The organism is Micromonospora sp. NPDC051141, assembly GCF_044455765.1.
In the GTDB taxonomy this organism is placed as follows: domain Bacteria; phylum Actinomycetota; class Actinomycetes; order Mycobacteriales; family Micromonosporaceae; genus Micromonospora.
Map to the genome: position 1 here is coordinate 493,807 of NZ_JBITFD010000004.1, position 55,931 is coordinate 549,737.

Below are 55,931 nucleotides of genomic sequence, written 5' to 3' on the forward strand. Positions count from 1 at the left end.
CACACCTGTGGACAACCCGGTGGATGAACGCCGAGTCGTTGTGGACGAGGGTCAGCGGTTCCAGTCCTGCTTGGCGGCGCGGACCAGCTTGTCCTTCAGCTCCCGGGTGTGCCGGCGGCTCACCGGCAGCTCCGTCCCGTCGACCACCACCACGTAACCGGAGTTGACCAGCCGCAGCTCGGCGATGAGCCGCAACTGGACAAGGTACGACCGGTGGACGCGGACGAACCCCGCGTCGGCCCAGCGCTCCGCCAGCGTGGCCAGCGACACCCGGACCAGGTGCGACCCCTCCGCGGTGTGCAGCCGGGCGTAGTCGCCCTGCGCCTCCACCCAGCGCACCGCCGAGCGGGGCAGCATCCGGGTGGTGCCGGCCAACTCAACCGGGATCGTCGGGTCCTCCTCGGCGCGGGCCAGCGCCGCCGGATGCGACGGCACCACCCGGGAGCCGATCACCCGGCGCAACGACTCGGCCAGCCGCTCGGCCCGGACCGGCTTGCGCACGTAGTCGGTGGCGCCCAGGTCGAACGCGTCCACCGCGCCGTCGTCGTACGCGGTGACGAAGACGATCGCCGGCGGCCGGGCGAACCGGCGCAGCACCCGGGCCAGCTCCATGCCGTCCAGCCCCGGCATCCGGATGTCGAGGAACACCACGTCCACGTCGTCGTCGCGCAGCACCCGCAGCGCCTCGGTGGCGTCGCCGGCGGTGTGCAGCCGGGCCACCCGGGGATCGGTGCGCAGATGGTAGGCCAGCTCGTCGAGGGCCGGCGGCTCGTCGTCCACGGCCAGCACCCGCAGGAAGCCCGGGGCCGTTGTCACCGTGCCGACCCGGTGCGCTCGCTCCGCTCGCTCACGACGAGACCCGGACGCCGGGGTGGAACTTCGGCACCCGCATGCTGACCTTCGTACCCGAGCCCAAGCCGGTCTCGACGACCAGGCCGAAGCGGTCCCCGAAGGCCGACCGCAGTCGCTCGTCGACGTTGGAGAGGCCGACGTGCTGCCCCGGGTCGTCGGCCGGGTCGCTGCCGACACCGGACACCTCGGCGATGCCCGCCGTCAGCGTGGTCGGATCCATCCCCACTCCGTCGTCCTCCACCGTGATGTGACACTCGGCGCCCGCGTCCCGGGCCTCGATGCTCACCATGCCGGTGCCCGGCTTGCGGGACAACCCGTGGCGCACCGCGTTCTCGACGAGCGGCTGGAGGCAGAGGAACGGCAGCGTCACCGGCAACACCTCCGGGGCGATCTGGAGGCGCACCTGGAGTCGCTCGCCGAACCGGGCCCGCTCGATGGTCAGGTACCGGTCGATCGAGCGCAGCTCCTCGGCCAACGTGGTGAACTCGCCGTGCGAGCGGAACGAGTACCTGGTGAACTCGGCGAACTCCAGGATCAGCTCCCGGGCCCGGTCCGGGTCGGTCCGCACGAACGAGCCGATCGCGGTGAGCGCGTTGTAGATGAAGTGCGGGCTGATCTGGGCGCGCAGCGCGCGTACCTCGGCCCGGGCCAGCCGTTCCCGCGACGAGTCCAGCTCGGCCAGGGCGAGCTGGTCGCCGGCCCAGTGCGCGGTCTCCAGCGTGGCCTGCACCAGGCCCGGCGCCGGCCGCTCGTCGGCCACCGCCACCAGCGCGCCGACCACCCGGCCGTCCGCGCTCAGCGGCGCCACCACCGCGCCGCGTACCGGGCAGTCGACCAGGTCGCAGTGCAGCTCCGACTCGCGCAGCACGGTGGAGCGCCCGCTGTCGGCCACCCGCCGGGCCGCCGCGACCAGTTGGTCGCCGTGGTGCGCGCCGCGCCCGTCGACGGCCAGCAGCATCTCGCGGTCGGTCAGCGCCAGGCCGGCGGCGCCCACCAGGGCGCGCAGATGGCGTACGGCCTTCGCCGCGCCCGCCGCGCTCAGGCCGGTACGCAGCGGCTCGGCGGCCAGGCCGGCGGTGTGCAGCACCTCGTACGTGGCCCGCTGGGTCGCGGTGGCGATGCCCCGCCGGGCGCGCAACCGCAGCACCGCCCAGAGCGCCGCGGCCAACGCGGTGACCAGCGAGACGACGGCGAAGACGGCCGAGAGGTTGCCACCCACCCCGGGAACGTTAGTACGCGCCCTTGCGCGCCAGCACCACGCCGACGGTCCGCCACAGGATGCTCAGGTCGTACGCCAGCGACCAGTTGTCGACGTAGTAGAGGTCGAGCCGGACCGCCTCGTCCCAGGACAGGTCGGAGCGGCCGGACACCTGCCACAGCCCGGTCATGCCCGGCCGGACCAGCAGCCGGCGTCGCACGTCGCCCAGGAAGTCGCCGTCGTCGGCGGGCAGCGGACGCGGGCCGACCAGGGACATCTCGCCCCAGAGCACGTTGATCAACTGGGGCAGCTCGTCAAGCGACGAGGCCCGCAGGAAGCGGCCCACCGGGAAGACCCGAGGATCCTGCTTCATCTTGAACAGCATGCCGTCGGTCTCGTTCTGGTCGACCAGGCCGGCCAGTCGCTCCTCCGCGTCCACGTACATGGTGCGGAACTTCCACACCCGGAACGTGCGCCCCTCGTGCCCCACCCGGGGCTGCCGGAAGAACACCGGGCCGGGGTCGGAGATGCGGATGGCGAGCGCGATCGCGGCGAAGAGCGGGAGGAGCACCAGCAGGCCCAGCCCGGACGCGACCCGGTCCATCAGGCTCTTGAGCAGCAGCGCCGGGCCGGAGAGCGTCGGCTCCTCGACGTGCAGCAGCGGCAGACCCTCGATCGGGCGGATGTGCACCCGGGGGCCGGCGATGTCGGTGAGCTGGGGCGCGACCACCAGGTCGACGCCGGAGCCCTCCAACTGCCAGGCCAGCCGGCGCAGTTCACCCGGCTCGGCGCTGGCGGAGCCGCAGACCGCGATGGTGTCCCCGCCGACCTCCCGCACCAGGGCCAGCACGTCGCGGCCGGCGTACACCGGCACCGGCGTCTCCAGGCCCCGGGCGGCGGCGTACCCGTCGGTGAGGTGGATGGCCACCGGCACCAGGCCGACGCCGGGGTTGCGGGTGACCGTGGTGTAGACCTCCAGGCACTCCGGCAGCGTGCCGACCAGCACCATCCGATGCCCGGCCTGGCCGACGCGACGGCGCAGCCCATGCAGGCCGGCGCGGGCGATCATCCGGACGAGCAGGATCAGCAGCAGCGCGCCGAGCAGCGCGAAACCGACCGTCCAGCGGGACAGGGTGGTCTTCGTCGCGAACGCCAGGAAGGAGACCGTGGCGGCGACCGCCACACCGGAACGGATGACGCGCTTGAACTCGTCCGGGCCCAGGCCCAGGTAGCGCCGGTCGTACGCCCGGTTCCCCCACAGGATGAGCAGCCAGCCCAGCGGCAGGAGCAGGAACGCCACGGTGTAGAACCACGCCTGGGGCGCGTCCCGGAAACCCGAGGCGGCCTGCTCGAAGATCTGCACGGCCAGGAAGCTGGCCAGGGCCGCCGCGCCGAAGTCGGCCAGCAGCAGGATCGCGATGTACGGGCGGTGCCAGCGGGAGACCCGGCGGCGGGCGCGGGCCCAGGCCGACCGGGGCACGCCGTTGTGCGACGGCGGTGTCGGCGGCTGGATCTCAAAGCTGTCGACGTGCCGCACGCTCTTGCTCCGGCCTGTGTCGGTTACCGGGCGCTGGAGGCTTGTCGTCACCTCAACCCATGTCCTCCCGCATGACCCGAACCTCACTCGCCGTGAGGACGCGGGTCGCTCACCGTTCCAGTCTCCCACGTTGACCGTGGCGATCTGGCCGGCTCCGAGTCAGTTGTGAAGCCGGGGACCGAGCCACTATACCGATGGATGACGGCTCGGGTAGAGCCACCGACCGGGACCTTCCGCGATCCCCGGCCGATTCCGCTCAGTAACCACCGGGTGTGGTTACTCACCGTACGAGTCGTGACAACCTTCGGTCAGCCAACGGCTTGCCGCCGGTCTGACAGGTGGGGCAGTACTGGAGGCTGGAGTCGGCGAACGAGACCTCACGCACCGTGTCACCACAGACCGGACAGGGGAGTCCCTTCCGGGCGTGCACCTTGAGGCCCGAGCGCTTCTCCCCCTTCAGCTCCGCCGCCCGCTGGCCCATCGACCGCCGGACCGCGTCGCCCAGCACCGTCCGGGTCGCCGCGTGCAGGCCGGCGAGCTGGTCGTCGGTGAGCCGGTCGGTGATCGCGAACGGGGAGAGCCGCGCCGCGTGCAGGATCTCGTCCGAGTACGCGTTGCCCACGCCGGCCAGCACCGACTGGTCGGTCAGCACGCCCTTGACCTGCCCCCGGCGGCTGCGCAGCCGCTCGACGAACGTGGGCAGGTCGGCCGCCAGCGCGTCCGGCCCCAGCTTCGCCACGCCCGGCACCTGGGCCGGGTCGGTGACCAGGTAGGCGGCCAGCTTCTTCTGGGTGCCGGCCTCGGTCAGGTCGAAGCCGGAGCCGTCGTCGAGGCGTACCCGCACCGCGATCGGGCCCTTGCCGGGCCGCAGCGGGGTCGCCGACGGGAACGCCTCCCGGTAGTGCAACCAGCCCGCCCGGGCCAGGTGGACCAGCAGGTGCAGATCCTCGTCGAACCGGACGTCCAGGAACTTCCCGTGCCGGCCCGCGCCGGTGACCGTCCGACCAGCAACCGCGCTGGGCGGCGGATCGTACGTCTTCAGCGCGTTGATCGAGGCCACCTCGAACCGCTCGACCCGCCGGCCCACCGCCCGCTCACGCAGGTATCCGGCGAGCGCTTCCACCTCCGGTAGTTCAGGCACGGGACAACGGTAGCCTTCTTTCCCGTGAGAATCGTGGTGGCGCACAACCGGTACCGGGAAGCTCAGCCGTCCGGCGAGAACACCATCGTCGACGCGGAGATCGCCCAGCTCACCGCTGCCGGCGTGGAGGTGCTGCCGTTCCAGCGCAGTTCCGACGAGATCCCGTCGATGTCGAAGCCGGCCAAGGCGCTGCTGCCGATCTCGCCGATCTGGGCCCCGAAGGCCCAGCACGACCTGGACCGTCTGCTCGTCGAGCACCGGCCGGACGTGCTGCACCTGCACAACCCGTACCCGCTGCTCTCGCCCTGGGTGGTGCGGACCGCGCACAAGCGCGGCGTGCCGGTGGTGCAGACGGTGCACAACTACCGGCAGGTCTGCTCCTCCGGTCTCTACTTCCGCGACGGCGTGATCTGCCAGGACTGCCGCGGTCGCGCGCTGGGCGTGCCGGCGATCGTGCACCGCTGCTACCGCGACTCCCGGGCGCAGAGCGCGCTGATGGCCACCACGCTGGCCGTGCACCGCCCGACCTGGCGGTCGGTCGACCGGTTCATCGCGCTGACCACGGCGGTCGCCGACCACCTGCGCGACTACGGCATCCCGGACGAGCGGATCGTGGTCAAGCCCAACGCGGTGCCCGACCCGGGCACGCCGGCGCCGGTGGGGGACGGCTTCCTGTTCATGGGCCGGCTCAGCCCGGAGAAGGGCCTGGACCTGCTGCTCGCGGCGTGGCGGCGACACCCGGTGGGCGCGCTCGGCCCGCTGCGCATCGCCGGTGACGGCGAGTTGCGCCCGCTGGCCGAGGCCGCCGCCGCCGAGCGGCCCGACGTGCGCTACCTGGGCCAGCTCGACCGCCAGGGGGTACGCGCCGCGCTGGCCGACAGCGCCGTGGTGCTGGCCACCTCGACCTGGCACGACGTGCTGCCCACCGTGATCATCGAGGCGCTGGCCGCCGGCCGGCCGGTGCTCGGGACCGCACTCGGCGGCATCCCGTACCTGGTCGGCGCGGACACCCCGCGCGAGCCGGCCGGCACCGGCCCGGCCGAGGTGGCGACCGCCGCGCCCGGCGAGGGGCACGTCCCGTTGCCGGTCGGGGTGCAGCGCGGCGAGGCCGGCTGGGTGGTGGCCCCCGAGGCCGACGCGCTCGCCGCCGCGCTTCCGTTGGCCACCGCCGAGGCACGCGCCCTGGCCGGCACGGCCCGCACCCGCTACGAGCGCACCTTCCACCCCGACGTGATCACCAAGCGCCTGATCGACGTCTACGCCTCCCTCCCCTAACCCCCCCCTTTTTCGCGTTGATCAAGGAGTTTGCGTCAGGAATCAGCCGGCTTCCGACGCCAACTCCTTGATCACCGGGGCTGGGCCGGCTCGACCCGACCGACGTGGCGCGGGAAGTGTCGGGTGGGCCGGGTCGGTGCCACCACACGATGGGGGGCATGGACGACGAGACGCTGGTATCCCGGTTCCTTCGCGACGGCTTCGTGAAGCTGGCGGGGGCCGTCGCGCCGCGCGTGGCCGCGGACTGCGCGCGGCTGCTGTGGCGGCAGACGGGCTGCGACCCGGACGACCCGACCACCTGGACGCAGCCGGTGCACTGGGTGCCCGGCATGGCGCAGGGGCCGTTCGCCGCCGCGCCCAACTCGCCGTTCCTCCACCACGCGTACGACCTGCTCGTCGGCGCGGGACGGTGGGAGCCGCGTTACTCGCTCGGCACGTTCCCGTTGCGCTTCCCGCACGAGGACGAGCCGGACGACGCGGGCTGGCACATCGAGGGCAGCTATCTGCCGGAGGGCGCGAACTGGTACTTCACGAACGTCCGCTCCCGGGACCGGGCGCTGCTGATGTTGTTCCTGTTCAGCGAGGTCGGTGCGGAGGACGCCCCGACCCGGATCCGGGTCGGCTCACACCTCGACGTGCCGAAGGTGCTGGAGAAGTACGGGGAGGACGGGGCGAGCGGGCTGGACCTCGCGCCCGAGTTGGCGGCGGCCTCCGACCACCGGCCACTCGCCCTGGCCACCGGGTCCCCGGGCGACGTCTTCCTGTGCCATCCGTTCCTGGTGCACGCGGCCCAACCGCACCACGGGACGCGACCGCGCTTCATGGCCCAGCCGCCGCTGATGCCGGCCGCGCCGTACGAACTGGAACGGGCCGACGGCGCGTACTCGGCCGTGGAGATCGCGATTCGCCGGGGACTCGGGCGGGACACCCTTGTAGCCGAGCCGCACCGGTGACAGGGCGGGTGAGTGGCCGCAACGCCCGGTTCCAGCAGTGGGAGGCGCTGCTGCGCAACCGGGCCAAGCGGCAGCGTCGCGGCGAGTTCCTCGTGCAGGGCGTACGCCCGATCGCCATGGCCGTCGAACACGGCTGGCAGGTCCGGGAGCTGCTCCACGACGCCGGCGCCCAGCTGTCCGGCTGGGCCCGCAGGACCCTGGACACCGTCCCGGCCGAGCGGTTCGCCGTCTCCCGGGAACTGCTGCGCGAGCTGGGCGGCAAGGCGGACGCGGCACCGGAGCTGCTGGCCGTGGTCGCGACACGCGCGGACGACCTGTGCCGTGTCCCGGCCGGGCCGACCATGAACGTCGTCGTGTGCGACCGGCCCACCAGCCCCGGCAACATCGGGACGGTCATCCGGTCCGCGGACGCCCTCGGCGCGTCCGGCGTTCTCGTCACCGGACATGCCGCCGACGTGTACGACCCGAAGGCGGTGCGGGCGAGCACCGGCTCGCTGTTCGCGCTGCCCGTGGTCCGGGTGCCCGCACACCAGGCCGTGCTGTCCTGGGTGGCCGACGTGCGCGCCGCCGGTGTCGACATCGGCATCGTGGGCGCCGACGAGCACGGCGCACGTGATGCCGCCGAGTACGACTTCACCCGACCCACGCTGACGCTGATCGGCAACGAGACCACCGGTCTCAGCGTCGGCTGGCGTGCGGCCTGCGACCAGCTCGTCCGGATCCCGATGTCCGGAGCCGCCAGCTCCCTGAACGCGGCTGCCGCCGCGACCGTCCTGCTCTACGAGTCGGCACGCCAGCGCGCCGCCGCCCGCCGGTAGCGCACCAGACCACTAGTGGGCCAGGTGAGCGGGATACCCCGCTCGGTGGAGCGGTCGTGGCACGACGCATCCGCGTGCCTCAGCCCGTCAGTGGAACACCAGGGGTGTCTCCGCGCGCTCTAGACACCGCCGACTCCTTCTGCGGATTGCAGACGAGATGAAGTAGGGGCTGACATGTCGAACCCGGACCTCACCGGCACGGTGTGGCGCAAGTCCACCCACAGCGACTCCAACGGCGGCGCGTGCGTCGAGGTGGCCGATCTTCGCGACGGGGTGGCCGTTCGAGACAGCAAGGACAAGGCCGGTCCCGCGCTGGCGTTCGGCGTCCAGGGCTGGCGTACCTTCATAGACTCTTTCGAGACCAACTAGCGCCGCCTCCCCGTACCGGATGAGGCATTGAACGTCCCGGCTCCCATCTCGGAGCCGGGGCGTCTTCGGTGGCTCACCATGGTCCCGGTCGACCGGCCCGCGCGAGGTGACTCGTTGACGACATCAAGTTTGTAGCGACCTCGGCATCGTCCTGCCGCCGGCTGCCCAGGCGCCCGATCCCGTCGGGGGTGCCGCTGGCCGGTACCGGCGTAGAGCAAGGCGCAGGGTTACCCGACCGCCGGCGACCCTGCCGACTCCGTCAGCTTCTGTACGAGCTTCCACACGCCAGTCGACGGGTTCGACGCTGGCGGACTCCCGTTTCTCTCGTGCTGCTTGTCGAGTGCCATCGCTCGGCGCATCGCATCCGCCTGGCGGCCATGCAGCTTCTTGCAATCCAGGCTCTTCTCGTATCCGGGCTGATGCTGACGGATGATCGACCTGAGATCGCCCGCGCTCATGTAGCGCGTGCACGGATCGAAGTGGAGCGCGGGCCAGATCTCGAAGCAGGGGTTGGAGATCGCCATGTTCACTCCTTCGCGCATGGCGAGTTTGACCGCGTCGTCCAGTCGACGGTGCTCGTCGACGTCGCAAATGCACCAGACCGAGTCGTAGCGCACGTAGTCATCCCCGAGGCGCCTGGCCTGCCGGGAGGAATCCTGCATCATGCGGCACGCTTCCCGAACGAGGTTGAGCGGCTCGCCCGAGTCGCGGGAAATCTCGATCGTGACCAGGGTGCCGCGCAACTCCTTGCGCAGGTGTTCGAAGTATTCCCGCTCGGTGACTTCTCCCTCGCAGAGCAGGAGGAAGCGCTGCCTGACCTCGCGGGTTCCTCTTCGTCTCTGTAAGCCATGTGCCGACGTTGGTTTACGCGGAGGCAAGCGCTTCGCCCTCCGGTCGGACGAGTGCGGCACGGGCCAGGTCGCGGTCGATGAACGGGACCGCTCCGTAGCGCCCCTGAAGGTATCCGCGCTCCAGATTCTCCGACTTGCGTGGCCGAAACTCCGTCAGCGGGTAGAGGCGCGTTGCTCCGTCCTTCCCTTTCTCCGTCAGCCACACCTCGTCCCGTCGCAGCGGCGCATCACCCAGGAGAGCACCCATGAGGGAGGGATCGTGGGTGTTGAAGATGAGCTGGGCGCCCTGTGTGTTCAGGTGCGGGTCGTGGAAGATGCGGATCACCTCGCTGCTGAGCCGCGGGTGCAGGCTGGCGTCCAGTTCGTCCACCAGGAGCAGCGTCCCCTTCTCCAAGGCCCGCATGATGGGGCCGATCAGGCCGAGCCAGGCCCTGGTGCCCATCGACTCGTCGTCGAGATCGAGGAACGCCGCACCGTCATCCCCGATGCGGTGAGCGAGTTGAGTTCCCTGAGCGATCTCCGACCAGTCGACCTCGTCGGGTTCGGCATTCGGATTCAGTGCCTGCATCATCGTCTTGACCCGGCTCTTCAGCTCCTCGTCGACCTCGTGATTGACGATCCGCAGGTCGGAGATGCCCAGGTCCGCGAAACGTAGCAGGTCCAGGATCGCGGCCTTCTTCTCCTCGTTCCGCACCTGAGCGACCGTGTATCGGATGTGTGCCTCGCGGTCCCCGGGGGTGGCCCGCTGGATGCCGTTGTCGAACCAATTGGCCAACTCCGTCAGTTGTTGGCTGTTGTTGGCGGCTGCTGCTGAGAGGAAGAGACTGTTGTGACGCGTGAGGTCCGCGATGATCTGTGGCCTGCCGCGCAGGGCTCGGCCGAATCTGAACTCGTTGGTCCTGTTCGCGTCGCGATCGAACATAAGTCGGGGTCGGCCTTTCGGAAAGACATAGAGCCATTCCTCGACGATTCGCTCGTGATCGAATCTGAAGCCGTACTGGTGTCGTTCGCCGTTGAGCAGTACTTCTGCCTCGAACATCACTGGCGAGGAGTTGTGCGGGCTGGCGAAGAAAGGGGAGTAGGGGATCTTGGACGACGGCTTCCATGACTGATGTGAGTTGGAGACCATGCTCGCCATCGACCACATCGCCCGCAGCACATTGGTCTTTCCGGACGCATTCGACCCGTAGACGGCAGCGATCGAGCCCAACCGGATGTCGCCGTGCCCGCCCACGGGAGTGGTGACGTCGTCGGTCTCCACCCACGACGGGACGACAGCGGACACTTCCACCAGATCGCGGAGAGACCGATAGTTATCGGCACGGAAGGTGATCAGCATGCTGCCTCCTGAGCTAGCTTGCCCGCTGCGCCTTCATCCACTTTCACAACCAAAGTATGCGCGAAGGAGGTCGAGGGTGCACCAGCGATGTCTGAGCTGCAACCTGAGGAACGATCGTCGGTGCCGATCGGTGACAGCCACGCCGGCCGGCTCAGCGGTGTTATGAAGGGCCCCGCCTATGCCGTAGGCGTCAACAGGGCCCCTCCTTACCACGCGGCGCGGGCGGAGAAGGCGATGCTGGCGAGCAGGAAACCGCCGTTGACCACGGTGAACGCCACCACCACCCAGAACGCCAGTGCGGGCGCGAACACCAGCACCAGCCCGGCCAGGAAGATCACCGCGCCGTAGTCGCGGACCAGCTTCACCACGCGCACCGGGAACGAGGTCGAGGTGACCATGCTGGCCGCGTTCGGGCCGGACTGCATCACCGAGGTCACCAGGTTGACCATCCAGGTGCCGGCGAAGACCGCCACCAGCCAGACCGGCGTGGCCGGGCGCTGCGCCACGGCCGTGGCGGACAGCGCGGCCACCAGCGCGATCTGGGCGGCCACGTCGCAGAGCACGTCGACCCGGGCGCCGGCCGCGCTGCCCTGGCCGGTCACCCGGGCGAGCTGCCCGTCGGCGCAGTCCAACGCGTACGCGATCTGCCAGCCGACCAGCGCGACCAGGCCGACCACCCAGGCGGGAACGGTGCCGGCGGCCACGTCGTCGGCGAGCGCGACCACGGTCACCGAGGCGGCCAGCCCCAGCACCAGGTTGGCCAGGGTCAGCGCGGTCGGGCGCAGCCCCAGCCGCTGGGCGACGAGCGCGAACGCCGCCCCGATCCACTGGCTGATCGACTCGCTGAACAGGCCGCCTCCCCGGTTGACCCGGTGGAAGTCGGCGACGGTGGGACGGGGCTCAGCCAAGGTGGTCGCGGAGGGCACCGGCGTAGTCTGCCAGCCGCTCCCGGGTCTCGGAAGCGGACATCGTCAGGTGTTCCAGGATGGTGTAGCGGTCCGGCCGGGTCGCCGGCGCGAACTGCACCGCCTCGACGAACTGGTGGTCGGTCAGGCCCACCTCGGACGGCAGCCGGGGCAGCCCGTGCCGGACCAGGCAGGCGGACATCTCCGCGAACCGGCGCTCGTCGCCGCGCAGGAACGTGCAGAACAACGCGCCCAGCCCGGCCAGCTCACCGTGCGAGGCGGTGCCGGGGAAGAGCGCGTCGATGGCGTGCATGATCTCGTGGCAGCCGCCGCTGGACGGGCGGCTGGTGCCGCAGACCGCCATCGCCAGGCCGCTGGAGATCAACGCCTCGGCCAGCACCGTGACGAACGCGTCGTCGGCCATGTCGCCCGGATGGTTCAGCACCGCCTCCGCGCCGGCCCGGGCCAGCGAGGCGGCCAGCCCGTCGACCGGCTCGCCGCGTACCCGTCGGGCCAGTTCCCAGTCGGCCAGCGCGCTGATGTTGCTGACCACGTCGCCGATGCCGGCGCGGTTGTGCCGTTCCGGCCCGGCCTCCACGAAGTCCAGGTCGACGATCACCGCGATCGGGATGTGCACCCCGTAGGAGCCCTTCAACCCCTCGGTGATCAGGCTGGCCACCGGGGAGGCGATGCCGTCGTTGGCCAGCGCGGTCGCCACCGTCACCATCGGCAGCCCGCGCCGGGTGGCCGCGTACTTCGCCACGTCGATGGTCTTGCCGCCGCCGATGCCGACCACCGCGTCGTACGACCGGGCGCGCAGCTTGCCGCCCAGCTCGTCGGCGGCGTCCAGGGTGCCCCCGGCCACCGTGAACACGTCCGCCGACCGCAGCGACGGCCGGAGCAGCTCGGCGATCTTCTCGCCCTGCCCCGGCCCGACCACCACGGCGACGTCGCCGCCGGCCGAGATCCGGCCGTCGGAGAGGATCGCCGCCAGATCCGCCACCGCGCCCCGCCGCACGTCGATGTGCAGCGGGGTGAGGACGCTACGGGCTAGTAGCGGCACGCGATCTCCCGCGCCCGGGCCAGATCCTCGTGGTTGTCGACCTCGACCCAGGAGACGTCACCGATCGGCGCCGCCCGCACCTCGCCACCCCGGTCGGCGAACTCCTGGTAGCCGTCCTCGTAGTAGAGGTTCGGGTCGCGCCGCCAGGTCGCCTCCAGCGCGTCGGCGAGCGCGTCGGCCACCTGCGGCTCGATCAGCGTCGCGCCGATGTACTCGCCGTACGCCTCGCCCGGGTCCATCAGCTTGGTGATCCGGGTGAGCTGGCCGGCCGCGTCGAAGGTGGTCTTCATCTCCTCCTCGGCCAGCGGCTTGAGCGTGTCGACGGCCAGCAGGATGCCGGGGCCGCGCTCGGCCAGCAGCGTCTTCTCCACGCTCACCGGGTGCACGGTGTCGCCGTTGACCAGCAGCACGCCCCGGGAGAAGTGCTCCCGGGCCAGCCAGAGCGAGTACGCGTTGTTCCACTCCTCGGCCTTGTCGTTGTCGACCAGCGTGATCGTGACGCCGTACTTCCCGGCCAGCTCGGCCTGCCGCTGCCGGACCGCGTCGGCCGCGTAGCCGACCACGACGACGACCTCGGTCAGCCCCACCGCGGCAAGGTTGCGCAGCGCGATGTCGAGGATGGTGACCTCCCCGTCGACCGGCACCAGGGCCTTGGGCAGGGTGTCCGTGTACGGCCGCAGCCGGCGCCCCGCACCCGCGGCGAGCACCATCCCGATCATGCCGACACGCTCCTCTTCTCGACCGGCTTCCACGAGGTGAGGATATCGCCGGCGGCCCGGTGGCCGTGGTTCAGGCCATGATCGCCCGGCCGCCGGGCCTGGTCGCCCTACAGCCCTACAGCCCTACCGACCGCAGCGCCGCGAAGCCGTCCGCCACGATCCGCCGGAGCAGCCCGTCGTTGACGTCCCGGTGCTCGTCCAGCAGGGCGATGTCCCGCTCCGCCAGCCAGCGGAACTCGGTGTGCTCGGTCGGCTCCAGGCGCGGCCGGCTCAGGTCGCCGTCCACCCGGACCAGGAAGTCGGTCTCCACCCGGTCCAGCCCGTCGTCGCCGGTGTAGCGGTACTCGCCGACCAGGCCGAGCACGTGCGACACCGCCCACCCGGTCTCCTCGGCGACCTCCCGGCGCAGCGCGTCGTCGATCTCCTCGCCCGGCTCCAGGTGGCCGCCGGCGATGTCCCAGCAGTTCGGGAAGAGACGCCGCTCGGGCGAGCGACGCTGGACGAAGATGCGGCCGTCGTCGTCGACGATCAGCGCGCCGGCGCAGCGGAGGGGGTCGGTGGGCACGCTCCGACAGTAGCCATCCGCGCCGCTCGCGGCGATGCGTGTTAAGCGGGGCCCTTCCGCTACCAGAGGCGTCAAGGGGGGCCCCGCCTTACCAAAGGGCGATGGCCCGGCCGATACCGGCCGGGCCATCGCGTGGTGCGAGGTGAACGTCAGGGACCGACGAAGACCGTCGTGCCGCGCCAGTCCACGTCGTCGACGGTGGGACCGCTGCGGGTGGTGGCGGAACCGGTCGGCAGGCCGTCCGCCCAGTCCATCGAGGACAGGGTGCCGGTGCTCCGGGAGACGACGTAGAGCTTATCGCCGTCCAGGAACAGGCCGCCCGCGTCCGCGAACGCAGTGGTCCCGGTGATCGTGGTGCGCTCCGCGCCGACCGTGCCGGTGTCCGGCGTGAACTGCCGCGAGAACAGCGTGGCCTGGCCGGCCAGCGCGTAGTAGATCCGACCGCTCTTGTAGAACATCGCGGTCACGTTGGGCAGCTCGGCGGCGAAGTTGGTGGTCATGCCCGCGTACGTCTGGCCCTCCGGCGCGGAGCCGGTGACGACCGTGTCCCACTTCGCGTCGTGGTACGGGTCGAGCTTCTTCGGGGTGCCGAACTCGGTGCCGTCGAACGAGCGCTTGTAGAGGTCGCCGCCGACGCCGTAGAACAGGTCACCGCCGACCCAGAACGCGCCCTTGACGGTCGACCAGCGGGTGGCGTCCGGGTTCGGCACCGACATCGCGTTGCCGACGCCGGTCGCGCCGTCGTACGACCGCTTGGTGATGCTGTCGACGGTGGTGGCCGGCGGCACCGGCGGCAGCTTGACGACCTCGATGCCCTGCACCAGCGGGTTCTCCAGGACCCGACCGAAGTCGACGTCGATGTTGCCGTCGCTGGTGACCGCGAACGCCCGCATGGTGCCCTTGTTGGTGGCGCCGATCGCGGCGATCGGGTCGAAGCTGCTCAGCTTCTGCACCCCGTCGATGCTGACGTTGAACTTGCGCTTGCCGGCGGTGGCGGTGCCCGACCAGCGGTTGGCGAGGTAGAGCCGCACCTGCACCGGCGTGCCGGCCGGGACCGGGAAGTCCCACTGCATGTCCGGCGCGGGCGACTCGTCCCACCGCTCGCTGCTGAAGAGCTGGGCCGGCGTGCCGGCCGGGACGGTGCCGTCGACCGTCGCGTCGGTGGTGTACGTCGTCACCGTGTTGCCGGCGTTGTGCAGGGCGCTCGGCGCGGCCAGCGTGTCGGCGGCCCAGGCCGGGCCGCTCGGCGCGGCGAGCTGGTCGCCACCGGCGTTGACCCGGTAGAGCACGTCCGACGCGTCGGGCGTCGGCGCGGTCTTGACGACCTCGATGCCCTGGATCAGCGGGTTCTCCAGGACCCGACCGAAGTCGATGTCGACCACGCCGTCGCTGACCACGGAGACGGACTGCATGGTGCCGCGGTCGGTGCCGCCGGCTGCCGCCACCGGGTCGAAGTCGTTCAGCTTGAGCACGCCGTCGACGCTGATATCGATCTTGCGCTTGCCCACCGCGGCGGTGCCGCTCCACCGGTTGGCCAGGTAGAGCCGGACGTCCACCCGGGTGCCGGCCGCGACCGGGATGTCCCACTGCATGTCCGGCGCGGTCGACTGGTCCCACCGCTCGGTGTTGAACAGCGTGGCCGGGGTGCTCGCCGGCACCGTGGCGTCGAACGTCGCGTTGGTCGGGTACGCCTTCGCGCTGTTTCCGCCGTTGTGGTACGGGCTGGGCGCGGTGTCGGTGTCGGCGGCCCAGTCCGGCCCGCCGTCGGTCGCCGGGATGGCCGGACCACCCGCGTTGACCCGGTAGAGGACCTCGGTCTGCGCTGCCCGGCCGGCCTGGTAGACGTCGCCCGGCAGGCCCTTGGTGCTGGTCGAGTGCGGGGTGCTGCCACCGTCCAGCGGGAAGAAGGCGATCTTCTTCCGCTGGTACTCGAAGTTGCCGATGTAGTCCTGGTCGCTGCCGAGCCAGAGGCCCTGCGGGGTGACCAGCATCTCGGTCACGCCGTAGCCGCGCGGGTTGCGGCCCGGGTTCCAGGACAGCGGCAGGCCGCTGGCCGGGTCGAGGGCCGCGATGCTGGCCCGCGGCACCGCGCCCGGCCCGGCCTTGTCGCGGGCGAGCGGGTTGTTCGACCAGCGGAAGTGGCCGCCGACGTAGACGGCCTTCTCGCTGATGCCGACGGAGAGGAACGTGTCGCCGCCGCTGAAGTTCGTCCAGGTCGGCTTCTGGCCGTCGCCGGTGGCGTCGGTCTCCCAGCGGGCCGCCGAGTCGCAGAGCGTGCCCGGGTACGACGCGCCGGTGGTGACCACCACGAAGTACTTGCCGTCGGGGGAGAACTGCGCGTCCCGGACCCACGAGTCGAACGCGCTGTACTTGCAGGCGCCCGAGTAGCCGTCGGTGTTCCAGTCGGCGACGGTCGCCGAGGCGGCGCCCAGGTTGATCCGCACGATCTGGTCGTGCACCGCGTCGTTGGCCTTCTTGAAGTTGCCGATCACCACGAGGTGCTTGCCGTCCGGCGAGACGGTCAGCTTCTCGACGCCCACGCCGGCCGAGGCGCCGCCGTTGGTCGCCGTCCAGTTGTGGTGCTCGGTCAGCGACACGGTCAGGTAGTCGTCCACCGCGCCGGTGGTCGGGTTCAGCGAGGCGAGCCCGGCGCGGTTGGTGGTCGCGGTGACCGTGCTGAAGATGCCGCCGACCAGCAGGTGGCCGTCGATCAGCGCGATGTCGTTGACCGTGCCGTTGAACGCCGGGCCCTTGAAGCCGTCGACCGGGGTGCCGTCCGCGACGTTCAGCAGCGCGAGCTTGCGGAAGTTCTTGTCGCCGACCTTGTTGAACGTGCCGGCGACGTAGACCGTGCCCGCGGTCGGACCGGCGATGATCGCGGTGACGTCACCGTCGAGCACCGGCGCGAACGCGCTGTCGATCTTGCCCGTCGCCTTGTCGAAGGCGAGCAGGCCCCGACGGGCGACCGGAGTGGGCGAGGAGCCGCGGTTCTGCGCCTCGGTGAACGAGCCGCCCACGATCACCTTCGTGCCGGCGTCGTGGATGGCCACGACGTTGCCGTCGTTGATGTTCGGCGTCTTGTCCGAGGGCACCTCGCCGACCAGGGTGCTGTGGTCGGGCGCGACCGTGGCCGCCGGTGCGGCGAGTGCCGGCACCGGTGTGAACAGGGTGGCGATGCCGAGCACGGCAGCACCGAAGGCGGACACCGATCGGTGTCTCAGGATCGAGGAAGGCACAGGCTGCTCCGGGGGGAACGTCGGAGGCGCTGCGATCGTGGCCGGTGCCGACGCGAGGTGTGGCGTCGCACGGCCGACCGCAGACGTGAGAGCAATACCTTCTCGCATTCGCCTGCCGCCCGTCCACCCGGGACCGGCCTTTTTGACACAACAAGCGGCCCGAGTCGAACGAAAAGACGAGTGATGATCACTCTGTGCGTGCGGGAGATGGCGCACCGGAGGCGCTGAGATCCGGCATCGGCGGATTGAAGTACGGGTCGGTGGCCAGCTCGCGGAACACCGCCGCGCTCTCCGGGTCGTTGCCGAACGTGCTGTCGTACAGCGGCTTCTCGGTCTGCTTGGCCGCGAAATAGATCACGGCCTTGATCTGCGGGTGCTTCTTCAGGTACGGACCGACCTCGCCCATCCACTCGGCCCGCTGGCCCGGCCGGCCGTCCTGGGTCAGCCCGAACTCACCGATCACCACCGGCCGCGGATGCTTCTTGGCGAACGCCATGAAGTGGTCCATCCGGTTGCTGAAGCTGTTCCACTCCGGGCTCGGGTAGACGTCCGTGCAGAGCCAGTCGACCTGGTCGTCACCGGGGTAGTAGTCGGCGGCCCGGCGTTCCGGCTCGGCGAACCCGTCCGCGTGCGGACACCACGTCCAGGCCGCGTTCGTGGCGCCGACCTCGGTGAAGATGGCGCGCACGTGCTTCCAGGCGGCGACGTAGTCCTCCGGGGAGTGCATGCTGGCGGCCAGGTTCGGCCGGTCCATCTCCCACCGGTAGCGCAGCAGCACCGGTACGCCGAACGCCTTGACGTCCTGCGCCCGCTGCCGGATCAGGCTGTCGTAGACGCCGCTGACCGTCGATCGGGTGTCGGTGCCCTGCCAGGAGATCATCTGGAGCTTGCCCTGCGCCTGGAACGCCCGCTCGGTGCCACCCGGGAACGGCTCGTTCCACTCGTGGAACATGTGCGCGATGGCGAGCTGACCGCCCGCCGCCCGGTTGAAGTCGTCCCACGCCGCCGCCCGGCCGCTGGCGTTGTGGAACTGCGGCTTCACCCAGGCGCCCACCCAGGCGCCCTTCTCCGGCAGCTCCGGCCCGCGCCCGGTGGTCTGGACCGCGCCCTTGCGGGGCGTCACCGTGGGCGGTGGCGGCACCGCCGACGCGGTCTCCCCGGCCCGGTCGCCCGATCCGGAGTCGCACGCCGCGACCGCCGGTGCCAGAAGGGCCAACGCGAACACGGCTGCCATCGTCCGTCGTAACCGTCGTACCACCGCAACCTCTCCCCAGGATGGTCGCCGGTCCACTGTCATGTCTGCCGGGCGGGCCCGCGTCAGCGGGACGGCACGCCGGGCCGGGCGGGCGACCCCTGGCACTCTACCCGTGCCAGCGCCCTCACGGGTGGTAGCCGAGCTCCGTCAACAGCGGGCCGGCCTGGGCCAACACGTCGGTCAGATCCTCTTCGGTCAGTCGCTTCCGCCAGCGCCCCACCGAGCCGGGTCGGGCCTGCCCGAACCGGGCGTGCAGCGCCTGCCGGCCGGCCGGGTCGCCGACCTCCAGGAAATCGGCGACCACCTCGGCCGCCTCGGCCGGCCGGGTGACCACGTCCTCGTAGCGCAGGTGCCGGACCCGGTCCGCCGGCAGCGCGGCGAGCTGGGCCAACGCGCTGCTGGTGAAGCGCCGCCACATCCAGGCGGACCGCCCCAGGTCGGAGACGCGGGTGAACTCCTCGCGCCGCTCCGGCTCCACCCAGAACCGCGGCGCGGCGCCCCACGGCGTACCGCCGCGACCGCTGCGCCCGCTGCCGGTCGAGGCGGCGTTCAACCAGGGCTGCTCCGCGTGCGACACGGCCACGTCCCGGCCGTCCCGGTAGACGTGCAGGAAGACCGCGTCCGGGAAGACCTCGGCCAGGAACGGCACGATGAAGCAGTTCTCCGGGTCCTTCTCGGCGAACCGCAGCCCACCGTGGCCGGCGGCGGCGAGCAGCGCGCCGTAGTAGCCACGGAAGTAGCGCGCGGCGCGCTGCCGGGTCCAGCTTCCCTCGTAGACGCAGCGGGCGACCGCCTTCGTCAGCCGCGGTTCGTAGTGGTAGGACACGTCCGGCAGCGCCCCCACGCAGCTACCCAGGAACGTGGTGCCGGAGCGCGGGGCGCCGAGGATGAAGATCGGTCGCTCCACCTTCAGCGTGAGCTTCCGCTTGCCGGCCTCCACCGGCCGCTCCAGGTCCCGGCGTTCCTTACGGTCCGCCAGCAGGCCGACCGCGGCGAGCTTCGCGGCCTTCACCGTGGACAGCCCGGCGTGCGGGGCGAGGGGGGAGTCGCTGGTCATCGAAGATCCCATCGGTGAGCAGGAACGGTCAGGACCGGGTCGCCGGGTCCGCCCCGGCGCGGTTGCGGCCCCGGCGCAGCGACCGGAGCGCGTCGAGGTGCAGCGTGCGCCGCCAGCGCCACGCCCCCGCCAGGTACGCCGCCACTCCGGCGACCGCCACCAGCGCGAGCACCGGCGGCGTCGCGCCGAGCAGGGTCGCCACGCCGAGCGGCAGGCCCAGCGCGGCGACGGCCAACGCCATCGCGGCCCGGGTGCCGGCGCCGAACGGGTGCAGCCGCATCGACCACCAGAGCTGGGTCAGCGGCACCAGGTTGGTGACCAGGATGGAGAGGGTCCAGGCCAGGGCCGCGCCGAGGATGCCGTAGCGCGGGATGAGCAGCAGGTTGGCGACCACGTTGAGCACCGTGCCGCCCATCGCGTTGTAGAACGTCCACGCGGTCCGGCCGGCCATGTTGAGCACCATGTCGACCATGCCGCACCCGGTCGCCACCAGCATGGTCAGCGCGAGCAGCACGACCACCCGGCGGCCGTCGTCGTAGCCGGCGCCGAACAGCGACAGCATGGGCGCGGCGAACGCCGCGAAGATGAGGTACGCCGGCCAGGAGAGCAGCACCAGCCAGCCGGTGGCGGCCTGGTAGAGCTGCCGGGCGTCGGCCCGGTCGTTCCGGGCGAACGCGGCGGCCAGCCGGTGCTGCACCGAGCTGGAGAGCGCGACACTGGAGAGCTGACCCAACGCCAGGAACCGGGTCGCCGCCGTGTAGATCGCCGCGTCCGCCGGCCCACGCAGCGCGCTGAGCAGCACGATGTCCATCCGCTGCACCACGATCGCGGCCACGCTGCTGATCGCGCGAGGGCCGGTGAACCGCCAGAACGGCCCGACCATCTCCCCGACCGGGACCGGCCGGGTCACCTGCCGGCCGGCCCGGCCGACCAGCCGGCCCAGCCAGACCAGCGCGACCGCGGCGGCGAGCAGATAGGGAACCACCCAGGCCAGCGGCAGCGCGACGGTGGCGGAGAGCCCGAGCCAGGCGGCCACCGCCACGGCCAGGAACTGCACGAGCGTGCGGCCGAGCCGCTCCACGGTCAGCAGCGGGCGCATCTGACCGAAGCCGCGGCAGGCGGCCAGCGCGTAGTCGTTGAGCGCGGCCAGCGGCACGAACGCCAGCAGGATGCGCAGCGCGGTCACCGCCCCCGGACCGGCCTCCGGCATGGTCGCGCGGGCCAGGGCCGGGGCGGCCAGCCAGCCGGCCACGCCCAGCAGCGCGCCGACCACCAGCACCGGCAGCAGACCGGCCAGGATCGTGCCGCGGATCTGGTCCCGCCGGTCCAGCGTGCGTTGCCGGCTGACGAAGTAGACGGTGCCCACGTCGGTGCCGAGCCGAGCCGTCGACGCGGCGATCATGAAGGCGCTGGTGGCGGCGAAGAACATGCCGGCCTCGCGGACCGACCAGCCCCGGGCGATGACGATGTTGAGACCGAAGCCGGCCACCGCGGCCAGCCCCACCCCGAGCAGGTTGGCGAAGCCCTGCCGGGCCGCGCCGCCCAGGCCCGCGCCCGGACCCGGACCGACCGCCGGCAGGACGACCGTGGCGTCGGCGTCGGCCCGGGTCACCGCCGCCACGACGGCACGCGTCCCCACCACGTGGCCAGCCGCTCGTCGTACGGGGCGAAGTGGTCCTCCAGCCGGGTCCGCAGCTCGGCCGACATCGGGGAACGGGACCGCGAGTTGTGCTTGCCGAACGCGATGTCCGGCCAGCGGGGCAGCTCCAGGAAGTCGCAGACCGCGTCGAAGGACGGCCGCGGGTCGGCGAAGAAGTCGTCGCTGTCGATCACGTGCAGCCGGTCCCGGCCGACCAGCGCCTCCAGCCGCTCCACCTGCTCGATGTAGCGGCCCCGGGCCAGGTAGGAGTTGTGCTGAAAGTGCTCGCTGGCGTACGTCGGGTCGGCGGTCATCCGCTCCCGCTCGCCCGCGGTCCGCTGCTCCTCCAGCGCCAGCGCGCGTTCGAAGTCCGCCTCGGTCTCGTAGCCGCGGGCCAGCTCGTGGGAGTGCGCCGAGTAGGCCCGCTCCACCGGGTCACGCAGCAGCACCAGCAGCTTGACCGACGGCAGGTCCTTGGCGATCCGCTGCCCGGCCAACGGGTGGAACATGTAGTACGGGCTGGACTCGCCGGTGATCCCGCGCACGCCGAGCTGCGCCTTCACCGCGTCCGCCTTGCCGTTGGTGGGGAAGTGGCCGAGATACCAGCTCATCCCCCGGTGGTAGTCGACGTCGAAGTAGTGCACGCCCTTGTGGTACGCGGGCGGCAGCACGCCGGGGTGCTGCGAGAGCGTCTTGAACAGCGAGGTGGTGCCGCAGCGCTGCGCCCCCACGATCAGGAATCCCGGCACCATCCGCGAGCCCGCGGTCAACCGACCGACCGTCCGACTCACCGACTTCACCGCGCGGAGCGCCTGCTCCCTGGCCACCGTCACGTCCCCACTCCTCACTCTCACCGGGCCCGGCGGGCCAGGTGCTCCTCGACGGCGGGCAGCAGCCAGGCGTCGACGTGCCCCAGCCGCGCACCCGCCTCGGCCTGCCGGTCCCGCAGATAACGTGCCGCCAGCTCCACCAGGTAGAGCACGGCGACGAGGTCGGCGCCCCCACCGACCTGCTCGAACGGCGCGAGCGTCCGGTCCGCACCGGCGATCAACGCGCGGGCGGCCTCGATCGGCTCCACGCCGGCGTGGCTCATCGCGCCCTGCACCGCCAGGTGCAGCGCGTCGTAGCCGGCCGGCACGTCCGCCTCGAACCGCTCCCAGTCCCAGACCAGCACCCGGCCGTCGGCCAGCACCGCGCTGTTGCCGCCGTTCCAGTCCCCGTGCCAGGCGCCGAACGCCACCACCGGGTCGGCGTCCGCGACCGCCGTCAGCGCCGCGCGCAGCCGCCCGGCCTCCGGCCGGTCACCGAGCGCGTCCACCGCCGCACCGAGCCGCGCCGCGTGCCCGCTGCCCGCCCAGGACTCCCGGCGTACGCCGAGACAGCCGGCCACCGCCACCATGGCGGCCCGTTCGGCCGCCGCCGCGTCGGCCGGGGCGGCCCGGGGCAGCCGCACCGGCAGCGCCTCCTGGACCAGCAGCGCGTGCCCGTGCCAGTCGCCGTGGTGGCGGACCCCGGCCAGGACCACCGGGCCGAGCGGCAGGCCGGCGAGGCGGCGCAGCGCGGCGGCCTCCGCGTCGACCAGGGCCCGGGTCAGCGGGTCGACACCGAGTTTGGCGTAGCCGAGGGCCCGGCCGTCCGGGGCGAGCAGTTGCAGCACCGGTTTGCGGTTGGCCCGCGCCGGACCGATGTGCAGGCTGACCAGCGCCGGCTCGCCCAGCACCTCGGTCAGGTAGGCGTCCAGCCCGCCACCGGCGACCACCAGCCGGTCGCGGAACACCACCGGCCCCAGCCCGAGCCGGAACGCGGTGGCCAACCCCTGCCGGACCAGCTTGGCCTTGCGGCCGACCGCCTCGGTGGAGTGCCGGACGGCGCCGGCGGCGGCCCGGCCCGAGCCGGTGGGCACCAGCAGCCGGGGGCGGGCGGCCGAGGGCACCACCACCCAGCCGGCACCGCCCCGGCGCAGGGCGGGTTCGGCAGGTGCGGGCCAGATCAGGTCGGCCAGCTCACCGAGGTAGGCGGAACGGCCGTCGCCGTCCGGGGGTACGCGGAGCACCATCAACGTTCACCGGCTGCTTCCAGTCGGGCCCGTAGCCCGGCGATCGTGCCCTTGGGTGGTGCCGGCGCGAGCGCGCGGCGGAGCTGGTCGTTGCGGGCCAGCAGGGCGACGGAGATCAGGGCGTAGGCGAGGGTGGCTTCCAGTGCGCCGTAGGTGAACTGGAAGAAGAGCATCAGGATGATCACGAGCGTGCCGGCGATCCCGATCGCGCTGTGGTCGCGCCGGTACCGCCAGAGGCAGTAGAGGAAGAAGCCGTTGTACGCCAGCGCGCCGACCCAGCCCTGGCCGACGAGCAGCGCCCAGAGCTGGCCGTTGCTGCCCAGTTCCCGGTTGCCGCACTGCTTGCAGTCGTCGGACTTGCCGATCGCGATGGACCGGTTGCTGCCGATCAGCGCGCGGTTGCCGCCGTAGCCGAGGATCGGCGAGTGGTTGGCGGCGGTGACCGCGCCCTCGGACAGCGTGGTGCGGATGTCGTCGCTGTGCCCGTTCTGCAACCGTTCGTCGAACGTGCGGCCGAGCGGGGTGGCCACGATCAGCACGCCGATCAGCCCGACCGCCAGGGCGAGGCCGCCGAGCACCACCATCCGGCCGCGCAGCGCCAGCCGGATCGCCACGTAGACGGCGGCGATGCCGAGGCCGATCCAGAGCCCGCGGTTGAGCGAGTAGATGATCGGGAAGATCGCGGCGAGCGCGATCGCCACCCCGGCCGTACGGCGCAGCGGCCTGCCCAGCACCACCCAGCCGACGATCAGCCAGACCAGCAGGATCGCGGTGTTCTCACCCCACGAGTTCGTGTACGTGAACGGCGCGGACGGTCGCGGTGAGCTGGCCTCCCCCTCGATCACCTGCTGCACCTGGGCGAACTTCACGTCCATCAGCGAGGCGACGAAGGGGTGGGTGGCGATCGAGTGCGGCAGGACGAAGCGCAGCGGCGCGACGAACCCCGTGGTGGGGAAGAGCGAGCCGAGCCAGCCGCCGACGACCACCACCACGCCCATGAACCCGAAGAGCCGGATCATCCGGCGCCGGGACAGCTCCTTCTCGCTGAGGTTGTAGACGTAGAGCATGGCCACGGTCATCGCGACGAAGTTGGCCAGCCGGATGGCCCAGCCGAGGTAGCGGCCACCGCCACCGCCGGGCGGCAGCGTGTCCGGGGCGGTCAGCCCGAGCGTCGACACGGACAGGAACAGCCAGAGCAGCAGGAGCAGCCAGATGCCGAAGCCGGGCGGCACCCGGACCGGACCGCGCCGGGCCATCTGCACCACCATCGGCACCGCGAAGATGATGAAGACGAAGCTGGACACCCCGAGCGCCCACCACACCGGCCAGAGCAGGAAGAGCGAGATCAGCGGCCACGCGGTCGGCAGCCGCCAGGACCAGCCCTTCGGTCGGGCCCGCACCGGCGCGAGGCGGTTGCCCCCGGGCGGCGGCACCACCGCGCCCACCGGGACCGACCCGCGCGCCGGGCGGGGTGGGGTGACGGTGCTCATTTCAGGGTGACCTTGGCGGTGGTCGGCGCGTAGATCACCCAGGCGTTGCCGGGTTGCGGGTGCAGCAGGTCGCCGCCGAGGTCGGCGAGCGTGCAGACCATGCCCATGCCGGGCTTGCGCCAGCGACCCTTCGCGCTGGTCGGGCCGGACACCACGACCACCGCGCCCTCGCCGAAGACGTTCGCCGACGGCAGTGAGCGGTAGGACGGCTTACGAACCTCCAACGTGCGGTATTCCATGGTCAGCACGATCACCGAGGCGGCGGTCACCGTCGCGGTGCCGACCTTGCCCACCCAGCGGGCCTTCGGCTGGTCGTACCGCCAGACCATCGGCGGGCCGCCGGAGACGGTGATCGACAGCTCGGCGGCGGGCACGAGGTCCCGGGCGGCCAGCGCGTCGCCGTCGGTGGCGTGGTCCAGCGCCGGCGTGGGCGGCTGACCCCCCTTCGGGGCGGCCTTGAGCAGCGCGGCCGTCGAGGTGTAGTCGCCGCTGAAGACCTTGCCGTCGTCGTCCGGGGTGACGCCGTCGAGGTCGGAGCCCTCGAACTGGCTGAGGAAACCGGTCGGACCGCCGTCATAGCCCACGAACGGGCGCAGCACCGAGACCGAGCGGATGTCGACCGGCCGGATCTCGGTCACCGGCCCGATCTTGCTGGCGTCCCGGGAGTGGAACACGGCGGTCAGGTGCAGCGTGTCCGACTCGGCGAACTCGGCGTAGACCAGATCGGCGGCGTCCAGCCCGGCCGGGGTGGTGGCGGGGCTCACCCGCATCGGCACCGCGACCGCCTGGCGGGTGGCCGCCGCCGGGGTGCCGACCGGCGCCCCGGTCAGCGGACCGGTGGGCAGGCTCGACGTCGGACTGGCCGACGGTGGTGTCGCGGCGACGCTGCCCGGGTCGGCCACGTCGACGCTGCCCGGCTTGGGCTGGGGCTCGCTGCACCCCGTGCCGACGCCGAGGACGACGGCCGGAGCGAGGGCGGCGCGGAGCATCTGCCGGCGGTTCACCCCAGGTCCTCGCCGGAGTCGATGGCGTAGCTGCGGCCGTCACCGCCGTCGCCCCGGGAACGGTAGGTGCCACCGGCGCCGTTGACCGGCATCGGCTTGCCGGGGCCGGCCTGCGGCTTGCCCGGACCGACCGGCGGCTTCACCGGCGCGGCGCCCTTGCCCGGAGCGGCCGGCTTCGCCGGCCCGGCGGTCGGGCCGGAACGGGACGACTGCATGCGCGGCAGCACCATCGTCGACTCGGCGGACGGGCCGGGACTGGGTCGCGGCTTGGGCCGGTTGGCAGGCGTCGCCGAGGTGGTCGGGGTGGTCGAGCCGGCCGCCGCGACGGGGCGGGTCGCGCCGCCGGTCGGCGCGGGCAGGCGCGGCGCCAGCACCGCACCGATGACCGGCGCGTTGACCTGCTCGAACTGCTGGAGGGCGGCGGTGATCTCACCGCTGCGGGTCTTGCCGGACTCGGCCACCACGATCACCGCGTCGACGTAGCGGCCCAGCGCCTGGGCCTCCACGGCCTGGGTCGGCTGCCCGGTCTCGATCAGCACGTGGTCGAAGCGTGCGGTCAGCTCGTGCAGGATCTCCAGCAGACCGGCGACCGGCAGCTCCACCTCCGCGTCCAGCTCGCCGGGGACGAGCACCCGGAGCTGGCCGAGGCCCGGCACCGGCGCGAGCGCCTTGAGCACCGGCACGTCGCGGCGGAGCACCGAGGCGAGGCTGTGCCGCCCCTCGGCGACGCCGGTGATGCCGCTCAGCGCCGAGTCCGGCTTGGTGGTGACCAGCGCGACCTGCGCGCCGGTGCGGGCGTACGCGGCGGCCAGGTTGGCGGCGACGAACCCGGCGGCGGTGCCGGCCGAGCCGTCGCAGAGCAGGAGCTGACGACCGCGGCCGGCCTGGGCCGACTCGGGGACGGCGGAGAGCAGCACGTTGCGCAGCCGGCCCAGCTCGCGGGAGATCCGGTGGGTGGCGGGCAGGACGGAGAGCGACGGCGGGCGGGTGTTCAGCTCCAGCAGCAGCGGCAGGCCGACCCGGTCGGAGATGTCGCGCCCGCGCCGGATCCGGGTGTCGAGCCGGTCCAGCACCAGCGCCAGCACGATGCCGAGCAGCAGGCCCGCGCCCATGCCGCTGGCCAGGTTCAGCGTGCGGTTCGGCGAGCTGGGCCGCTCGGGCAGCCGGGCGTCGGAGATGATCTCACCGGGGTCCGAGTCGGCCGAGACCAGCGGGCTGAGCCGGTTGTTCAGGCCGCTGAGCTGGTTGGTGAGCACGCCGCGGTCGGCCTCGGCGCGCTCCCGCTCGGGGGAGTTGGCCGGGGCTGCCGCGATCCGCCCGGCAACGGCGCTGAGCTGCTTGTTCACCTCGGCGATCTGCTGCTTGAGCGCGTTGGTCTCGTTCTCCAGCGCCTTCTGCGCGGTGGCCTTGCGCAGGTCGAGGTAGGCCTGGGCGAACGCGTGCGAGCCCGCCTGCGCCTCGGCGGGGGTGCCCGCCTCGTAGGCCACCTGGAGGATCTGGCTGTTCGGCGGGACGCTGACGGTCACGGACTTGACCAGCTCGTCACCGCCGGTGGTGACCTTCATCAGGCCCTTGGCCCGCTCCGCCACCACGAGCGACCGGACCACCTGTGCCTCGGTGTCGAGGTTGACCTTGGCGTTCGGGTTGCTCTCCGCGCCGGAGCCGAGCGGGCGTACCAGCAGCGAGGTGGTCGAGGTGTAGCGCGCGTCCTGGAGTTGGTTGATCGCCAGGCCGCCGGCCAGACCGAGGACCGCGGCGAGCAGCAGGATCCACCAGCGGCGGCGCAACCAGCCCAGGTACGCCATCAGGGCAAGACCGTCGGAGTCGTTCTCGGCCAAATGGGGTGAGGGCATCAGAGTCTGTCGCTCCCTTTCGACCGAGCCGGGCAGTCCACGGCACAGCTGGAACTGACCGTGACTTCGAGTGTCCCCGATCCGAACGTTGAGGGAAAGTCTGCTCACGTTCCGGTAAGCCTGCCCAGGTGTGGGCAGCCCGCGGAGAGATGGCCGATCCGTGCTGGCCATTCAGCGGGTTTCCCGGCGTCGGGCCCGACCTGCCCCCGGGAGTCGGCGTCGCCGCCGGCTCGCGTACGGAGCGGTGACGGAATCCTGACACATCCCCCCGGGTGCCCGTGGTCCCGGCCCACCGACCCGGGCTCAACGCGGCTGACCTGGCGGGTCGCACCGCCGGCCGGATCCCGGCGACGGGATTCCCGAGGTGACCCGACCGGCCGGCCGGGATCCGTCCAACGGCCCCTTCAGTTGCCCAGGCCGCGCCAGTAGGTTGTCAGGGCGCGTCCGAGGGTCATTCACGTAAATCCGGGCGCGGTCGCACGGTTACGGGAGGAAACGTTGTGGTGAGCGGGTCAACCGAGGGCTCGGGGCAGGTCCTGCTGGTCGGCTCCAGTGGCGGGCATCTGGCCCAGCTCCTGGCTCTCGAACCGTGGTACCGGGAACGCGACCGGGCATGGGTCACCTTCGACACACCGGACGCCCGCTCGCTGCTCGACGGCGAGGACGTGGTCTGGGCGCACCACCCCACCACCCGTAACGTCAAGAACCTGGTCCGCAACGCGTTCCTCGCGCTGAAGGTGATCCGCCGACGCCGGGTGGACGCGGTGGTCACCACCGGCGCCGGTGTCGCCCTGCCGTTCGTGGTGGCGGCCCGGCTGCGCCGGATCCCCACGGTCTACATCGAGGTCTACGACCGGATCGACAGCGCGACGCTGACCGCCCGGCTCTGCCGGCCGTTCCTCTCCGCGATGCTCGTGCAGTGGGAGGAGCAGCGCCGGATGTACCCGGAGGCGACCGTCGTGGGGAACCTCCTCTGATGGGGCTCATTCCGCAGCAGCGGGACCGACGGTCCGGGCCCTACGTGCTGGTCGTGGTCGGCACCGACGTGCACCGCTTCGACCGCCTCGTCGGCTGGCTGGAGCGCTGGCACGCCGCCCGCCCCGGCATCCGGCTGGTCCTCCAGTACGGCCACAGCCGCCCGCCGGCCCTGCCCGAGGCCACCCCGTTCCTCGGCCACGAGGAACTGCAACGCGCGATGGCCGAGGCCACGCTCGTGGTCAGCCACGGCGGGCCGGCCACCATCACCGAGGCCCGCCGCACCGGTCACCTGCCGATCGTGGTGCCCCGCGACCCGGCTCACGACGAGCACGTCGACAACCACCAGCAGCTGTTCTCCCGGCGGCTCGGCGCGGCCGGCATGGTCCGGCTCTGCGAGACCGAGGCCGAGCTGCTCGCCGCGCTTGACGAAGGGCTGGCCGACCCGGGCCGGTTCGTGCTGGCCGCCGACCCCGGTCGGCCGGACCCGCGCGCCGAGGCGGTCGCCCGGGTCGGCGCCGTGATCGACGACCTGGTGGCCCGACGGGTCCGCCAGCGGGCCGGCGGGCGGCGCGGATGAGCGCCCCGGAGCCGGCGCAGCCGCGGGTGCTCTTCGTCGGCGGCCTCGGCCGCAGCGGCTCCACGCTGCTGGAGTTGCTGCTGGCGCAGAGTCCCGACGTGTGCGCGGTCGGTGAGGTGGTGCACCTCTGGGAGCGGGCGCTCGGCGCGGACGAGCGGTGCGGCTGCGGGGAGCGGTTCACCGCCTGCCCGTTCTGGCAGCAGGTCGGCGACCAGGCGTTCGGCGGCTGGTCCGCGATCGACCGGGACGACGTGCTGGCGCTCAAGGACCGGGTCGACCGGACCCGGCACATTCCCCGGTTGGCGAAGACCTCGCTGCCTCCGGAGCAGCTCGCCGACGTCCGCCGCTACGCCGACCTCTACACCCGGATCTACCGCGCCGCGCTCGCGGTGACCGGGGCGCGGGTGGTGGTCGACTCCAGCAAGCACGCCTCGCTCGCCTTCGCGCTGAGCTGGGCCGACGGGCTCGACCTGCGGGTGCTGCACCTGGTCCGGGACAGTCGGGCGGTCGCCTACTCCTGGGGCAAGCAGGTGCGCCGGCCCGAGGTGGTGGACGGCGAGGACTTCATGCCGACCTTCTCGCCGTTCGAGGTGAGCAAGCTCTGGACCGCGCAGAACGCCGCGTTCCACCTGCTCGCGCAGCGGGCGAAGGTGTTCCGGCTGCGCTACGAGGACTTCACCGCCGACCCGGCCGGCACCGTACGCCGGGTGCGTGACTTCAGCGGCCTGCCGGACGACCCGGCGGCGCTGCGCATCCTGGCCGGCGACGCGCCGGACCCGGCGGTCGGGCCGGCCGCGCCGTTCCGCGCGCACAGCGTCGCGGGCAACCCGCTGCGGTTCAGCGGCGGCCCGCTGACGGTACGCCGGGACGAGGCGTGGCGGGACCGCCTGCCGCGCCGCAGTCGGGCCGTGGTCAGCCTGGCCACGCTGCCGCTCCGAGTCCGCTACGGCTACCTGGGCCAGCGGGGATCCGACGAATCCGTGGAGAGAACATGAGTGGGCCGAGCATCTCGGTCGTCGTACCGACGCGGGACCGTCCGGAGCTGCTGCGCGCGGCGCTCGACGCCATCCTCAGCCAGGCGCACCCCGGCCTGATCGAGGCGATCGTGGTCTACGACCAGTCCGAGCCGGACCGGTCGCTGGAGTCCGACCGCGGTGACCGGCGGGTCCGGGTCATCACGAACACCCGCACCGCGGGGCTGGCCGGGGCGCGCAACACCGGCATCGAGGCGGCCACCGGCGACTGGGTGGCGTTCTGCGACGACGACGACGAGTGGCTGCCCGGCAAGCTGGCCGCCCAGTTCGGGGCGCTCGACGCGCACCCGGACGGCGCGCTGGTGAGCTGCGGCATCCGGGTCAGCTACGACGACCGGACGGTGGACCGCTCGCTGGACCGGTCGCGGATCTCGCTGGAGGCGTTGCTCCGGGACCGGCTCACCGAGCTGCACCCGTCCACGTTCCTGATCCGCCGGGCCGCGCTGCTCGACGCGATCGGGCTGGTCGACGAGCAGATCCCGGGCAGCTACGCGGAGGACTACGAGTTCCTGCTCCGGGCCGCCCGCTACGCGCCGCTGGTCAACGTGGAGAGCCCGTACGTGCTGGTGCGCTGGCACAAGCGGTCCTACTTCGCGCAGCGTTGGGAGACCATCTCGACCGCGTTGCAGTGGCTGCTGCGCCGCTATCCCGAGTTCGCCACCGTGCCGCACGGCGAGGCCCGGGTGGCCGGGCAGATCGCGTTCGCGCAGGCGGCCATGGGCAACCGGCGGGACGCGGTCCGGTGGGCCCGGCGCACGTTGGCCCGTAACCCGAAGGAGCCGCGCGCCTACCTGGCGCTGGCGGTGGCGAGCCGGGCGGTGCAGGCCGACCGGGTGCTGCGCACGCTGCACAAGCGCGGTCGGGGCATCTGAGCCGTACGCGACGAAACGGGCGGGCGACCGAGGTCGCCCGCCCGTTTCGTGGTCCGCCGGCCGCGTCAGGCCACGCAGAACGCCTTCCACGCCTGGATGCTCGGCTGGTCGAGCAGCCGGAAGTCACCCTGGCTGACGGTCTGGTTGTAGTAGGCCACGAACTCCGGCCGCTGGCCGTTGAGGAAGCCGGACATGGACCGGATCCATTCGGCCCGGCCGGCGCCGGCGTCACCGGGCACCAGGTCGCTGCCGGTCTCCGCGACGCCCCACGGCTTGCCCAGCGCCTTCGACTTGCTGATCATCGGGCCGTAGATCTCCTGCGGCGAGGCGTACCGCTTCCACTTCTTGCCCCAGTTGTAGCAGTCCCAGCCGAGCGCCTCGATCACGTTACCGCCGGGGTAGAACGCGTCGAAGCTGCGCCCGGACTTCGGGTCGAGCGTCCAGCACATCAGGATCAGCGTGTTGATGAGCCGGGGGTTGCCCGCCTGGTCGGCCAGGCCGGCGACCCGCTTCCACGCCGTCCGGTACGCGTCGGTGCTGAACGCGCCGCGCTCGACGTCGTCCTCCGGCTCGTGGAAGTAGGACCAGTACACGTTGTGGTCGCGCGGGATCGAGGCGAACCAGGAGCGCAGGCGGGAGTCGTGCCGGCCGGAGTTGATCTCCTGCGGTGACGCCTTGAAGGACACCACCACGGTACGGTCGACCACGTCGGCACGACTGCCCGACCAGGCCGGCGGCAGGCCGGGGAAGAAGATCCGGGCCATCTGGAGCTTGCCGAACGTCCGGTCGGAACGGCTCAGCGCCTGGCCGAAGGTCTCCCCGTTCTGCACGCCGATCGACGCGCCGGGCAGCGTCTGCTGCGTACCGGCGAAGCCCTTCGCGCCCGGGGCGGCGGAGGCCGACGGTTTCGCGCCGGGCTTGCCGCCGAGGCCCTGGTCCGCGCTCGGCGCGGCGCCCGGCGTGGCCGGCGCGCCCAGGCCGGCCGACGGGGCCGGGCCGGCGCTCTTCGGCACCTCGCTGGCCTGCGGGTTGGTCGCGTCCGGCCGCAGCGCGGCCACCGCGACACCGCCGCCGGTCAAAGCCAACGCGACGGCCGTCGCCAGCACCGCGCGCCAGCGTCGCCGGGGCCCGCCGGGCGGCGGTTCGGACGCGACAGGTGGGTGCGGCGGCTGGCCGGGACCGCCCGCGCCCGGCCGGGCGTCCGGCCCGGTGGGTACGCCTGCGGGCGGCGGCCCGGTCAGCGTGGCGGTCGCGGTCGTCGCCGCGCCCCACCCGGCGGATTCCTCCCCGCCCCAGCCGACGGGCGGGGTCCCGCCCCAGTTCGCGGACGCGGTCGTTTCCTCGGCCCAGTCCGCCGGCGCGGTGGGCGCGTCGCCCCAGCGGGCGGTGGCCGTCGTGCCGTCGCCCCAGTGGGCGGACGCGGTGGTCGTGCCGTCGGCCCAGCCGACGGGTGCCCGGTCGGCCACGGCGTGCTCGACGCCCCGGCCGGGCGGCTCGTGCCCCGACCAGGCCGGCGCGGCGTCCACCCAGGACCGGTCCGCGTGACCAGGGCCGGGCAGCTCCCGCTCCGGCCAGGGCAGGTCGCCGTGGGCATGTGCGTGGACCGGCGCCGGTGGCGAGGTCGGAGTCTCCGGCCAGGGCAGCGCGGAGCTGCCCGATTGGCGAGAGATGTCCTGCCCCGGCCACAGGCCGGTCGGCTCCTCGAAAGCATCGTGCGGGTCTCGGTCGGCCGGCATGGCCCTCCCTGGCTGTCGGCGGCCCGTGGTCTCGGGCTCAGGTCGGACGCGCATTCGCACCCGACGATAACCCCGATTCACCCTGGCCGTACGTACCGTCACTCTCAGCCGAACGCCGCACCCTGGTCACCGGTGACGGCCGAAGCGGGCATCTCGACCCCGGTCCGGGCGATCGCGGCGAGCAGCCGGTCGGCCAACTCGGGGCGGCAGACCAGCAAATCGGGCAGGCGCGGGTCGGCCCGGTTGTAGCGCAGCGGCGAGCCGTCGATCCGGGACGCGTGCATGCCCGCGCCCAGTGCCACCGCCACCGGCGCGGCGCTGTCCCACTCGTACTGGCCGCCCGCGTGGACGTACGCGTCGACCTCGCCGGTCACCACCGCGCACACCTTGACCCCGGCCGAGCCCATCGGGACGGCCCGGGCGTCCAGCAGCTCCACCAGCTCGCCCACGAACGCGGGCGGGCGGCTGCGGCTCACCGCGATCCGGATCGGCCCGTCGGTCGCCTTCGGCATCGGGCAGGTGGTGCCGAGCACGACCGGCGCACCGTCCACCGTGGTCCGCGCCGGCATGCCGACCGCGCCGGCGATCAGCGCGCCGTCCGGCGCGGCGGAGCGCTGCCAGAGCGCCACGTGCACCGCCCAGTCGTCCCGACCGGCCTCGGAGAACTCGCGGGTCCCGTCCAGCGGGTCGATGATCCAGACCCGGTCCGCCTCGTGCCGGGGCGCCCGCTCCCCGTCCGCCCAGGCGCGGCGCGCGTCGGCCTCCTCCTCGGAGAGCACCGCGTCCGCCGGACGCCAGCGCGCCAGCGCCGCCGTCATCAGCTCGTGCGACGCCCGGTCGCCGGCGTCCTTGAGCGCCTTCGGGTCGGCGAAGCCCTGCCGGTCCCGCAGTGCGGTGAGCGCCGCCCCGGCCTCGGTGGCCAGCCACTGCGCGAACTGCTGGTCGTCGAGTCGTCCCGTCTCGTCCTCGGTCACGAGCCTCATCCCCTGTCTCGCGGGTCTGCCGCGACCCGTCATCCTTCGGCGACCGGTGTCACCGGCGCCAGCGTCCGGTCGGATCGTAGACAGTCCCGAGTCGGCCTCGGTTCCCTGTCGACGCTGGTCGCCGCCGGTGACCGCCCGCATGTTGAACTTCGCGTGTATGCCGTTCGGACCCGGCCGGGCAGGCCCTAGGCTCTGCGCATGACCGCCGAGCAGCTGATCTCCTTCGCCCGTGGGGCTCCCTCGTTGGACATCGTCGATGTCGAGGGGCTCAAGGCCGCCGCCGTCCGCGCCTTCGACGCCGACCCTGCCGGAGTCACCGCGTACGGGACCTCCGTCGGCTACCCGCCCCTGCGGAAGTGGATCGCCGAGAAGCACGGCGTCGAGGCCGACCAGGTGCTGGTCACGAACGGCTCGTTGCAGGCCGACGCGTTCCTCTTCGACCACCTGGTCCGCCGGGGCGACGCGGTGGTGGTCGAGCGCCCGACGTACGACCGCACGCTGCTCAACCTCCAGCAGATGGGCGGCGAGGTGCACGGCGTGACCATCCAGCCGGACGGTCTGGACACCGCCGAGCTGCGCAAGCTGCTGGAGTCCGGGGTCCGGCCGCGACTGGCCCACGTGATCCCGAACTACCAGAACCCGGCCGGCGTCACGCTCTCCCTGGACAAGCGCCGTGAGCTGCTCGACCTGGCCGCCGAGTACGACTTCACCATCTTCGAGGACGACCCGTACGCGGACATCCGGTTCCGGGGCGAGCCGCTGCCCTCGATGCTGTCGATGGACACCCGGGGCGTGGTGGTGCACGCCTCCAGCTTCACCAAGACGGTCTGCCCCGGTGTGCGGGTCGGTTACCTGGTCGGCCCCGCGGAGCTGATCGCGGCGATCGCCAAGCGGGCCACGAACCTCTACATCTCGCCGGGCATGGTGGCCCAGGCGATCGTGCACCAGTTCTGCGTCTCCGGCTCGATCGAGCGGTCGATCCACACGGTCCGGACGGCGCTGGGCGAGCGGGCCGGCGCGCTGGCCGAGTCGCTGCGCCGGCACATCCCGGAGGCCCGGTTCGTCGAGCCCGACGGCGGCTACTTCCTCTGGATCGAGCTGCCGGCGGACGTCGAGGTCGACCGGCTGGCGCCGGCCGCGGCCGAGCGCGGCGTCGCGGTGGTCAAGGGCAGCGACTTCATGGTCGACGGCGGCCGGCACGCGCTGCGGTTGGCGTACTCGGCGGTGACGGCGGACCGGATCGACGAGGGCGTGCGGCGGCTCGCCGAGGCGATGGCCGCCGTTCGCGCCTGAATTTCTGTCGGGTTTCCGACAGATCGGCCCCACCGGCCGGTTCGGCTCTCCCGCCGGGCCGGCCTTCGGCCCACAATGCTGCGAGCGTCGCTCACGTTCGGCGATCGGCCCCGGATCGCGACGCCGCCAGCATCACTCCCGCCCCCAAGGGTGCCGGGTGGGCCGTGTCGCCCCTCACCCCCCTGACGCGGCCGGCCCGCCCGGCACCGCACCGCACCGCGGGGCCGCCCGCCCCCGCCCCCGAGCGGCGTAACCTGCAAGCCGCAGCTTCGTGGAGAGGGGGCGAGAGATGACGGACCGGGTGGCACGCGACCGCACCGACGGCCAGTACGGCGACCGGCCGCCCCGGCCACGTGCCTGGGCGGCGCCGGTGCGCGCCATGTCCCGCATCCTCAACGCCGACGGCTCCCCGCGAGCCCCCCGGCCGACCGGTCCCGGGCGCAGCGGCATCGTCGACTGCGGGCTCTACGTCGACGGCGAGCGGCGACCCGGCCGCCCGCAGTACGCGGAGGCCCTGGCCGCCGCCCGCCGCGAGCGGGACGGCTTCGTCTGGCTCGGCCTGCACGAGCCGGACCTGGCCGAGATGACCGAGATCGCCGCCACGTTCGGCCTGCACGAGCTGGCCGTGGAGGACGCGGTCAAGGCGGAACAGCGCCCGAAGCTGGAGCACTTCGGCGAGATCGTCTTCCTGGTGCTGCGGACCGCCCGCTACTGCGAGCACGCCGAGCTGACCGAGAACTCCGAGGTGGTGGAGACCGGCCAGGTGATGCTCTTCATCGGGCCGAACTTCGTGATCAGCGTGCGGCACGGGGACGCCTGCCGGCTGTCGCCGGTCCGCGCCGACCTGGAGGCGAAGCGCGACCTGCTGCGGCAGGGGCCGTGGGCGGTCGCGTACGCGATCACCGACCGGGTGGTCGACCTCTACCTGGAGGTCGCCGACCGGCTGGAGGACGACCTCGACGTGCTGGAGGCGGACGTCTTCGACCGGCAGAGCAGCGGCCGGATCCAGCGGATCTACCAGATGAAGCGGGAACTGGTCGAGTTCAAGCGGGCGGTGGTGCCGTTGCAGCGCCCGCTGATGACGCTCACCTCCCAGGTCAACCGCGCGGTGCCGCAGGAGGTGCGGCGCTACTTCCGCGACGTGCAGGACCACCTCAGCCGCACCGTCGAGCAGGTGAACTCGTACGACGACCTGCTCAACTCGATCCTCCAGGCCCGGCTGGCCCAGGTCACCGTCGACCAGAACAACGACATGCGCAAGATCGCCGCCTGGGCCGCGATCGGTGCGGTGTGGACCGCGATCGCCGGCATCTATGGCATGAACTTCCAGAACATGCCCGAGCTGACCTGGACGTACGGCTATCCGGGCGTGTGGGCGGTCAACCTGACGCTGTCGTTCGTGCTCTACCGTTGGTTCCGCCGCAACGGCTGGTTGTGACCGGCGTCACCGCCCCGGCGCGATGGGTCGGCACGCGGAAGCGCCGGCCACGCGGGGCGAGCCCGCGCGCCGGCGCTGTTCCGACGGCTCGAACCGCGCTCAGTGGCGACCGCTGGCCTTGGCCGCGCTCCGGCCGTTCTGGGCGGCCTTGGTGATGTCGTCGGCCGGGCGGCCGGAGACGTCCCGGGCGCCCTCGGCGACGGAGGGGACCTGGCTGTTCGGGTGGATCACCGGGTCGGGGCCGGGCGCGGTGGTCGAGGCGCTGCTGCCGTCGGCCACCGCCGAGCTGCCGGCGCCCGCCGGGCCGGCCTGGGTCACCTTCGCGCTGGCGTCCGGGGTCTCCACCACGATCGTGTCCACGTCCTCCCGCATCGGCTCCAACTTGTCCTGACCGGTCGGGCCGAGCGTGCCGGTCGGGTCGTACTCGGCCCACTCCTGCTGCTCGCGGCGGCGGCGCATGGCCATCGCCCCGGCCAGGCCGGCGACGGTGCCGGCCACCAGCAGACCGGCGGTCATGCCCCGCGACCTGCGCTGCTTCTTCTTTCCAGGCTTCATGCTCTTCGCCTTCTTCGTCATCACGGACTGCTTCGCCGCCACGGCCCGACGACCGCTGCGCGCCTTGCCGGCCGCCTCGGTCCGGGCGCTGCGCACGGCCAGGAGCACCGGGGCGAGCGCGGCGGCGCTCGACGCGACGCCGCTGGACGCCCGGTCCCGGACCATGACCGCGGTCGGCGCGACGGCGACCCGGGCTGCCTGGACCCGCGGGCCGACCGTGGCCCCGGCACCCTTCGCGGCGTGCGAGGCGGCCTGCCTCAGGTGACCGATGCCCTGGTTCAACTCGGCCTTGGCGAGCTGGCCCTGGGTCTTTCGCCGCCCGATTCCAAACACGGTCCCACCTCCTGGGAGTTGTTCCTTCGTCATCCTCCACCTTCGGATGCCTCCGCATGGCCAGATCGGGCACATGGGAGGATCCGCAAGGAACTGACCAACGAGTGAGGAGTACCCGTGGCCGAGGCTGTCTACGCCACCTTGCACACCAACGCCGGCCCGATCCGGCTGGAGCTCTTCCCGAACCACGCGCCGAAGACCGTCCGCAACTTCGTGGAGCTGGCCGAGGGCAACCGGGAGTACATCGACCCGCGTACCGGTCAGCCGGGCAGCGGGCCGTACTACGACGGCACGATCTCGCACCGGGTGATCAGCGGTTTCATGATCCAGATGGGCGACCCGACCGGCACCGGGCGCGGTGGCCCGGGTTACAAGTTCGACGACGAGTTCCACCCGGAGCTGCGCTTCGACCGGCCGTACCTGCTGGCGATGGCGAACGCCGGGCCGGGCACGAACGGCTCGCAGTTCTTCATCACGGTGGGGCCGACGCCGCACCTGAACAACCGGCACACCATCTTCGGCCAGGTCGCCGACGAGGAGTCAGTGAAGGTCGTCGACTCGATCGCGAACACCCCGACCGGGCCGAGCGACCGGCCGATCCAGGACGTGGTGATCGAGCGGGTCGAGATCGAGCGGCAGCAGTCCTGACCGTCGCGCGGGTACCTTTGCTCGCATGACTGAGCGCTCCGGGCAGGCAGGCGACGCCACCGAGGGGCCGGTGCCGACCACTCCGGTCTGCTACCGGCATCCCGATCGGGAGACGTACCTCCGGTGCACCCGCTGCGACCGGCCGATCTGCCCCGAGTGCATGCGCGACGCCTCCGTCGGCCACCAGTGCCCGGAGTGCGTCGCCGAGGGACGCCGCAGCGTGCGGCCGGCGCGTACCGCCTTCGGAGGCGGTGCCGCCGGCCGCCAGGGCTACGTGACGAAGGCCCTCATCGCGCTGAACGTGCTGATGATGCTGCTCTCCATCGTGTCGGCGCGCAGCGGGAACGCGATCGCCGGCGGCGGTCTCGGCGGCCTGATGGGCGGCGGGACGCCGCTGACCGAGTGGGGCGCGGTGCTGGGGCTGGCCGCCTTCCCGGACGGGACCATCGGCGGGGTGGCCGACGGCGAGTGGTACCGGCTGGTCACCGCCATGTTCCTGCACTACGGCGTGCTGCACCTGCTGCTCAACATGTGGGCGCTCTGGGTGCTCGGCCGGACCCTGGAGGCGGTGCTCGGGCCGCTGCGCTTCCTGGCGCTCTATCTGCTCGCCGGGCTCGGCGGCAACGTGGCCGCCTACGTCTTCACCGAGCCGAACCGGTTCACGGCCGGCGCGTCGACCGCCATCTTCGGCCTGTTCGCCGCGATCTTCGTCATCATGCGCCGGCTGGGTCGGGACACCTCGGCGATCGTGCCGATCCTGGTGATCAACCTGATCTTCACGTTCACCGTGCCGAGCATCTCGGTGGCCGGGCACCTCGGCGGCCTGGTGGTCGGCGCCGTGACGGCGCTGGTCCTGGCGTACGCCCCGCGGACGCGCCGGACCGTGTTCCAGACGGCGGGTTGCGCGATCGTGCTGGTGGCCCTGATCGGCCTGGCCCTCGTCCGCACCGCCGCGCTGACCGGCTGATCCGGCCGGCTCCCGCGAACCGGCGCGGGCCCCGTCAGCGGGCGGCGGCGCGGGCGGCGGTGAGCGTGGCGGCCACCTCTTCCAACGGCGCGTCCAGGTCGCGGCGACCGAACAGGTGCAGCGACTCCCCGGCGTCGATCTCCAGCGTCTCGGCGGTGACCCCGCGTCGGCTGCGTCGGTCCAGCCGGATCGCCTCCACCGCGGCCCACGGCAGCCGGCGTCGGCCGGCATACCCGCGGATCACGGTGAGGCCCTCGGGGTCGACGGCGAGCCGGACCGGCGCGACGAGGTCGCGCAGCGCCCACGCGAGCAGCGCGGCGGCGAGCGAGCCGGCGAGCGCCGGGCGGACCGGGTCGCCGTCGGCGAGCACCAGGCCCAGGGCGATCAGGGCGAGCGCGCCGAGCGCCTTGACCACCGGCAGCGCCCGGGGCACGCGCCACTGCCGGACCGGTGGCGGCTGTGGATCCATCCGCCCAGCATGCCAGCGGCCGGGGCCGTCCGGCACGCCCGGAAAGGCGAGGAGGGACGACGGTCAGGTCAGCACGTACTATTGGGTCAAGCGAGGTTACCGGGGAGTAGACATGAGTGACGCGGTCATCGTCGGTGCGGTGCGGACCCCGGTCGGGCGGCGCAAGGGCAGCCTCGCCGGCGTGCACCCGGTCGACCTCTCGGCACACGTGCTGCGCGCCCTGGCCGAGCGGACCGGCATCGACCCCGGTCAGGTCGACGACGTGGTGTGGGGTTGCGTGTCGCAGGTGGGCGAGCAGTCCTGGAACGTGGCCCGCAACGCCGTGCTGGCGGCCGGCTGGCCCGAGTCCGTGCCCGGCACCACGCTCGACCGGCAGTGCGGGTCGAGCCAGCAGGCGCTGCACTTCGCCGCCGCCACCGTGCTCTCCGGCCAGGCCGACCTGGTCGTCGCCGGTGGCGTCGAGTCGATGACCCGGGTGCCGATGGGCTCCAGCGTGGCCGGCGGGATGCCGTTCAGCCCGGCGATCCTGGCCCGCTACCGCGGCGCCGAGGGCGTCGCCGAGGATTCACCGCTGCCGTTCAACCAGGGCGTCGGCGCCGAGCTGATCGCCGAGCGGTGGCGCTTCTCGCGCACCCAGCTCGACGAGTTCGCGCTGGCCAGCCACGAGAAGGCGGCGGCTGCGCAGGACGCCGGCGCGTTCGAGCCGGAGCTGGCCCCGGTGGTGCTCGCCGACGGCGGCAAGTTCACCGCCGACGAGGGCATCCGCCGGGACACCTCGCTGGCCAAGCTCGGTGAGCTGGCCACCCCGTTCCGCGCCGACGGTGTGGTCACCGCCGGCTCCGCGTCGCAGATCTCCGACGGCGCCGCCGCGCTGGCGGTGACCACCGCCGAGTGGGCCAGCCGGCACGGCCTGCGCCCGCTGGCCCGGGTGCACACCGCCGTGGTGGCCGCCGACGATCCGGTCGCCATGCTCACCGCCCCCATCCCGGCCACCGCGAAGGCGCTGCGCCGCGCGGGGCTGGGCATCGAGGAGATCGGGGTGTACGAGGTGAACGAGGCGTTCGCCCCGGTGCCGCTGGCCTGGTTGGCCGAGACCGAGGCGGACCCGGAGCGGCTCAACCCCCGGGGCGGCGCGATCGCGCTGGGCCACCCGCTCGGCGGGTCCGGCGCACGGATCATGACCACGATGCTCCAGCACATGCGGGACAACGGCATCCGCTACGGCCTGCAGACCATGTGCGAGGGCGGCGGCATGGCCAACGCCACCATCGTCGAACTGCTCTGAGCGCGGGTGGAAGTTCCAGAAATCCAGGGTGACCCATGTCACTACGGGCCAACGGCTCGTTGCACCCGACATGGACGTGTTCTCCCGAACGTTCCTCCCGGCGGCGGCCGAGACCGGCCTGGCCACCCAGACCGCCACCCGCCACATGCCGGTGTTCCGGCGCTGCGTCGGCTCCGGTGACGCCACCATCCTGGTCACCCGGTGCAGCCGTCCGGACCATCCGGTCGGCGGCGACTACCTCATGCTCCTCACCCACCGCCGGCTGGTGGTGACCCGGCAGACCCGGTTGCTGCACCGGCTGCGCCTGCACCTCAACACCGAGCTGCGGGAACTCAGCAACGTCACCTGGAGCCCGGACCCACGGGCGCACACTGTGGAGCTGGCGGCCACCGCCATCGACGGCGCCCGCGAACGCTTCCTCATCCGGACCCACCACCCGAAGGGCGTGTGGCAGCTCGACGCGCTGCTCCACCACGCCTTTCGGACCCGGCTGCGGACCCCGGCGGAACGCCTGGTCGCCACCATCGGTGACTGGCCGGCCGGCGCTCGGCCGGTCGTGTTCCGTCCGGCGTCGGCCCGCTGACGTTCTCCTTACCGAACCCGAACATCTCCCTGACCGTCCCGGCGGCCACCGGTCGGTCATCATGGGCCGGTGACCGCCGACACCGCGCACCGCGGACTCGTCCTCGTGGTGGAGGACGAGCCATCCATCGCCGACCTGGTCCGGCTCTACCTGACCCGGGACGGCTTCGGCGTACACCTGGAACGGGACGGCACCGCCGGGCTGGCCGCCGCGCGGCGGCTGCGCCCGGTGGCCTGCGTGCTCGACATCGCGCTGCCCGGCCTGGCCGGCACCGAGATCTGCCGGCGGCTGCGCGCGGCCGGTGACTGGACACCTGTCATCTTCCTCACCGCCCGCGACGACGAGGTGGACCGCGTGGTCGGCCTGGAGTTGGGCGCGGACGACTACGTCACCAAGCCGTTCAGTCCGCGTGAGCTGGTCGCCCGGGTCCGCGCGGTGCTGCGCCGCAGCGCCGGCACGCCGGCCACCGCCGACCAGCCGCGGGTGCTCGGCCCGGTCACACTCGACCCGGCGCGCCGGGCGGTGACCGTCGGCGGGGCGCCGGTGCAGCTCACCTCCACCGAGTTCGACCTGCTCGCGCACCTGATGGCCCGCCCCGGCCGGGTGTTCACCCGGGAGGAGTTGCTGGCCGGCGTCTGGGGGTACGCGGCGCACGCCGGCACCCGGACCGTGGACGTGCACGTGGCGCAGGTCCGGGCGAAGCTCGGCCCGGCCAGCGTGATCCGCACCCACCGCGGCGTCGGGTACGCGGCCGATGCCTGACCAGCCCACCGTGGCGCTGCCGGTGATCCGGACCCGGCCCGCCGCACCGCCCACCCGTCGTTGGCCGGGCCACACGCTCACCGCCCGCGCGGTGCTCGTCACCTGTGCGGTGGCGCTGGTGTCGGTGCTGGTCACCGCGCTGGTGGCGGTGCCGTTGGCGGTACGCGGCGCGGAACGCCGGGACCAGGACGCGCTGGCCGCCCAGGCCCGGCTCGCCGCCGACGTGCTGCGCGTCCGCGCGGTACGCCAGCGCGACGGCGCCGGGGACCGGCTCATCCGGCAGCTCCGCCAGCAGCAGATCGACGTGTACCTGGTCCGCGACGGGCGGGCCGACCGGAGTGGCCTGCCCGCGCCGCTGGTCGCCCGGGTGGCCGCCGGGGGCAACGTCTCCGGCCGGCGACTCGTCGACGGGGAACGCCGGCTCGTCGAGGCACGGGCGCTGCCCGGCGGCGACGGAGTGGTGCTCACCCGCGCCGCCACCACCGGCCCCTGGCGGCAGGTGCTGCGCGGGCTCTGGCTGCCGCTGCTCGCCGGGCTCGCCGCCGGGGCGGTCGCCGGGCTGCTGCTGGCCCGCCGGCTGGCCCGACCGATCCGCGTCGCGGCCACCGCCGCCGCCCGTCTCCGGGCCGGGGACCGGGCGGTCCGGGTGCCGGTCGAGCCGCCCGACGAGGTGGCCGACCTGGCGTACGCGCTCAACGGGCTGGCCGCCGCGCTGGCCACCAGCGAGGGCCGGCAGCGTGAGTTCCTGCTCTCCGTCTCGCACGAGTTGCGGACGCCGCTCACCGCCATCCGGGGCTACGCCGAGGCGTTGGCCGACGGCGTGCTCGACGCGGAGGCGGTGCCGGCGACCGGGCGTACCGTGCTGGCCGAGGCCGAGCATCTGGACCGGCTGGTCAGCGACCTGTTGGCGCTGGCCCGGCTGGAGGCCGCCGACTTCCCGCTGGAACCGGTGCGGGTGGACCTGACCCGGCTCGCCGCCGACGTCGAGCGCACCTGGTCGGACCGGTGCACGGCGGTCGGGGTGCCGTTCCGGGTGGAGACGCCGGACGCGCCGGTGCCGGCGTACACCGATCCGGGCCGGATCCGGCAGGTGGTGGACGGGCTGCTGGAGAACGCGCTGCGGGTCGTACCCCCGGGGGCGCCGATGGTGCTCGCGGTCCGGCCCGCCGGCGCGGACCCGGCGGCCGGCGGGGTCCTGGAGGTCCGCGACGGCGGGCCCGGCTTCACCGACGACGACCTGGCGGTGGCGTTCGAGCGGGGCGCGCTGCACCAGCGCTACCGGGGGGTGCGCAAGGTGGGCAGCGGGCTGGGGTTGGCGCTCGCCGCCGGGCTGGTGCGCCGGCTGGGCGGCGACATCGCCGCCGGGCATGCGCCGGAGGGCGGCGCGGCGTTCACGGTCCGGCTGCCCGGAGATCCTTACCTGGCTCGAACATCGGCCTGACGGTCCGCTCGCGCCGGTGCGGAACGCTGACGTCACCACCGACGAGAGGAACACCGATGGCACGTCAGCGAATCGTCACCGGAGCCACCGCGCTGCTCACCGCCGCGGCGCTCGGCCTGTCCGGGTGCGGCGCGGCGCGGACCGGCGCCGACTCGGCCCGGGAGACCGCGGTCGAGGTGGCCGCCGCCATGGGCGCCGACGGGCAGGCCCTGGCCGCGCTCGGCGTCGACCCGGCCGACCTGGACGTCGATCCGGTCGCGGCACCCGCCCCGTCGGCCTCCGGCACGCCGGCCGAGCAGGCCGGCTCCGGCACGCCGGCTGAGCAGGCCGGGCCGGACCGCAAGGGGGACCGGGCGCAGGACTGGCGCAAGCGGCACCGGGCCCGGGTGCTGCTGCGCAAGAACCGGCTGCACGGCGAGGTCGTGGTGCAGACCAAGGAGAACGGGACGAAGACGGTAGCCGTCCAGCGCGGTGAGGTGACCGCGGTCGACGCGACGTCGATGACCGTGAAGTCCGCCGACGGTTTCACCATGACCTGGACGTTCGGCGAGAAGCTCCGAGTGGTCGAGCACCGCGCGACGATCCGGGCGAACGAGATCAAGGTTGGTACGACGGTCGGCGTGGCCGGCGCCAAGGAGGGGGACAAGGGGGTCGCCCGGCTGGTCGTCGTGCCGCTCCGCCAGGAGTAAGGTGGGCGGCTGTCGTGACCTCAGGAATCTGCCAGGCTACGCTATGCCCCGACCTGCCGTCACCTCCGTGGAGAACCCGTGAAGCTTTCGATCCTCATGCCGGTCTACAACGAGGAAGAACGCATCGCGGACGCCCTCAAGCAGGCGTTGGCGGTGGACTACCCGTGCGAGATCGAGCTGGTCGTCGTGGACGACGGCAGCCGGGACGGCACCGGTGAGGTGCTCGGCCGGGTGGACGACGCCCGGCTGCGGGTGATCACCCACCCGCGCAACGCCGGCAAGGGCGCGGCCATCAAGACCGCCGTCGACAACGCCGAGGGCGAATACATGGTCATCCTCGACGCCGACCTGGAGTACGACCCGCAGGACATCCCGCGCCTGCTCCAGCCGGTGCTCGACGGGCACGCCACGGTGGTCTACGGCAATCGCACGTTCGGCAGCCACAGCTCCTACAGCTTCTGGTACGTGATGGGCAACAAGGGCGTCACGCTGGCGGCCAACGTGCTCTACAACTCGTACATCGGCGACCTGGAGACCTGCTTCAAGCTGATGCCGTTGGCGCTCTACCGCTCGCTCCAGGTGCGTTCCCGGGGCTTCGGCATGGAGGCCGAGGTCACCGGCAAGCTGCTCCGCCAGCGCATCCGCCCCTACGAGGTGCCGATCAGCTACCGTGCCCGGGGCCGCGAAGAGGGCAAGAAGATCACCTGGAAGGACGGCGTCGAGGCGATCTGGATCCTGGCCCGCGAGCGCGCCCGCCGCCGCCCGGTCGGTCCCGCCACGCGCTGACGGCACAACCACGAACCCCGCACCCGGCCCGGTGCGGGGTTCGGTCGTCTCGGGACGGTGGCGGTGGCCGCCGCCGTGCCGATAGCCTCGAACCTCAACCGAACTTCACCTCAAGGTCCTGTGATGCACGAGGCAACGCTCACCATCGGCCAACTCGCCGAGCGCAGCGGCGTGGCGCCCTCCGCGCTGCGCTACTACGAGCGGCTCGGCCTGATCCACGCCGCCCGCACCGGCGGCAACCAGCGCCGCTACGCCCGCACCGAGCTGCGCCGGGTGGCCTTCGTCCGGATCTCCCAGCAGGTCGGCGTCTCGCTCGACGAGATCCGGGAGGCGTTGGACTCGCTGCCCGCCGGCCGCACCCCCACCCCGGAGGACTGGGCGGCGCTCTCCCGGGGCTGGCGGGAGCGGCTGGACGAGCGGATCCGACTGCTCGGCAAGCTCCGCGACGACCTGGACGGCTGCATCGGCTGCGGCTGCCTGTCGTTGCAGCGCTGCACGCTCTACAACCCCGGCGACTCGCTGGCCGCCGAGGGCCCCGGCGCGCGCCTGGTGCTCCCGCGCGCCGACCCGGGCTGAGCGTCACCGCACCAGCAGCACCTTGCCCAGGTGGTCGCTCGCCTCCACCAGCCGGTGCGCGTCCGCGGCGTCCGCCATCCCCACCCGGGCGTGCACCACCGGCCGGACCCGGCCGGCCGCCACCAGCGGCCACACCTGCTCACGTACGCCCCGAACGATCGCCGCCTTCTCGGCGAGCGGGCGGGAGCGCAGCGCGGTGGCGTGCACCGAGGCCCGCTTCGCCAGCAGCGTCCCGAGGTCGAGTTCGCCCTTGCGTCCGCCCTGCATGCCGATCACCACGAGCCGGCCGCCGGTCGCCAGCGCCGCCACGTTCCGCGGCAGGTAGGACGCGCCCATGATGTCCAGGATCACGTCCGCGCCGCGCCCGTCGGTGACCCGGCGGACCTCCTCGACGAAATCCTGCTCCCGGTAGTCGACGGTGTGCGCGGCGCCCAGCTCGCGCAGCCGCTCGTGCTTGGCCGCCCGCGCGGTCGCCACCACCGTCGCGCCCAGCGCCACCCCGAGCTGGATCGCGAACGTGCCGATGCCGCTGCCGCCACCGTGCACCAGCAGCGTGTCCCCCTCGGCCAGCCCGGCCAGGTCCACCACGTTCGACCACACCGTGCAGGCCACCTCCGGCAGCGCGGCGGCGTCGACCAGGTCCACCCCGTCCGGCACCGGCAGCAACTGCCCGGCCGGCACGGCGACCTGCTCGGCGTACCCGCCGCCGGTCAGCAACGCGCAGACCTCCTGATCCACCGACCAGCCGGTCACGTCGGGACCGAGCGCGCGGACCGTCCCCGAGCACTCCAACCCGGGGTACGCGGACGCGCCCGGCGGCGGCGGGTAGTGCCCCTGCCGTTGCAGCAGGTCGGCCCGGTTGACGGCGCTGGCCCGCACCTCGACGACCACCTCACCGGGGCCTGGTTCGGGGTCGGGGACCTCCGCCCAGACGAGTGCCTCGGGTCCGCCGGGTTCCGTGATCGTGACAGCGCGCATGGCTCAGTCTTACCCGATGCGCCGTTCGTGGCAGACTAGGCGCGGTCGCGTACCCCTCGGGGAGCGCGCCGGGAGGGTTCGCCTAGTGGCCGATGGCGCTGGTCTTGAAAACCGGTAAGGCAGCGATGTCTTCGTGGGTTCGAATCCCACACCCTCCGCTCATCTGGACAGCCAAAACGCCCCCTGAACAGCGCGAACGCCGGCCAGGGGGCGTATCTATAGATCGTGAGTAAGTCTCACTTCGTCTCGCTCGGGACTGCCGTGTCTCACTGGTTGTGTCGTCTACGTGTCGGCGCTCTCCGGCCCTTCGGTCGGCTCGGTGCCTAGCGCTCCCTCGATCCGCTTCCGAGCGGCCTCGTCCTGTCCGTCGATGCACGACGCGTAGATCTTGAGCAGCACATGCACGCTGTGCCCGGCCCATTGGGCGACCTGCGTGCGCGTAGGCAGGCTCGCTCCGGAGACGATCGCCGTGCGGGTCCTGATCTCCGACATGGGCGTACCGATGGCGCTGCCGTCGCGGGCCGAGACGCAGGCAGACGACCCAGCAGTACGCGAACGCCCCGAGCGGATTACCCGCCGGGCGGCAGACGGCATCATCGATCAGGTCGCCGAGCTGGGCGACCTCGGCCTTATCCGGTCAGCCACCGTTGATGTGCGGATGCACCGGGCGTCTCCGCTGTTCAAGCTCTACATCCTGAACGGCGAAGAGGTCTTCTACGGCTTCTACCCGGTCGTTGAGCGCAGCGTATCGATCAAGGGTGAGTCGATGGCGATCTACGACCTGATGGGCAAGGACGTGCCGCTGTTCCACTACGCGGTGACCGACGACGATGCCTCGCACGGAACCCAGTTCGTGGAGGCCTCTCGCCAGTGGTTCGACTCGGTGTGGTCGACCATCGCTTACCGGTACGACGGATGAGCGCCGACCTCGGCCGGCTGATCGCCGGGGCGACTGCACTGCTGCTCGACTTCGACGGGCCGGTGTGCAGCGTCTTCGCCGGCTACCCAGCGCCGCAGGTTGCCGCCGAACTGGTCAACGTGCTGCGGGGGCGCGGGGTCGACGTGCCGCCGGACCTCGCCAGCGAGCCGGACCCGCTTGAGGTGCTCCGTCGCGTCGGGGCGACCGGCGACCAGGGCGTCATGCGGGTGGTGGAGGATGCGCTCTGCACGGCCGAGCTCCGGGCCGCCGAGACTCGTACGGCCGGGAGGTAATCGTCGCGGCCCGGCAGGTTGGGATGCCGGTAGCGCTGGTCAGCAACAACTCGGCCGGTGCGGTGACCGCTTACTTAGCGGCGCATCGGCTCGCCACGCACATCTCGCCGGTGGTCGGCCGGGCGTACGCCGACCCGGATCGCATGAAACCCAACCCGGAACCGATCCTGCAAGCCGTTCGCGTAATCGGCGAGCCGCCGAACCGGTGCGTGCTGGTCGGTGACTCGCTATCAGATATCGACGGGGCGCGGGCGGCCGAGTGCGGGTGGTTGGCTACGCGAACCGGCCCGCCAAGGCTGAGGTGTTCCGGACTGCCGGAGCGGATGCGGTGATCACGAACATGGGGGAGATCGCCAGGATTCTGATCGAACATTCTGATGCGCGGTGAACTGCGCCTCAGTTCGTCCCGACGAAATGCGGCAGAATCTTTATCCATCCGCCGTCGGCCCATGTGGAGGGGGCTATCTGGCCTCGGTCAAGGCGTACCTTTGAATTCCGATGGGCCGACGGCGGATGGGATGATGAAGGCGCGAGACTGGCGAAGTTACCTGGTGCGAAGTTTAGCGTACGCTGCCTTTGCGCGGCTTGCTATTTTGCGTGCCCCTGTGCTGTTGAGCCTCCACCTGGCGAGATCGACGCTAACTTCGAACTTCTGGGCCGCCTGCTCGTCCGATGCTTGTTGCCGAGCGAGCAACTTCGCAGCTTCGAAGGGAAGGAGTAGTTCGCCCGACAATTCGGCCGCTTGCTGCTCGTGTTCCCGGTTGGCCATGCGGCACCCTCGCTCGTTAACCAGTGCCGCCGTAAACGGGTGTTCAAGCACTACATGAGCCATTTCATGGCTGCATGTTGAACGCTTCCTTTCATGTGGATGTAGGTCATTCTCTAGAATTACAGTTCCAGTTCCGAAGGGTACGAGCGCACCGGAGAATACGTCCGGTCGATTAACCTGAAAGTGGTGGAGGGCTTCCTCCGAACAGCCCGAGGAGGACATCGGTATGACCTTGACGCCGTAGAGTTTCGCAAGTTCGTAGGGATCAAATACATCATGGACGCCAATCCCAACTTCTTCGCGGAGCTCGATAGCCATTCTTTTGAGGGCTGCCTTGTTCAAGGGTGCTCCTGTTTTGCAGAGTGTGCTCGCCTCAGGGTTGCGCGAATTACCTCTTCCAGATAGACGACATCGGCGTTCGTTAAGTCGGCTCGCGCGCGTAGTAGCGGTGCCAACTGGGTCATTAGTTCAGGCTGTTCTTTGGGTGCCTCGTTAACACCAATCATGAACTCCTCCGCTGGCATGCCCAACCATGTGACCAACGTCGCGAATCCGTCGGCATCGGGTCGATCCCCGTTTCCGAGGCGGAACAGCATCGACGGGCTCACACCGATCTCTTTGGCGAGTTGCCGCCATGACAGCCCGTGCGACTCCCGGGCGGCGTTCAGTGCTCCATGCAGGGCGGCGATGTCGATCTTGGTTTTGCTCATCCAGTGACCTCCTGCCTCGGAGTGTGCCAGTTCCGACGCACCGCTTGCCATCCGGCGCACGGGTGATCTAGAGTCCGGTTGCGTCGATTTCGACGCACCGCTTCGAGACAGGAGTAAGGCAAGTGGCACCGATCGGCACTACCGCACGGACCGGCGAACGCTGCCCGGAGAGCGGCGTCTGGAAGGTCGTGGGCACCCCGTCCACGACTGCCCCGATCGCCAAGAACAACACCATGCCGCCCCACGGCGGCCGGGCGGTGACCTGGCAGCTGACCCAGTACGCCTGACGTCAGTGACGCCTGGGCGCTCGATCGAGACGATGAGAGGAGGTAACGATGCCGAGCAAACGGGGCCGGAGCGCTGTCACCGGCCGGTTCGTGAAGCAGTCGACGGTAAAGCGTAGCCCGAAGACGACCGTCAACGAGTCGGTCAAGACGAGCAAGAAGAGCAAGTAGCAGGGTGACGGCTGGCTCGGGGGGGACGAGCCAGCCGTCCAGCTTGTGCACCGAGACTCGATGCCCGTGGCTCACGGCTGGGCGAGGTCGCGGTGGTCGCTGTGCCGGATCCGTGTCGGAGGACCGGCGGTGGATCGGGTAGCGGCAGGTCAGCCGCGTGGCGATCGTGGTCTTGAAAACCGGTAAGGCAGCGATGTCTTCGTGGGTTCGAATCCCACACCCTCCGCCGCCGTAATCGCCCGCAGCGGGGTAAGAAGGGGCGCAGAACATTTCGCGCACCCGGAAGGACCCGTTTCGATGACCCTGGAACGACCGATCGCCCCGGACCCGTACGAGCTGCTGCCGACCGTGCCGTCGTTCGACCTGACCAGCGACGACGTGCACAACGGCGAGCCGATGGACGCGCGGTACGCGCACGGCAGCGCCGGTGGCGGGAACGTGTCCCCGCACCTGTCCTGGTCGGGCTTCCCGGCGGAGACGAAGAGCTTCGTGGTCACCTGCTTCGACCCGGACGCGCCGACCGGCAGCGGGTTCTGGCACTGGGTGCTGGTGGACGTGCCCGCCTCGGTCACCGAGCTGCCGGCCGAGGCGCGCGAGGCCGACCTCGGTGGCGCGTTCAGCATCCGCAACGACTACGGCGACACCGGCTACGGCGGTGCCGCGCCGCCGCCGGGGGACCGTCCGCACCGGTACGTCTTCGCGGTGCACGCGGTCGACGTGGAGCGACTGGACGTGGGCAAGGAGGCGAGCCCGGCCTTCGTCGGCTTCAACCTCGCGTTCCACACCCTGGCCCGCGCGGTGATCCGCCCCACCTACCAGGTCAAGGACTGACCGAGATGTAAGGAGGGGCCCCTTCTTGACACGTAGGTGTAAGGAGGGGCCCCATCTATACCTGAGGCGTTAAGAGGGGCCCCGCCTCACACCCGGGCCACGGCGAAGACGGACTGGCCGAACGGGGGGCGGATGCGCTGCTCGGCGGCCTTGGTGGCGGGGAGCACCAACGTGTCGTAGACCTTCACCATCGGGCCCTCCTTCGGCATCAGCCGGAAGACCTTGGTGGCCATGAAGTAGCCGATCAGGCCGAGCGCGTTCGCGTAGTGGATCTTCTCCACGGTGAGGCCGGCGTCGGTCATCGCGGTGGCGAGCGTCTTCTTGGTGTAGCGCCGCACGTGGCCGGTCGCGATGTCGGCGGGGCCCATGGCGAACTGGAACGCCGGCACGATGATGATCACCGCGCCACCGGGCCGGACCAGGTCGCGCATGCTGCGCAGCGCACCCACGTGGTCGTCGATGTGCTCCAGCACGTTGTACGACACGGCAGCGCTGTAGTCGCCCCGCTCGGTGTGCGGCAACAGCATCTGCCGGACCTCGACGCCGGGGTGCTCGGACAGCCGCTCCTTGAGCTTGACCAGCCGGTCCGGGTCGGCCTCGGTGGCCGTGATGCGGGGGATGTGCTCGGACCAGGCGAGTGCGTAGTCGCCGAGGCCGCTGCCGATCTCGATGGGGTTGTCACCGAGGTAGGGCACGGCCAGCTCGACGAACCACCGCCGGTGGTTGACCGCCGTGGCCAGGCCTTCGAGCACCTCCGCCTGGACGCGCTGATCCCCAGTGATTTCTGCCATGCGTCGATTCCTCACGATATGACTGACCCGCGCCTGGACCGTTCAGAGTCAACCATCTAAATGGCCGGCGGGAAAATCGGGGGCACCGCGCTGGCCGAATTGCGGTCGGGTGGGGCACGTGATCGGCGGTCGGCGAACCCGGCACATAGTACGCGAGTCCCCGGAATATGTCACCTGGCCGTCATGCAATGACTACGCTCTGAAATGTCATGACTACTCCCCAGCCGGGTGTGGACCCACGTCGAGGGCGGTCGACCGACGCCCTCGCCGTGCTCAGCTTCGTGCTGCTCGCGCTCTGGGTGACCGCCCGGCTCTGGATCGATCCGGCCAACGGCGTGCGGGACAATCGCACCGACCAGGCGCAGTTCGAATGGATGATGGCACACGGTGCGCGCGTGGTCACTCATTTCGCCTATCCGTTCACCTCGGACCGGATGAATGTGCCGGACGTCGTCAATCTCATGGGGAACACGTCCGTATTATCCGTTTCCTTGCCCCTGTCGCCGATAACGGTGTGGTTCGGACCGCGTTGGTCGTTCCTCATTTTTCTCACGGTCGGTCTGGCCGCCACCGCCGCCGCCTGGTATTTCCTGCTCTCCCGCGTGGTCGTCGGCGCCCGGGGGCCGGCCTGGCTGGGCGCGGGCTTCTGCGCGTTCGCGCCGGCCATGGTGTCGCACGCGAACGCCCACCCCAACATCGTCAGCCAGTTCGTGGTGCCGCTGATCGTCTGGCGAACGCTCCGGCTGGCGCAGCCCGGCCGCTGGCTGCGTAACGGGTTGCTGCTCGGCCTGGTGATCGTCTGGCAGGCGTTCCTCAACCTGGAGATCCTGCTGATGACCGCGCTCGGCCTGGGCGGCGTGGTGCTGGCGCTCGTGCTCGGCCGGCCCGCGCTCCGGTCGGCGGCCCGGCCGTTCGTCGCCGGGCTCGGGGTGGCCGCCGTCGTGGCCGGGGCGCTCCTGGCGTACCCGCTGCACGTGCAGTTCGCCGGCCCCGGCGCGTACTCCGGGCTCTCCACGCTGATCCGGGGCTACTCCACCGACCTCGCCGCCTACCTGGCCTGGTCCCGGGAGTCGGTGGCCGGCGACGCCCGGGGTAGCGCGCCGCTGGTCAAGAACGCCACCGAGGAGAACGCGTTCTTCGGCTGGCCGCTCGTGGTGCTGGTGGTCGCGCTGGTCTGGTGGCTGCGCCGGGACGCGCTGGTGCTCGGGCTGGCCACGGTCGCTGTGGTGTTCGGTCTCTTCTCGCTCGGCCGGGAGATCCGGTTCGACGGGCGGGAGACCGGCGTCCCCGGGCCGTGGGCCGCGCTGGAGAACCTGCCGGTCCTGCACGCGGTGGTGCCCACCCGCTGGTCGCTCGCGCTCACCCCGATCATCGGCGTGCTGCTCGCGCTCGGCGTCGAACGGGTCCGGCGGCTGGCCCACCGGCACCCGGCCGCCCGGGGGCAGCTCCGGTTCGCCACCGGCACCGTGCTCGCCATGGCGCTGCTGCCGATCCTGCCCACCCCGCTGCCCGCGACGCGGCTGGACCCGACGCCGGCGTTCGTCACCTCCGGGGCGTGGCGGCCCTACGTGGCGGGTGGGCACAGCATCGTCACGCTCCCGCTGCCCGACACCACCTACGCGGTCCCGCTGCGCTGGTCCGCCGAGACCCGGCTGGACATGCCGCTGGCCCGGGGCTACTTCCTCTATCCGGACACCCGACCGGGCGCCGACCGGGTCGCGCTCTTCACCGCGCCACCGCGCCCCACCAGCACGTTCTTCGAGACGGTACGGCGTACCGACGCGGTGCCGCCGATCACTCCGCAGGACCGGGTGGACGCCGTGGACGACCTACGTCACTGGCGGGCCGGCGCGGTGATCCTCGACCCAAGGCTGAGCTCGGCCGAGTCGCTGCGCCGGGCGATGACCGAGCTGACCGGGATCGCCCCGACGCGTACCGGCGGGGTCTGGCTGTGGGACGTGCGCCCGCTCGTCGACTGACCTGAGCCGGGGCACTGACCAGCGACGCGACGATGACGGGCTCAGCGACGGTCAGCGGACGCAGCAGCCCTGGCAGACCTTCGGCCGGGGCAGCGTGAAGGCCAGGCAGCAGGTGCGCCGCTGCACGGTCGGCTCGCCGGTCGGGCCGGGCACCAGCTCGACCAGGTCGGCCAGGTCGAGCGCGTCGAGCAGCGTGCCGACGGCCGCCGTGGTCGGGCCGGGCAGCGCGTCCGCCGCCCGCAGCAGGCCGTGCGCGATGCCGGAGGCCACCGAGCCGAGCAGCGTACGGGTGCCGATCCGGACCTCGCGCTGGATGGCGGTGATCAGCGGGGCGAAGTGCGCGTCGAGCAGCGTCGTGCGCAGCGCGCCGAGCAGCGCCGCCTCGTCGGCGACGACCCGGACGCCCGGCGCGCCGGTCAGCGCCAGCGGGTCGCCGGGCAGCACGGCCACCGGGGTGGAGCCGCGCAGCCCCAGCGTGAGCAACTGGTGGTGGTCCTCGAAGTGCACCAGCACGTCGGCGGGATCGAGCAGCGGCACCCGCCGCGCCGAGGCCCAGCCGAGCACGGCCGGCAGCGCGGTCCAGTAGCTGTAGGACTTCCAGGCGAGCGCGGCGCAGGCGTGCGGGGTGCCGCCCCAGCGCCGGCCGGCGGCGGCCAGGAAGCCGGGGAGCAGGGTGCCGTCGATCAGGCGGGTGGCCGGGGCCCACCGGTCCAGCTCGTCGCGGACCAGCAGGCCGGGCGCGAGACCGGGCAGGTCGTCGGTGCCGAACATGGCGCGCAGCGTCGCGGTCACCGGGGCGAACGGGGTGGCGACGTCGCGCCCCGGCATCACCGCAGTCACCTGGCCGTCCCCCGTCCGGTAGCCCGTCGGCCGGCGCGTGCCGTCGACCGAAGCTAAGGATAGCCTAACCACACTCCCGGACGGAGGGAAGAGGCACCACGGGGCTTGATGGGGAGGTCCCGGTCACTCCGTCGCCGTCGTGTACTACCCGGCGGGGTGGGCGGAAAACGCCGGGCAGGAGGGCTCGCCAGGCCGCGCAAGCATCGACGCCTGACGTTGAATTGTCAAGATGACTGTCGAATACGAGGCAGTTTCCGTACACGTTCGGCCACGAAACGTGAAAATGGTCTTCCCGCGTACGAGGAAGCTGATGACCTCACCGATCGAGCGTGCCGCCGAGTCCTTCGCGGTCGAGCTCGCCCGGCACCGCACCGGCCGAGGGCTGTCCAAGAAGCAGCTGGCGACGCTGATGGGCTTCGACCCGTCCTACGTCAGCCACGTCGAAGGACGCCGGCACCGGCCCACCGAGGACTTCGCCCGCCGGGCCGAGGCCGTCCTGGAGGCCAGCGGCGCGATCTGGCAGCGCTTCCGGGAGTACGACGAGCTGCGGCACAGCCGCGTCACCGGGACGCACCGCGATCCGCCCGTCCCCGGCCAGTGGCTGCCCCCCGGCACCGGCCTGGTGGTGGAACGCGAGGTCGCCACGCTCACCCACACCGGCGACAGCTACCACTGCACCATCCGGCGGGAGCTGTACAACGCCGGCACCGAACCGGTCACCCGCTACCTGGTCCGGGTCGCCGTCGACCGCTACCCGAACGACCCGGGCCGCTCCAACCGGCACCACCGCGAGCACCCCCTCACGTTCGCCGAGCTGCAACTCACCGCGTACCGGGACGACGGCAGCGGACGCGAGCCGATGCACTGGCGGGCCAAGCACGACCGGGACGCGTTCAAGGAGATCTGGCTGCTCTTCGAGAACGACGAGGGACGCTTCCCGCTCTACCCGGGCGACCGGGTCACCATCGAGTACGCCTACCGCGTCGGACGGGACAAGTGGGGCCCCTGGTTCCAGCGCGCCGTACGCCTGCCCACCCGGCACCTCGCGGTGCGCCTCGACCTGCCGGCGGACCTCGACCCCAAGGTGTGGGGCGCGGAGACCTCGCTGTCGGCGGAGGAGGGCCCGCTGCGGACCCCGATCCAGCAGACCCGGGACGCCGACCGGGTCATCTACGAGTGGGGGACCGACGACCCGCCGCTGAACGCCCGCTACCGGATGCAGTGGCGGTTCCGCAGCCCCGCGCCGGACACCGAACCGGACAGCACGCCCGCCGGGGAGACCCGGGTACGCGCCAGCGACCGGATGCGCGCGGTCGGCATCGTGCAACGCGGCGACGACCTGCTCCGGCAGCCCGCCCGCCAGTTCGACCTGCCGGCCGAGGAACGGCACGCCCGGCAGGTGGTCGACCGGCTCGCCGGCATGCTGGCCCGCCTCGACGAGCTGCACCCGTTCAGCAAGGGCGTCGGCCTGGCCGCGCCGCAGCTCGGGATCGGCTGGTCCGCCGCGCTGGTCCGCCCCGTCGACCGGGCGGCCGAGCCGGTCGTGCTGCTCAACCCCCGGGTGGTGGACGCCGCCACCGAGACCGACGAGCAGTACGAGGGCTGCCTCTCCTTCTTCGACCACCGTGGCCTGGTGCCCCGGCCGTTGCGGATCGACGTGGAACACGCCCAGTGGGACGGCAGCCGCGTCATCACGTCCTTCGAGTACGCGATGGCCCGCCTGGTCGCGCACGAGATCGACCACCTGGAGGGGCGGCTCTACGTCGACCGGATGGCACCGGGCGTGCCCCTGGTGCCGGTGGAGGAGTACCGCGAGACCGGCACCCCCTGGCGCTACTGAGAAGGGCTCCGGCACGCGGGCTGGTTGCCGCCTGGCCCGCGTACCGGGAAACGGGGGGGGGGGGGGGGGGGGGGGGGGGGGGGGGGGGGGGGGGGGGGGCGCCGGCGGGGGGGGGGGGGGGGGGGGGGGGGGGGGCCGGGGGGCGCCCCCCCCCCCCCCCCCGGCTTGGGGGGAGGATGGCTCTAGAGGGTGCCGAACGTGTCGTAGCGGATGTGGTCCGGCGGGACGTCGTCGGCGGCCAGCGCCCGCAGGGTCGCCCGGACCATGGCGGCCGACCCGGAGACGTAACAGTCGTGCGTGGTCCAGGGGCCGTACCGGGTGACCACCTCGGAGACGTCGCCGAGTT

At 72.2% G+C, this 55,931-nt stretch carries 53 protein-coding genes, 2 tRNA genes and 2 pseudogenes (1 of these 57 running past the window's edge); 27 read left to right on the forward strand and 30 right to left on the reverse strand.

The annotated features are described in order from the left end of the window. Positions 1-51 precede the first annotated feature (51 nt). From ACIA6B_RS10670 to ACIA6B_RS10685, 4 genes are all read right to left on the reverse strand, one after another. Positions 52-816, reverse strand: a complete 765-nt coding sequence (locus tag ACIA6B_RS10670) for a LytR/AlgR family response regulator transcription factor (protein ID WP_396772477.1) — start codon at positions 814-816, stop codon at positions 52-54. Positions 817-847: 31 nt separating this feature from the next. Then, complete coding sequence (locus tag ACIA6B_RS10675; protein ID WP_396772478.1) at positions 848-2,071, reverse strand: sensor histidine kinase; 1,224 nt, start codon at positions 2,069-2,071, stop codon at positions 848-850. Positions 2,072-2,081: 10 nt separating this feature from the next. After that, on the reverse strand, positions 2,082-3,587 hold the full coding sequence (locus ACIA6B_RS10680; RefSeq protein WP_396772479.1) for a sugar transferase: 1,506 nt from the start codon (positions 3,585-3,587) through the stop codon (positions 2,082-2,084). A gap of 280 nt (positions 3,588-3,867) precedes the next feature. After that, positions 3,868-4,728, reverse strand: a complete 861-nt coding sequence (locus ACIA6B_RS10685) for an Fpg/Nei family DNA glycosylase (protein ID WP_396772480.1) — start codon at positions 4,726-4,728, stop codon at positions 3,868-3,870. 24 nt (positions 4,729-4,752) lie between these two features. Between ACIA6B_RS10685 and ACIA6B_RS10690 the strand changes: the two genes are divergently transcribed. From ACIA6B_RS10690 to ACIA6B_RS10705, 4 genes are all read left to right on the forward strand, one after another. Beyond that, complete coding sequence (locus ACIA6B_RS10690) at positions 4,753-6,003, forward strand: glycosyltransferase family 4 protein (RefSeq protein ID WP_396772481.1); 1,251 nt, start codon at positions 4,753-4,755, stop codon at positions 6,001-6,003. 158 nt (positions 6,004-6,161) lie between these two features. Continuing rightward, positions 6,162-6,956, forward strand: coding sequence for a phytanoyl-CoA dioxygenase family protein (locus ACIA6B_RS10695; RefSeq protein ID WP_396772482.1), 795 nt, complete (start codon positions 6,162-6,164; stop codon positions 6,954-6,956). A gap of 8 nt (positions 6,957-6,964) precedes the next feature. Further along, entirely contained in the window at positions 6,965-7,774 is an 810-nt protein-coding gene (locus ACIA6B_RS10700) for a TrmH family RNA methyltransferase (RefSeq protein ID WP_396772483.1), read from the forward strand. A gap of 174 nt (positions 7,775-7,948) precedes the next feature. Then, entirely contained in the window at positions 7,949-8,143 is a 195-nt protein-coding gene (locus tag ACIA6B_RS10705; protein ID WP_396772484.1) for a DUF397 domain-containing protein, read from the forward strand. Between the two features lie 227 nt (positions 8,144-8,370). Here ACIA6B_RS10705 and ACIA6B_RS10710 read toward each other — a convergent pair whose 3' ends face one another. The 15 genes from ACIA6B_RS10710 to ACIA6B_RS10780 form a co-directional block, all read right to left on the reverse strand. Beyond that, the gene (locus tag ACIA6B_RS10710) at positions 8,371-9,054 is read right to left on the reverse strand and encodes an RloB family protein (RefSeq protein WP_396772485.1); all 684 of its coding nucleotides are present in this window, start codon (positions 9,052-9,054) and stop codon (positions 8,371-8,373) included. Continuing rightward, complete coding sequence (locus ACIA6B_RS10715; protein WP_396772486.1) at positions 9,008-10,333, reverse strand: ATP/GTP-binding protein; 1,326 nt, start codon at positions 10,331-10,333, stop codon at positions 9,008-9,010. The genes ACIA6B_RS10710 and ACIA6B_RS10715 overlap by 47 nt, the downstream gene beginning before the upstream one ends. A gap of 206 nt (positions 10,334-10,539) precedes the next feature. Continuing rightward, positions 10,540-11,259: a CDP-alcohol phosphatidyltransferase family protein gene (locus tag ACIA6B_RS10720; RefSeq protein WP_281934102.1), complete on the reverse strand. Its 720-nt coding sequence runs from the start codon at positions 11,257-11,259 to the stop codon at positions 10,540-10,542. Further along, complete coding sequence (locus ACIA6B_RS10725) at positions 11,234-12,301, reverse strand: iron-containing alcohol dehydrogenase family protein (protein WP_396772487.1); 1,068 nt, start codon at positions 12,299-12,301, stop codon at positions 11,234-11,236. Before ACIA6B_RS10725 ends, ACIA6B_RS10720 begins: the two co-directional genes overlap by 26 nt. Further along, positions 12,289-13,020 carry a sugar phosphate nucleotidyltransferase gene (locus ACIA6B_RS10730; protein ID WP_396772488.1) on the reverse strand — a complete coding sequence of 244 codons (732 nt, stop codon included), beginning with the start codon at positions 13,018-13,020 and terminating at the stop codon, positions 12,289-12,291. Before ACIA6B_RS10730 ends, ACIA6B_RS10725 begins: the two co-directional genes overlap by 13 nt. A gap of 115 nt (positions 13,021-13,135) precedes the next feature. Further along, entirely contained in the window at positions 13,136-13,585 is a 450-nt protein-coding gene (locus ACIA6B_RS10735; protein ID WP_396772489.1) for an NUDIX domain-containing protein, read from the reverse strand. A gap of 149 nt (positions 13,586-13,734) precedes the next feature. After that, positions 13,735-16,791, reverse strand: a complete 3,057-nt coding sequence (locus ACIA6B_RS10740; RefSeq protein ID WP_396772490.1) for a malectin domain-containing carbohydrate-binding protein — start codon at positions 16,789-16,791, stop codon at positions 13,735-13,737. Positions 16,792-17,008: 217 nt separating this feature from the next. Continuing rightward, entirely contained in the window at positions 17,009-18,055 is a 1,047-nt protein-coding gene (locus tag ACIA6B_RS10745) for a glycoside hydrolase family 26 protein (RefSeq protein WP_396772491.1), read from the reverse strand. A 145-nt stretch (positions 18,056-18,200) separates the two neighbouring features. Beyond that, on the reverse strand, positions 18,201-19,133 hold the full coding sequence (locus ACIA6B_RS10750; RefSeq protein WP_281934112.1) for a sulfotransferase: 933 nt from the start codon (positions 19,131-19,133) through the stop codon (positions 18,201-18,203). A gap of 28 nt (positions 19,134-19,161) precedes the next feature. Continuing rightward, a complete protein-coding gene (locus tag ACIA6B_RS10755; RefSeq protein ID WP_396772492.1) occupies positions 19,162-20,775 on the reverse strand; it encodes a flippase in 1,614 nt (537 codons plus the stop codon). After that, positions 20,742-21,605 carry a sulfotransferase family protein gene (locus ACIA6B_RS10760; protein ID WP_396772493.1) on the reverse strand — a complete coding sequence of 288 codons (864 nt, stop codon included), beginning with the start codon at positions 21,603-21,605 and terminating at the stop codon, positions 20,742-20,744. Before ACIA6B_RS10760 ends, ACIA6B_RS10755 begins: the two co-directional genes overlap by 34 nt. 17 nt (positions 21,606-21,622) lie before the next feature. Then, complete coding sequence (locus ACIA6B_RS10765) at positions 21,623-22,828, reverse strand: hypothetical protein (RefSeq protein ID WP_396772494.1); 1,206 nt, start codon at positions 22,826-22,828, stop codon at positions 21,623-21,625. Further along, positions 22,828-24,318 (reverse strand): O-antigen ligase family protein, encoded by a 1,491-nt coding sequence (locus ACIA6B_RS10770; protein ID WP_396772495.1) that lies wholly within the window; start codon positions 24,316-24,318, stop codon positions 22,828-22,830. Before ACIA6B_RS10770 ends, ACIA6B_RS10765 begins: the two co-directional genes overlap by 1 nt. Next, positions 24,315-25,322, reverse strand: a complete 1,008-nt coding sequence (locus tag ACIA6B_RS10775) for a DUF3048 domain-containing protein (protein ID WP_396772496.1) — start codon at positions 25,320-25,322, stop codon at positions 24,315-24,317. The genes ACIA6B_RS10770 and ACIA6B_RS10775 overlap by 4 nt, the downstream gene beginning before the upstream one ends. Then, complete coding sequence (locus ACIA6B_RS10780; protein WP_396772497.1) at positions 25,319-27,175, reverse strand: Wzz/FepE/Etk N-terminal domain-containing protein; 1,857 nt, start codon at positions 27,173-27,175, stop codon at positions 25,319-25,321. Before ACIA6B_RS10780 ends, ACIA6B_RS10775 begins: the two co-directional genes overlap by 4 nt. Before the next feature lie 500 nt (positions 27,176-27,675). Between ACIA6B_RS10780 and ACIA6B_RS10785 the strand changes: the two genes are divergently transcribed. The 4 genes from ACIA6B_RS10785 to ACIA6B_RS10800 are packed head-to-tail and all read left to right on the forward strand — an operon-like array spanning position 27,676 to position 30,636. Then, the gene (locus ACIA6B_RS10785) at positions 27,676-28,152 is read left to right on the forward strand and encodes a UDP-N-acetylglucosamine--LPS N-acetylglucosamine transferase (RefSeq protein ID WP_281934126.1); all 477 of its coding nucleotides are present in this window, start codon (positions 27,676-27,678) and stop codon (positions 28,150-28,152) included. Further along, complete coding sequence (locus ACIA6B_RS10790) at positions 28,152-28,730, forward strand: glycosyltransferase (RefSeq protein ID WP_396772498.1); 579 nt, start codon at positions 28,152-28,154, stop codon at positions 28,728-28,730. Before ACIA6B_RS10785 ends, ACIA6B_RS10790 begins: the two co-directional genes overlap by 1 nt. Next, positions 28,727-29,725 carry a sulfotransferase family protein gene (locus ACIA6B_RS10795; protein ID WP_396772499.1) on the forward strand — a complete coding sequence of 333 codons (999 nt, stop codon included), beginning with the start codon at positions 28,727-28,729 and terminating at the stop codon, positions 29,723-29,725. Before ACIA6B_RS10790 ends, ACIA6B_RS10795 begins: the two co-directional genes overlap by 4 nt. After that, positions 29,722-30,636, forward strand: a complete 915-nt coding sequence (locus ACIA6B_RS10800; RefSeq protein WP_396772500.1) for a glycosyltransferase family 2 protein — start codon at positions 29,722-29,724, stop codon at positions 30,634-30,636. The genes ACIA6B_RS10795 and ACIA6B_RS10800 overlap by 4 nt, the downstream gene beginning before the upstream one ends. A 65-nt stretch (positions 30,637-30,701) precedes the next feature. Here the strand turns inward: ACIA6B_RS10800 and ACIA6B_RS10805 are convergent, their stop codons facing one another. Then, complete coding sequence (locus ACIA6B_RS10805; RefSeq protein WP_396772501.1) at positions 30,702-32,372, reverse strand: hypothetical protein; 1,671 nt, start codon at positions 32,370-32,372, stop codon at positions 30,702-30,704. Positions 32,373-32,476: 104 nt separating this feature from the next. Continuing rightward, positions 32,477-33,355, reverse strand: coding sequence for a 3'(2'),5'-bisphosphate nucleotidase CysQ (locus ACIA6B_RS10810; protein ID WP_396772502.1), 879 nt, complete (start codon positions 33,353-33,355; stop codon positions 32,477-32,479). Between the two features lie 198 nt (positions 33,356-33,553). Between ACIA6B_RS10810 and ACIA6B_RS10815 the strand changes: the two genes are divergently transcribed. Beyond that, on the forward strand, positions 33,554-34,648 hold the full coding sequence (locus tag ACIA6B_RS10815) for a PLP-dependent aminotransferase family protein (protein ID WP_396772503.1): 1,095 nt from the start codon (positions 33,554-33,556) through the stop codon (positions 34,646-34,648). 289 nt (positions 34,649-34,937) lie between these two features. Then, on the forward strand, positions 34,938-36,086 hold the full coding sequence (gene corA / locus ACIA6B_RS10820) for a magnesium/cobalt transporter CorA (RefSeq protein ID WP_396772504.1): 1,149 nt from the start codon (positions 34,938-34,940) through the stop codon (positions 36,084-36,086). 99 nt (positions 36,087-36,185) lie between these two features. Here the strand turns inward: corA and ACIA6B_RS10825 are convergent, their stop codons facing one another. Next, positions 36,186-37,007: a hypothetical protein gene (locus tag ACIA6B_RS10825; protein ID WP_396772505.1), complete on the reverse strand. Its 822-nt coding sequence runs from the start codon at positions 37,005-37,007 to the stop codon at positions 36,186-36,188. An 84-nt stretch (positions 37,008-37,091) separates the two neighbouring features. Here ACIA6B_RS10825 and ACIA6B_RS10830 point away from each other — a divergent pair, with 84 nt between their 5' ends. Then, positions 37,092-37,622, forward strand: a complete 531-nt coding sequence (locus ACIA6B_RS10830) for a peptidylprolyl isomerase (RefSeq protein ID WP_396772506.1) — start codon at positions 37,092-37,094, stop codon at positions 37,620-37,622. Between the two features lie 25 nt (positions 37,623-37,647). Then, positions 37,648-38,589 carry a rhomboid family intramembrane serine protease gene (locus ACIA6B_RS10835; RefSeq protein WP_396772507.1) on the forward strand — a complete coding sequence of 314 codons (942 nt, stop codon included), beginning with the start codon at positions 37,648-37,650 and terminating at the stop codon, positions 38,587-38,589. Positions 38,590-38,623: 34 nt separating this feature from the next. Here the strand turns inward: ACIA6B_RS10835 and ACIA6B_RS10840 are convergent, their stop codons facing one another. Beyond that, positions 38,624-39,058, reverse strand: a complete 435-nt coding sequence (locus tag ACIA6B_RS10840) for a PH domain-containing protein (protein ID WP_396772508.1) — start codon at positions 39,056-39,058, stop codon at positions 38,624-38,626. Between the two features lie 112 nt (positions 39,059-39,170). On the opposite strand from ACIA6B_RS10840, the gene ACIA6B_RS10845 reads away from it, so the two are divergent. From ACIA6B_RS10845 to soxR, 7 genes are all read left to right on the forward strand, one after another. After that, the gene (locus tag ACIA6B_RS10845; protein ID WP_107156504.1) at positions 39,171-40,343 is read left to right on the forward strand and encodes an acetyl-CoA C-acyltransferase; all 1,173 of its coding nucleotides are present in this window, start codon (positions 39,171-39,173) and stop codon (positions 40,341-40,343) included. 70 nt (positions 40,344-40,413) lie between these two features. Next, positions 40,414-40,926 (forward strand): hypothetical protein, encoded by a 513-nt coding sequence (locus ACIA6B_RS10850; RefSeq protein ID WP_396772509.1) that lies wholly within the window; start codon positions 40,414-40,416, stop codon positions 40,924-40,926. Positions 40,927-40,995: 69 nt separating this feature from the next. Further along, positions 40,996-41,688 (forward strand): response regulator transcription factor, encoded by a 693-nt coding sequence (locus tag ACIA6B_RS10855; RefSeq protein ID WP_396772510.1) that lies wholly within the window; start codon positions 40,996-40,998, stop codon positions 41,686-41,688. Continuing rightward, positions 41,681-43,129 carry a sensor histidine kinase gene (locus ACIA6B_RS10860; RefSeq protein WP_396772511.1) on the forward strand — a complete coding sequence of 483 codons (1,449 nt, stop codon included), beginning with the start codon at positions 41,681-41,683 and terminating at the stop codon, positions 43,127-43,129. Before ACIA6B_RS10855 ends, ACIA6B_RS10860 begins: the two co-directional genes overlap by 8 nt. Before the next feature lie 56 nt (positions 43,130-43,185). After that, positions 43,186-43,818, forward strand: coding sequence for a hypothetical protein (locus ACIA6B_RS10865; protein WP_396772512.1), 633 nt, complete (start codon positions 43,186-43,188; stop codon positions 43,816-43,818). Positions 43,819-43,896: 78 nt separating this feature from the next. Further along, complete coding sequence (locus tag ACIA6B_RS10870) at positions 43,897-44,604, forward strand: glycosyltransferase family 2 protein (protein WP_281934151.1); 708 nt, start codon at positions 43,897-43,899, stop codon at positions 44,602-44,604. 123 nt (positions 44,605-44,727) lie between these two features. After that, positions 44,728-45,180 (forward strand): redox-sensitive transcriptional activator SoxR, encoded by a 453-nt coding sequence (gene soxR / locus ACIA6B_RS10875; protein ID WP_107156511.1) that lies wholly within the window; start codon positions 44,728-44,730, stop codon positions 45,178-45,180. 3 nt (positions 45,181-45,183) lie between these two features. On the opposite strand, the gene ACIA6B_RS10880 is transcribed toward soxR, so the two are convergent. Next, a complete protein-coding gene (locus ACIA6B_RS10880) occupies positions 45,184-46,158 on the reverse strand; it encodes an NAD(P)H-quinone oxidoreductase (RefSeq protein ID WP_396772513.1) in 975 nt (324 codons plus the stop codon). 71 nt (positions 46,159-46,229) lie between these two features. Here ACIA6B_RS10880 and ACIA6B_RS10885 point away from each other — a divergent pair. Continuing rightward, positions 46,230-46,316 (forward strand) — tRNA-Ser (locus tag ACIA6B_RS10885). Between the two features lie 124 nt (positions 46,317-46,440). On the opposite strand, the gene ACIA6B_RS10890 is transcribed toward ACIA6B_RS10885, so the two are convergent. Next, positions 46,441-46,650: a hypothetical protein gene (locus ACIA6B_RS10890; protein ID WP_396772584.1), complete on the reverse strand. Its 210-nt coding sequence runs from the start codon at positions 46,648-46,650 to the stop codon at positions 46,441-46,443. Here ACIA6B_RS10890 and ACIA6B_RS10895 point away from each other — a divergent pair. Both ACIA6B_RS10895 and ACIA6B_RS10900 read left to right on the forward strand, forming a co-directional pair. After that, positions 46,592-47,077: pseudogene (locus tag ACIA6B_RS10895) on the forward strand (GntR family transcriptional regulator); the annotation flags it as partial. The gene ACIA6B_RS10890 and the pseudogene ACIA6B_RS10895 overlap by 59 nt on opposite strands. Further along, positions 47,074-47,758 (forward strand): annotated as a pseudogene (locus ACIA6B_RS10900) (HAD family hydrolase). The pseudogenes ACIA6B_RS10895 and ACIA6B_RS10900, both read left to right, overlap by 4 nt. A 156-nt stretch (positions 47,759-47,914) precedes the next feature. Here ACIA6B_RS10900 and ACIA6B_RS10905 read toward each other — a convergent pair. Continuing rightward, positions 47,915-48,481 (reverse strand): ImmA/IrrE family metallo-endopeptidase, encoded by a 567-nt coding sequence (locus tag ACIA6B_RS10905; protein ID WP_396772514.1) that lies wholly within the window; start codon positions 48,479-48,481, stop codon positions 47,915-47,917. Next, on the reverse strand, positions 48,478-48,849 hold the full coding sequence (locus tag ACIA6B_RS10910; RefSeq protein WP_396772515.1) for a helix-turn-helix domain-containing protein: 372 nt from the start codon (positions 48,847-48,849) through the stop codon (positions 48,478-48,480). Before ACIA6B_RS10910 ends, ACIA6B_RS10905 begins: the two co-directional genes overlap by 4 nt. Positions 48,850-48,971: 122 nt before the next feature. Between ACIA6B_RS10910 and ACIA6B_RS10915 the strand changes: the two genes are divergently transcribed. From ACIA6B_RS10915 to ACIA6B_RS10925, 3 genes are all read left to right on the forward strand, one after another. Then, on the forward strand, positions 48,972-49,136 hold the full coding sequence (locus ACIA6B_RS10915; RefSeq protein ID WP_396772516.1) for a hypothetical protein: 165 nt from the start codon (positions 48,972-48,974) through the stop codon (positions 49,134-49,136). 299 nt (positions 49,137-49,435) lie between these two features. Then, positions 49,436-49,527 (forward strand) — tRNA-Ser (locus ACIA6B_RS10920). A gap of 74 nt (positions 49,528-49,601) precedes the next feature. Beyond that, a complete protein-coding gene (locus tag ACIA6B_RS10925) occupies positions 49,602-50,135 on the forward strand; it encodes a YbhB/YbcL family Raf kinase inhibitor-like protein (protein ID WP_396772517.1) in 534 nt (177 codons plus the stop codon). A gap of 86 nt (positions 50,136-50,221) precedes the next feature. Here ACIA6B_RS10925 and ACIA6B_RS10930 read toward each other — a convergent pair whose 3' ends face one another. After that, complete coding sequence (locus ACIA6B_RS10930) at positions 50,222-50,926, reverse strand: bifunctional 2-polyprenyl-6-hydroxyphenol methylase/3-demethylubiquinol 3-O-methyltransferase UbiG (protein WP_107156514.1); 705 nt, start codon at positions 50,924-50,926, stop codon at positions 50,222-50,224. A 209-nt stretch (positions 50,927-51,135) separates the two neighbouring features. On the opposite strand from ACIA6B_RS10930, the gene ACIA6B_RS10935 reads away from it, so the two are divergent. Then, positions 51,136-52,905 (forward strand): hypothetical protein, encoded by a 1,770-nt coding sequence (locus ACIA6B_RS10935; RefSeq protein ID WP_396772518.1) that lies wholly within the window; start codon positions 51,136-51,138, stop codon positions 52,903-52,905. A gap of 51 nt (positions 52,906-52,956) precedes the next feature. On the opposite strand, the gene ACIA6B_RS10940 is transcribed toward ACIA6B_RS10935, so the two are convergent. Continuing rightward, the gene (locus ACIA6B_RS10940; RefSeq protein WP_396772579.1) at positions 52,957-53,733 is read right to left on the reverse strand and encodes an IucA/IucC family C-terminal-domain containing protein; all 777 of its coding nucleotides are present in this window, start codon (positions 53,731-53,733) and stop codon (positions 52,957-52,959) included. Between the two features lie 319 nt (positions 53,734-54,052). On the opposite strand from ACIA6B_RS10940, the gene ACIA6B_RS10945 reads away from it, so the two are divergent. Next, on the forward strand, positions 54,053-55,585 hold the full coding sequence (locus ACIA6B_RS10945) for a peptide deformylase (protein WP_396772580.1): 1,533 nt from the start codon (positions 54,053-54,055) through the stop codon (positions 55,583-55,585). A gap of 182 nt (positions 55,586-55,767) precedes the next feature. Here ACIA6B_RS10945 and ACIA6B_RS10950 read toward each other — a convergent pair whose 3' ends face one another. Then, positions 55,768-55,931 carry the 3' end of a globin domain-containing protein gene (locus tag ACIA6B_RS10950; protein ID WP_396772519.1) on the reverse strand. Its footprint extends 958 nt past the window's final position, so 164 of the gene's 1,122 nt are visible here — the last part of the coding sequence; its start codon lies off the right edge, out of view; the stop codon is at positions 55,768-55,770.

What these genes read in the sequence shown, in the direction of transcription:
- ACIA6B_RS10765 (WP_396772494.1), bottom strand. Translation starts at nt 22,828, where the DNA reads ATGGTGCTCCGCGTACCCCCGGACGGCGACGGCCGTTCCGCCTACCTC.
- ACIA6B_RS10910 (WP_396772515.1), bottom strand. Translation starts at nt 48,849, where the DNA reads ATGAGCAAAACCAAGATCGACATCGCCGCCCTGCATGGAGCACTGAAC.
- ACIA6B_RS10845 (WP_107156504.1), top strand. Translation starts at nt 39,171, where the DNA reads ATGAGTGACGCGGTCATCGTCGGTGCGGTGCGGACCCCGGTCGGGCGG.
- ACIA6B_RS10745 (WP_396772491.1), bottom strand. Translation starts at nt 18,055, where the DNA reads ATGGCAGCCGTGTTCGCGTTGGCCCTTCTGGCACCGGCGGTCGCGGCG.
- soxR (WP_107156511.1), top strand. Translation starts at nt 44,728, where the DNA reads ATGCACGAGGCAACGCTCACCATCGGCCAACTCGCCGAGCGCAGCGGC.
- ACIA6B_RS10805 (WP_396772501.1), bottom strand. Translation starts at nt 32,372, where the DNA reads ATGCCGGCCGACCGAGACCCGCACGATGCTTTCGAGGAGCCGACCGGC.
- ACIA6B_RS10890 (WP_396772584.1), bottom strand. Translation starts at nt 46,650, where the DNA reads ATGTCGGAGATCAGGACCCGCACGGCGATCGTCTCCGGAGCGAGCCTG.
- ACIA6B_RS10795 (WP_396772499.1), top strand. Translation starts at nt 28,727, where the DNA reads ATGAGCGCCCCGGAGCCGGCGCAGCCGCGGGTGCTCTTCGTCGGCGGC.
- ACIA6B_RS10925 (WP_396772517.1), top strand. Translation starts at nt 49,602, where the DNA reads ATGACCCTGGAACGACCGATCGCCCCGGACCCGTACGAGCTGCTGCCG.
- ACIA6B_RS10780 (WP_396772497.1), bottom strand. Translation starts at nt 27,175, where the DNA reads ATGCCCTCACCCCATTTGGCCGAGAACGACTCCGACGGTCTTGCCCTG.
- ACIA6B_RS10935 (WP_396772518.1), top strand. Translation starts at nt 51,136, where the DNA reads ATGACTACTCCCCAGCCGGGTGTGGACCCACGTCGAGGGCGGTCGACC.
- ACIA6B_RS10705 (WP_396772484.1), top strand. Translation starts at nt 7,949, where the DNA reads ATGTCGAACCCGGACCTCACCGGCACGGTGTGGCGCAAGTCCACCCAC.
- ACIA6B_RS10750 (WP_281934112.1), bottom strand. Translation starts at nt 19,133, where the DNA reads ATGACCAGCGACTCCCCCCTCGCCCCGCACGCCGGGCTGTCCACGGTG.
- ACIA6B_RS10770 (WP_396772495.1), bottom strand. Translation starts at nt 24,318, where the DNA reads ATGAGCACCGTCACCCCACCCCGCCCGGCGCGCGGGTCGGTCCCGGTG.
- ACIA6B_RS10865 (WP_396772512.1), top strand. Translation starts at nt 43,186, where the DNA reads ATGGCACGTCAGCGAATCGTCACCGGAGCCACCGCGCTGCTCACCGCC.
- ACIA6B_RS10810 (WP_396772502.1), bottom strand. Translation starts at nt 33,355, where the DNA reads ATGAGGCTCGTGACCGAGGACGAGACGGGACGACTCGACGACCAGCAG.
- ACIA6B_RS10835 (WP_396772507.1), top strand. Translation starts at nt 37,648, where the DNA reads ATGACTGAGCGCTCCGGGCAGGCAGGCGACGCCACCGAGGGGCCGGTG.
- ACIA6B_RS10930 (WP_107156514.1), bottom strand. Translation starts at nt 50,926, where the DNA reads ATGGCAGAAATCACTGGGGATCAGCGCGTCCAGGCGGAGGTGCTCGAA.
- ACIA6B_RS10815 (WP_396772503.1), top strand. Translation starts at nt 33,554, where the DNA reads ATGACCGCCGAGCAGCTGATCTCCTTCGCCCGTGGGGCTCCCTCGTTG.
- ACIA6B_RS10715 (WP_396772486.1), bottom strand. Translation starts at nt 10,333, where the DNA reads ATGCTGATCACCTTCCGTGCCGATAACTATCGGTCTCTCCGCGATCTG.
- corA (WP_396772504.1), top strand. Translation starts at nt 34,938, where the DNA reads ATGACGGACCGGGTGGCACGCGACCGCACCGACGGCCAGTACGGCGAC.
- ACIA6B_RS10825 (WP_396772505.1), bottom strand. Translation starts at nt 37,007, where the DNA reads ATGACGAAGGAACAACTCCCAGGAGGTGGGACCGTGTTTGGAATCGGG.
- ACIA6B_RS10860 (WP_396772511.1), top strand. Translation starts at nt 41,681, where the DNA reads ATGCCTGACCAGCCCACCGTGGCGCTGCCGGTGATCCGGACCCGGCCC.
- ACIA6B_RS10840 (WP_396772508.1), bottom strand. Translation starts at nt 39,058, where the DNA reads ATGGATCCACAGCCGCCACCGGTCCGGCAGTGGCGCGTGCCCCGGGCG.
- ACIA6B_RS10695 (WP_396772482.1), top strand. Translation starts at nt 6,162, where the DNA reads ATGGACGACGAGACGCTGGTATCCCGGTTCCTTCGCGACGGCTTCGTG.
- ACIA6B_RS10880 (WP_396772513.1), bottom strand. Translation starts at nt 46,158, where the DNA reads ATGCGCGCTGTCACGATCACGGAACCCGGCGGACCCGAGGCACTCGTC.
- ACIA6B_RS10790 (WP_396772498.1), top strand. Translation starts at nt 28,152, where the DNA reads ATGGGGCTCATTCCGCAGCAGCGGGACCGACGGTCCGGGCCCTACGTG.
- ACIA6B_RS10730 (WP_396772488.1), bottom strand. Translation starts at nt 13,020, where the DNA reads ATGATCGGGATGGTGCTCGCCGCGGGTGCGGGGCGCCGGCTGCGGCCG.
- ACIA6B_RS10940 (WP_396772579.1), bottom strand. Translation starts at nt 53,733, where the DNA reads ATGCCGGGGCGCGACGTCGCCACCCCGTTCGCCCCGGTGACCGCGACG.
- ACIA6B_RS10850 (WP_396772509.1), top strand. Translation starts at nt 40,414, where the DNA reads ATGGACGTGTTCTCCCGAACGTTCCTCCCGGCGGCGGCCGAGACCGGC.
- ACIA6B_RS10800 (WP_396772500.1), top strand. Translation starts at nt 29,722, where the DNA reads ATGAGTGGGCCGAGCATCTCGGTCGTCGTACCGACGCGGGACCGTCCG.